Source organism: Streptomyces sp. NPDC020362, assembly GCF_040642095.1.
GTDB lineage: Bacteria > Actinomycetota > Actinomycetes > Streptomycetales > Streptomycetaceae > Streptomyces.
Genome location: NZ_JBFAET010000013.1, coordinates 1 through 57,168, shown reverse-complemented (window position 1 = coordinate 57,168; position 57,168 = coordinate 1). Strand labels below are relative to the sequence as shown.

Here is a 57,168-nt window from a genome sequence, read left to right as displayed (position 1 = left end):
CTCCGATGCTCCACGGCTGACCGCATGGTGATCGGCCGGTGAAGGGACGCTCTGCTCCCCGATAGGTTGGCGCCCATGACCATCAGCAACACCGGTAACGGTGACGTCGACCCCGAGGTCCGCCAGGAGCTGGAGCGGCTGCGCGACAGCATCGACAACATCGACGCGGCTGTCGTCCACATGCTCGCCGAGCGTTTCAAGTGCACCCAGCAGGTCGGCCGGCTCAAGGCGCTGCACCAGCTGCCGCCCGCCGACCAGGCCCGCGAGGCCCGGCAGATCGAGCGGCTGCGCAGCCTCGCCGGGAACGCCAAGCTCGACCCGGCCTTCGCCGAGAAGTTCCTGAACTTCATCATCGCCGAGGTGATCCGGCACCACGAGTCCATCGCCGAGGACACCGCGAACGGGCAGCCCGCCCGGGCAGACTGATCCGCAGCGACGGGCAGGAAGCAGGCAGCGGGTCAGGCAACGGAGGGGCGGGTAGCAGGCGGGCAGGCAGCGGAGGGGCGGGTAGCGGGCGGGCAGGCAGCGGAGGGGCGGGTAGCAGACGGGCAGGCAGGGTGCGAGAACGGACATTTGCCGTGTACCGGTCCACCCCTGTGCGCTGTCGACGCCATCAGGCAGCATGGCCTGCATGTCCGTCATCACGCGCGACGAAGCGCAGCTCCGAGCACAGCTCCTCGACGTCCACCGCTACACGATCGAGCTCGACCTCACCACGGGGGACGAGACCTTCGACTCCCGCACCGTGATCAGGTTCAGTGCGCGGTCCGACGGGGACACGTTCGTGGAGCTGAAGCCCGCCGAGCTGCGCGCCGTCACCCTGGACGGACAGCCGCTCGACCCGGAGTCCTTCCACGACGACCGGCTGCCGCTGAAGAACCTCACCGCCGGCGAGCACGAGCTGTGCGTCGACGCGGTCATGCGCTACTCCCGCACCGGTGAGGGCATGCACCGCTTCACCGACCCCACCGACGGCGAGACGTACGTCTACACCCAGCTGTTCCTGGACGACGTCCAGCGGGTCTTCGCCGCCTTCGACCAGCCCGACCTGAAGGCCGTCTTCGACCTCACCGTCACCGCGCCGCAGGGCTGGACCGTCCTCGCCAACGGCATCACCGAGCACCTCGGCGAGGGCCGCTGGAAGGCGGCCCCGACCCCGCTGATCTCCACCTACCTCGTCGCCGTCGCCGCCGGCCCCTGGCACTCGGTGCGCACCGAGCACCGCGGCCTGCCCTTCGGCATCCACTGCCGCCGCTCCCTCGCGCCCCACCTCGACGCCGACACCGAGGAGATCCTCGAGGTCACGCGCGCGTGCTTCGACCGGTACCACGAGAAGTTCGAGGAGCCCTACCCCTTCGACTCCTACGACCAGGCGTTCGTACCCGAGTTCAACGCCGGCGCCATGGAGAACCCGGGCCTGGTCACCTTCCGCGACGAGTTCGTCTACCGGTCGGCCGTCACCGACACCGAGCGGCAGACCCGCGCCATGGTCATCGCCCACGAGATGGCCCACATGTGGTTCGGCGACCTGGTCACCCTCAAGTGGTGGGACGACATCTGGCTGAACGAGTCCTTCGCCGAGTACATGGGCTACCAGACCACGCTGGAGGCGACCCGCTTCACCGAACCGTGGGTCGAGTTCGGCGTCACCCGCAAGGCCTGGGGCTACGACGCCGACCAGCGCCCCTCCACCCACCCGGTGGCCCCCGAGGCCGTCGACGACACCGCCGCCGCCCTGCTCAACTTCGACGGCATCTCCTACGCCAAGGGTGCCTCCGCGCTGCGCCAGCTGGTCGCATGGCTGGGCGAGAAGGACTTCCTCGCCGGCATCAACATCCACTTCCAGCGGCACAAGTTCGCCAACGCGACCCTCGCCGACTTCATCGACTCCCTCGCCGCCGCCACCGAGCGCGACGTCCACGCCTGGGCCGACGCCTGGCTGAGCACCACCGGCGTGGACACGCTCACCCCGGCGATGAAGTCCGCCAACGGCGCCTGCACGCTGACCGTCGACCGCGCGGGCAGCCGCCCGCACCGCGTCAGCGTCGGCCTGTACGACCGCGACCTCACCGACGAGGGACGCCTCGTCCTGCGCGAACGCATCGGCCTCGACGTCCCGCAGACCGACCCGCAGCCCATCGGCAAACGCCCCGCGCTGCTCCTGCTCAACGACGGCGACCTGACCTACGCCAAGGTCCGCTTCGACGGCGAGTCCTTCGAGTCGATCCGCGCCGCTCTGTCCGGGCTGCCCGACCCGCTCACCCGCGCGGTCGTGTGGAACGCCCTCAGGGACGCCGTACGGGACGGGGAACTCCCGCCCTCCGCCTACCTGGAGACGGCTCGCACCCACCTCCCGCTGGAGACCGACCTGGCCCTCGTCCAGGGCGTCCTCGCCTTCGCCTCCGCCCACGTCGCCGACCGCTACCTGCGCCCCGAGGACCGGCCGGCCGCCCTCGCCACCCTCACCGCGCTCTGCCGCGACCTGCTGCGCCGCACGGAAGACGGCGACAACCCCGGCCTGCGCCTGATCGCCGTACGGCACTTCGTCGACGTCGCCGCCCACCCCGACGCCATCGCCGCCTGGCTCGCCGACGGCACGGTGCCCGGCGGCCCCGAGCTGGACCCCGACCTGCGCTGGCGCATCCTCGGCCGGCTCGCCGTGCTCGGCGCCACCGACGAGGCAGCCATCGCCGCCGAGCTGGACCGCGACCCGTCCGCCACCGGCCAGGAGGGCGCCGCCACCTGCCGCGCCGCCCTGCCGGACCTGCAGGCCAAGCGCGCGGCCTGGGAGGCGATGTTCACCGGCGACGACCTGTCCAACTACCTGTTCACGGCGACCGCGCGGGGCTTCTGGCAGCCCGAACAGGCCGATCTGGTCCGGGAGTACGTGCCGCGCTACTACGAGGACGTGGTCGCTCTCGCCGCCCGCCGCGGCCCGGCCATCGCGGCCGCCGCCGGCCGCTGGGCCTTCCCGCAGCACGCCGTCGACGCCGAGCACCTCGCCCTCGGTGAGGCCTGCCTGCGGGAGGCCGACCCGGTGGTCGCCCTGCGCCGCAGGCTGGTCGACGAACTGGACGACCTGGCACGGGCGTTGCGGGTGCGCGGGGAGTAGGACCGGCGGCGCAGTCCGGGCTGGTCCCTGCCGACGATGCGGCGGGCCGGTCGTCCTACCTGGGCCCGGTGGGCCAAGGAAGGACGACCGGCCCGCCCCCCGGCGCGGGGACGCGAGCGGGACTGCCGCCGTGGTGCGAGGCCGTGGCCGTGGCGGTGAGGACGCAAGCGGGCCCGCAGCCGCGGCAGTTCGGGCGGGAGCAGGTCCGCGGTTCTACCGGCCGGGGCGCAACTCGGCATGCAGCATGGCCCCTTCCCGCGGTCCCGCCCGCCGGTTGCCCGCTTCCGTGGGCGCCGGTGCGGCGGGGTCCAGAGTGAAACCGAGCCGCTCCAGGAAGCGTGCACCGGAGGGCCAGCCGGCCGGCACCGTCGCCGTGACCAGGGACGTCTCCCCGGCCCGGGTCAGCAGGCCCTCGGCCAGCGCTCGGCCGAGGCCCCGGCCCCGCGCCCAGGGCGCCAGCAGGAACAGGCCCACCGCCACCGCACCGGGCCCGGGATGGTCCCGTACGGCGTCCACCAGACCCGCGACCACACCGTCCCGCTCCAGTACCAGGAGCACCTTGTCCTCGGGGCGCGCGCCCGGCGGCAGCGAGTAGAACAGGCTCTGCACGTCACCCGGCCCCGACGGCAGCCCCGTCGCCGCCACGAACCAGTCCTCGCACTCCTCGAACAGCGTCAGCAGCGGAGCCTCGTCCGAGGGAGAGGGCTCACGCACCACCACCCGTTCACCGGGCACGTCGATCGTCCATGCGTCAACCATCCGGTCGACGTTAGCCGCGGGCGACCACGGTTCCAACGCCTTTTCCCCGTACGGCAGTACCCACTTTCGGGTTCCGGTCGTTGGGCTTTCCGGACGCGCGGCCCTCTTCCCGTACAAGCTGGAAGTCCCCGTACAGAAGCCCCGTACACGACCCCTCGTACGCAAGCTCCCGTCCCCGTAGTCGAACCCTCGCGCAGAAGCGGCCGTACCAGCCGGCAACCGCACGGATGTCGACCCTGCCCCCGCGCCCCGGAGGAGAGCCCATGAGTACGCCGCCCCTCGCCTCAGGACCCGACGGTCCCGAGGCCCTGCGTCCGCTCCTGGACACCGTCCTCGACGCCCTCGCGGCCGGCCGGTGGGCCCGCGGCGGCCCGCTGCCCGCCGGAGGGCCCCGGCGCGTCGCCGCACGCGTCGCCGACGTCCTCGGGGAGGCGCTGCCGGACGACGGCGACCCCGACGCCCTGCGTGCCCTCGTGCAGGCCCTCGCCGAGGGCGCCGCCGACCCCGCGGACCCGCTGTGCGCGGCCCACCTGCACTGCCCCCCGCTCGCCGTCGCCGTCGCCGCCGACCTCGCTGTGAGCGCCCTCAACCCGTCCCTGGACTCCTGGGACCAGGCCCCGGCCGCCTCCGCGCTGGAGGCCGAGGTCACCCGCGCCCTCGCGCACGAGATCGGTCTGGCCGACGCCCTGGTCACCACCGGCGGCACCGAATCCAACCAGCTCGCCCTGCTGCTCGCACGCGAGGCCCACGGCGGCAGCGTCCAGCTGATCTGCGGGGCCGGCGCCCACCACTCGCTGCCGCGTGCCGCCTGGCTGCTCGGGCTGCCCGACCCGGTCGTCGTCCCCACCCCGAACGGCCTGCTCGACCCCGCCGCCCTGCATGAGGCGCTCACCGCGCTCTCCGGCCCGCTGCTGGTCGCCGCCACGGCCGGCACCACCGACGCCGGCCTCATCGACCCGATCCCGGAGATCGCCGGCCTGTGCACCGCACACGGCGCCCGCCTGCACATCGACGCCGCCTACGGTGGCGGCCTCGCCTTCAGCGACCGCCACCGCGAGAAGCTCGCCGGACTCGAAACCGCCCACACCGTCACCCTCGACCTGCACAAACTCGGCTGGCAGCCGGTCGCCGCCGGCCTGCTCGCCGTCGCCCGGCCCCGCGAACTCGCCGTCCTCCACCAGCGTGCCGACTACCTCAACGCCGACGACGACACCGAAGCCGGACTGCCCGACCTGCTCGACCGCTCCCTGCGCACCACCCGCCGCCCGGACGTCCTCAAGATCGCCGTCACCCTGAGGACACTGGGCCGCAGCGGCCTCGGCGCCCTGGTCGACGAGGTCTGCGCCCGCGCCCGCGCCTTCGCCGCCCTCGTCCAGGACCACCCCGGCTTCGAGCTGTACGACCGGCCCGTCATCAGCACGGTCCTCTTCCGGCCCGTCGAGGCCGACGACGCCGCCGTGGCCGCCGCACGCCGCAGGCTGCTGCACGAGGGCCGGGCCGTCCTCGGCCGGGCCCGCCTCGACGGCCGGCTCTGGCTCAAGGCCACCCTCCTCAACCCGCACACCCGGCCGGACGAACTGGCCCGGCTCCTCGCACTCGTAGAAGCAACGACCCCCGAGAAATCGACCCCCGAGAAATCGACGCGCGAGGAACCGACCCCCGAAGGAACGACCCCCTAAGGAACGACCCCCAGATGACCACCCCCCCAACCCATGAGCCGGACTCCCCCCGTGACCTCGTCGGCATCGGCATCGGACCGTGCAACCTCTCCCTCGCCGCCCTCGCCCACCCGCTCGCCGAACTCGACGCCGTGTTCTACGAGCAGCGCCCCGGCTTCGACTGGCACCCCGGCCTGCTCATCGAGGGCGCCACCGTCCAAGTGCCCTTCCTCGCCGATCTGGTGACCCTCGCCGACCCCACGAGCCCCTGGAGCTTCCTCAACTACCTGCGGACCCGGGAGCGGCTCGTCCCCTTCTACTTCGCCGAGCGCTTCCACATCCACCGCGCCGAGTACGACGCCTACGGCCGCTGGGTCTCCCGGCAACTGCCCGGGCTGTGTTTCGGCCATCAGGCCGACGCCGTCCGGTGGAACCCCGAACGCGACGTGTTCGAGGTCGACTTCACCCGGCTCGACGCCGAGGGGGAGGCCGAGTCCACGGGCCGCACCTACACCCGCAACGTCGTCCTCGGTGTCGGCACCGCCCCCTACGTGCCAGACCCCCTCAAGCCCCTCGTGGAGGCGTCCGGTGTCCCGGTCGTGCACGCCGCCGACTACCTCGACCACCGCGCCGCCGTCCTCGCCGCCGACCACGTCACCGTCGTAGGCTCCGGACAGTCCGGCGCCGAGGTCTTCCTCGACCTGCTGCGCCACCGCCCCGCGGGCCGCGAGCAGCTGCACTGGATCGGCCGCACCGAGGCGTTCGCCCCGATGGAGTACTCCAAACTCGGCCTGGAGCACTTCACCCCCGACTACACCCGCTACTTCCACGCCCTCGCCGAACCCGTCCGCGACCGGCTCGTCGCCGCCCAGGGGCAGCTGCACAAGGGCATCGACGCGGGCACCCTCGCCGCCATCCACGACGAGCTGTACCGGCGCACCCTGCACGGCGGCTGGCCCGACGTCGTCCTCACCCCGGGCGTCCGCGTCCGCACCGCCGGGCGCATCGCCACCACCAAGGTCGAACTCCACCTGGAACACCTCCAGCAGGACAGCCGCTCCCGGCTCACCACCGACGCCGTCGTCCTCGCCACCGGCTACCGCCAGCGCCCCCTCGACCGCATCCTGGCCGGGCTCGACTCCTACCTGCGCCGCGACAGCAGCGAACGCCCACGCATCGACGAGGAGTTCAGGCTGGTCCTGGACCCCTCGGTCACCGGTTCGGTGTACGTCCAGAACGCCGAGCTGCACACCCACGGCGTCGGCGCCCCCGACCTCGGCCTCGCGGCGTGGCGCAGCGCCACCATCCTCAACTCCCTCACCGGCAAGGAGCCCTACCCGCTGCCGAGCAGAACGGCTTTCACCACGTTCGGGCTTCAGGAGCCGGGCCACCGGGTTCCGCAGACCAGACAGGCGCAACAGCTGACACCGCTCGTCGAGGGAAGGTGACGGGAGGGCGGAGCCGACAGGAACCCACCGACGGCGGTGCCGGGCCTGCCATGGCAACGCCGTGGATCACCCGCCCACCGCACCGCCGTCACCGGCCCCGCGAGCGGTTCGCGCCGCCCGTCGTGGGCGCTGCGTCGTGTGCGCTCCGGCCGCCCGGGCGGGACGCACATGACACAGTGGGGCGTATGACCTCTGAGCCCACCGCTCCGTACGGCACCCCCGACGCCCCCCTCCTCGTGGTCCGCGGCGAGGCCGACCTCGAGGCCGATCCCGAGGTCGCCCGCATCGGTGTCACCGTGAGTGCCCGCGGTCGCGACCGGCGCTCCACGCTCGACGACCTCACCCGCCGCAACGCCGCCGTTCTCGACCTCGTGAAGTCCTACGGGGACGCGGTGGAGGAGCTGTCCACCGGCGCCTTCTCCATCACCCCGGAACTGACCGAGCGCGGCCGGGGCGAGCGGGTGCGCAGCTACCAGGGACGGGTCCACCTCGGCGCCGAGTTCGCCGACTTCACCGTCCTCGGTGAACTGACCACCCGGCTGGCCGACTTGGAGCTGACCCGGGTGGACGGCCCCTGGTGGTCCCTGCGCCCCGGCTCACCGGTGCATGCCGAGGCCCGGCGGCGGGCCGTCGCCGACGCGGTCCAACGGGCCCGGGAGTACGCCGAGGCCCTGGGCACCTCGGTCGCCGCCCTGATCGAACTGGCCGACACCGGCGCCGAGCGCCCGCGGGCCGGCGGGGCGGTCTACGGCCGGGGTGTCCGGCGGATGAGCATGGCCGACACGTCCGAGGCGGTCGAACCCCTCGACCTGGAACCCTCGCGCCAGCGGGTGACCGCTCAGGTCAGCGCGCAATTCACGATGCTGCCGCCGCGGCTTTGAAGTGCGCGGCCGGGAACCGATGACCGGAAAGAATCGCTCGTAGGAGCGGGTCACTGCGCAATTCAACACTTGTCAATATCCCTTTACTCAAAGGTTGTTGAGTGGTCATGTAGCCCGGATTCTCTACCGGCGGGTAAGGCCTAGGGTCGAATCATGCGCCGAGCAAAGATCGTTTGTACCCTGGGTCCCGCCACCGACTCGTACGACCAGATCAAGGCACTGGTCGAGGCCGGAATGGACGTCGCCCGCTTCAACCTCAGCCACGGCACTCATGCCGATCACGAGGAGCGTTACCAGCGGGTACGAAAGGCGGCCGACGAAACCGGCCGCAGTGTGGGAATCCTCGCCGACCTTCAAGGTCCGAAGATCCGGCTCGGCCGTTTCAGCGAAGGACCCGTACTCCTTGAACGCGGCGACTCCTTCACCATCACCGTGGAGGAGGGCGTCGAGGGCGACCGGAACCGGTGCGGCACCACCTACGCCGGCCTCGCCGCCGACGTCACCCCGGGTGAGCGCGTCCTCGTGGACGACGGCAAGGTCTGCCTGGAGGTCACGGCCGTCGACGGACCCCGGGTGCGCACCCGGGTCGTCGAAGGCGGTGTCATCTCCGACCACAAGGGCCTCAACCTCCCCGGCGTCTCCGTCTCGGTACCCGCCCTCTCCGGGAAGGACGAGGACGACCTGCGCTGGGCGCTGCGCACCGGCTTCGACGTCATCGCCCTCTCCTTCGTCCGCAGCGGCAAGGACGTCGAGGACGTCCACCGCATCATGGACGAGGAGGGCCGCCGCCTCCCGGTGATCGCCAAGGTCGAGAAGCCGCAGGCCGTCGACGCGATCGACGACATCGTCGCCTCCTTCGACGGCATCATGGTCGCGCGCGGGGACCTCGGCGTGGAGATGCCGCTGGAGCAGGTGCCGATCGTGCAGAAGCGTGCGATCAAGCTCGCCCGGCGCAACGCCAAGCCGGTCATCGTGGCCACCCAGATGCTGGACTCGATGATCGACAACTCCCGCCCGACCCGCGCCGAGGCCTCGGACGTGGCCAATGCGGTCATCGACGGCACGGACGCGGTGATGCTCTCCGGCGAGACCAGCGTCGGCAAGTACCCGATCGAGACCGTGCGGACCATGGCGAAGATCGTCGAGGCGGCCGAGGAGGACCTGCTCGCCAAGGGGCTTCCGCCGCTGACCGAGCGGAACAAGCCGCGCACCCAGGGCGGAGCGGTCGCCCGGGCCGCCGCCGAGATGGGCGACTTCCTCGGCGCGAAGTTCCTGGTGGCCTTCACGCAGTCGGGAGACACCGCCCGGCGCCTGTCCCGTTACCGCTCGCCCATCCCGCTGCTGGCCTTCACCCCGGAGCAGGCCACCCGTTCCCAGCTCAGTCTGACCTGGGGCGCGGAGACCTTCCTCGGCCCGCACGTCGACTCCACGGACGCGATGGTCGACCAGGTGGACGAGCTGCTGCTGAAGTACGGCCGCTGTCGGAAAGGTGACGTCGTGGTCATCACGGCGGGTTCCCCGCCCGGTGTCTCCGGCTCGACCAACATGGTCCGGGTGCACCACATCGGCGAGGACGACAGCCCCGGCTGACGGTCCCGGGGAACGGCAAAGGGCCCCTCACGGCAAGGGGCCCATCGGAAAAGCTGACCTTGGAATCCAAGGAAAAGTGCCCCGAGTCGGACTCGAACCGACACTGTACGGGTTTTGAATCCGTTGCCTGCTGCCAATTGGGCTACCGGGGCTCGCAGAATCAAAGGTTTCCCCCGACCCTCCGCGCGTCCACCATACCGTAGCTAGGTAGGCTCTTGTAAGCAGTGCCCGTGCCCCGAACGAGGAGCCCCTGTGACCGCCGAGTCGCCCCAGCCCGTAGACGCGCCCGACGACGACAAGTCGCACGTGCCTCCGCTGACGACCCGTGTCGTCATCGCCGAGGACGAGGCCCTGATCCGCCTCGACCTGAAGGAGATGCTCGAGGAGGAGGGCTACACCGTCGTCGGCGAGGCGGGAGACGGGGAGCAGGCCGTGGAGCTGGCCCGCGAGCACAAGCCGGACCTGGTGATCCTCGATGTGAAGATGCCCAAGCTGGACGGCATCTCCGCGGCCGAGAAGATCGCCGAGGAGTCCATCGCCCCGGTCCTGATGCTCACCGCCTTCTCGCAGCGCGACCTCGTCGAGCGCGCCCGGGACGCCGGTGCCATGGCGTACCTGGTGAAGCCGTTCAGCAAGAGCGACGTCGTACCGGCCATCGAGATGGCCGTCTCCCGGTTCACCGAGCTGAAGCAGCTGGAGAAGGAGGTCGCCGACCTCACCCTGCGGCTGGAGACCCGCAAGCTGGTCGACCGCGCCAAGTCCATTCTTCAGACCGAGTACGGGCTGACCGAGCCCGCCGCCTTCCGCTGGATCCAGAAGACCTCCATGGACCGCCGCCTGTCGATGCAGCAGGTCGCCGAGGCCGTCATCGCGGACAACGAGGAGAAGAAGGCCACCAAGAAGGCCTGACCCCCGCAGCCGAACGAAGAGGCCCGCGCCCCGGAGAAGAGGGCGCGGGCCTTCGCGCCCCAGGTGTGGGGCGCGGGACTTTGTTCGGTGTGCGGGTCCGTCGCGCGGACGCGACCGGTCACGACGGACCCGCAGCGTTCGAACGGCGCTTCCAGCGGGGCGTCTAGTCCTCGCCGAGGTACGCCTTGCGCACCGACTCGTCGTGCAGCAGGTCCTGGCCGGTGCCGGACAGGACGATGGAGCCGACCTCCATCACATGGCCCTGGTCGGCGAGCGAGAGCGCCGCCTGGGCGTTCTGCTCGACCAGCAGGATCGTCGTGCCCTGGGACTTCAGCTCGGCGATCGTGGCCATGATCTTCTGCATCATGATCGGTGACAGACCCATGGACGGCTCGTCCAGCATCAGCAGCTTGGGCCGGGACATCAGCGCCCTGCCCATCGCCAGCATCTGCTGCTCACCGCCCGAGAGGGTGCCGGCGGCCTGCTTCCTGCGCTCCCCGAGGATGGGGAAGAGGTCGTAGGCGCGCTGGATGTCCTTCTCGATGCCTTCCTTGTCCTTGCGGAGGAAGGCGCCGAGCTGGAGGTTCTCGGCGATGGTCAGCCGAGGGAAGATGTGCCGGCCCTCGGGGGAGTGGGCGAGCCCGAGCGCGACGATCTTGTGCGCCGGGACGCTGGCGAGCGGCTTGCCGTCGAAGACGATCTTTCCCGAGGTGGGCTTGAGCAGACCCGACAGGGTGCGCAGGGTCGTCGTCTTGCCGGCGCCGTTGGTGCCGATGAGGGTGACGACCTGGCCGGCCTCGACGCTGAACGAGATGCCCTTGACGGCCTCGATCTTGCCGTAGGAGACCCTGAGGTCCTCGACCTCCAGCAGTGCGGTCACTGGGCCTCTCCCTTGGTGGTGCCGGTGGTGCTGTCCGCCTCGGTGCTCTCCTCGCCGGACGGTTCGGGGTCGGCGTCGGCGTCGGCGTCTGCCTCGGCCGATGCCGTGCCGGACTCGGCCTCGGCGGATGCCGTGCCGGACTCGGCGTCGGCCTCGGCCTCTGCGTCGGCTGCGGCCTCGGCTGCGGCCTCGGCGGCCTCGACCTCGGCGGCCTCCGCCTCACCGGGATCGCCCTCGAAGGGCTCGCCCAGATAGGCGGCGACGACGCGCTCGTCGGCCTGTACGACGTCGGAGGTGCCCTCGATGAGCTTCTCGCCCTGGACGAGCACGGCGACGCGGTCGCACAGGTTGAAGATGAAGCGCATGTCGTGCTCGATGACGAGGACGGCGATGCCCCTGTCCCGGATGGCGAAGACCAGTTCCTCGGTGGCCCGGGTCTCCTGCGGGTTCATGCCGGCCGTCGGCTCGTCGAGCAGCAGCAGGCCCGGCTCGCTCGCCAGTGCCCGCGCGATCTCCAGCTTGCGCTGCTCGCCGTAGGGCAGGTTGCGCGCGAGGTGGTCGCGCTTGGCCGCGAGGCCGACGAACTCCAGGAGTTCCATGGCCTTCGCCTCGGACTCCTTCTCGGCCTTGCGGAAACCGGGACCGCGCAGCAGCGCGGACCACAGGCCCTCCTTGGTCCGCGTGTGGCGGCCCACGAGGACGTTCTCCAGGACGGTCATGTTGGCGAAGAGCCGGATGTTCTGGAACGTCCGGGCGATGCCCGCCTGCGTCACCAGGTGCGGCTTGGGCGGCAGCACCTTGCCCTGGTAGGCGACCGTGCCCTCGGTGGGGATGTACAGGCCGGTGAGGCAGTTGAAGAAGGTGGTCTTGCCGGCGCCGTTCGGGCCGATGAGACCGACGATCTCGCCGCTGTTGACCGTGAAGTCGACCGAGCGGACGGCGGTCAGACCGCCGAAGCGCATCGTGACGTCACGGGCTTCGAGTACAGGTGTCGTCATGGTTCTTACGCCCCTGCCTTGGTGACGGCCGGATCGTCGGCCAGCGTCGCTTGCGCCGGTACGTCGAGCTGGCCGGTCTCGTGGAACTCCAGCTGGCGGCGGCGGTTGGCGATGATGCCCTCCGGCCGGAAGCGCATCAGCAGGATCAGCGCGATGCCGAAGGCGAACAGCTCGTAGTTCTGGAGGAACTGGAGCTTCTCCGGGACCAGGTAGAGCACACTCGCGCCGAGCAGCGGGCCGCTGACGGTGCCCATGCCGCCGAGGACGACGGCGGCCAGCAGGAACGCCGAGTTGGGCGGGGCGGCACCCGCGAACTGGTACGGCTGCGGGTTCACGCTGTAGTTCACGTGCGCCATCACGGTGCCGGCGAGGCCCGCGAGGGAGGCGCCGAGGGCGAAGGCGACCAGCTTGACGCGGAAGCCGTTGATGCCCATGGCGGTGGCGGCGGTCTCGTCCTCGCGGATGGCGATCCAGGAGCGGCCGATACGGGAGTCGGAGGCGCGGGTGAAGACGAGCACGACGATCGCCGTGACGATGAGCATCAGGAACAGGTAGTTGGCGAACCGGCCCAGGGTGAACCCGCCGATGTCGTGCGCCTCGCCCAGGTTGAACCCGAAGATGTTCAGGTCCGGGATCTGGGTGATGCCATTGGGGCCGCGGGTGATGTTCGGTCCGGAGTCACCGTCGAGGTTGTTCACGGTGATACGGAAGATCTCACCGAAGCCGAGCGTCACGATGGCCAGATAGTCGCCGCGCAGCCGCAGGGTCGGCGCGCCGATCAGCACACCGAAGACCAGCGAGGCCGCCATGCCGGTGAGGGCCGCGGCCCAGAACGGGAAGTGCACACCGGAGAACCGGGAGTACTCCGAGCCGGAGACCAGGGCGGCCGCGTAGGCGCCGACGCCGAGGAAGGCGACGTAACCGAGGTCGAGCAGACCGGTGAGGCCGACGACGATGTTCAGGCCGAGGGCGACGGTGGCGAAGATCAGGATGTTCACGCCGACGTTGGCGTTGTGGTCGTCGTTCTGGGTGAAGGGGAAGATCACGGCTGCGACGAAGGCGAGCGAGGAGGCGAACGCCTTGTGCTGGGCCGAGAGCGTCGCGAACCGGTCGACGAGACCGGTGTGCATCAGGGCCCAGGCGGCGAAGACGAACAGGAGCAGGAAGCCGATGAAGGTCTCGCTCGCGTCGTTGTCGATGCCGATGCCGTAGGTGAAGGCCACCAGGCCGAGCGCGGTGCCGGCGGTGATGATGCCGCGCTCGACGAGCGGCGACACCTTGCCGGGGCGGGGCTGCTCGGGCTTGGTGAGGTAGCCGCGGAAGCCGGTGCCAGGAGCCGGGTGGGGCAGCGCGAGGGCGCCCACGACGGGCAGCGCGGAGGCCAGCATCGCCACGAACGCGCCGGGGTCGAGGTTGACCAGGCCGCCGAGGTCGACGGCGATGGCGATGCCGGTGAACCAGCAGACGGCGAAGGCCGACAGGGCGGCCAGCAGAACGGGGGAGGTGGCGTTCGCCGGGTTCAGCCAGCGCAGCCCCTTCACGTTCCACAGGGTGAGCCCGAACAGCAGGGTGAGGGCGCCGCCCACGAGGGCCAGGATCTGCAGGCCCGCCGGGTAGCCGTAGACGGTCAGGTCGCCGGGGAAGTCGGGCGTCCAGGTCCAGCTGAGGAACGTGCTGGCGATGGTGCCCACGGCGCCGACGGCTATGAGCAGCCGGGCGGCGGCGGGCGGCAGCGGGACGGGCCCGCGCCCGGCCGCGGCCGGGGCCTTGGTGGTGGTGTCGGTCATGCTGCTCACGCCCTGTCCGCGACGCGTTCGCCGAGCAGGCCTTGTGGCCTGAAGAGAAGTACGAGGATGAGGAGGACGAAGGCCCACACGGCGGCCCAGCCGCCTCCGCCGAGCTGCTGCATGCCGGGGATGTTGGAGATGTAGGCGGTGGCCATGGCCTCGGCGACGCCGAGGACGAGACCGCCGAGCATGGCGCCGTAGATGTTGCCGATGCCGCCGAGGACGGCCGCGGTGAACGCCTTCAGACCGGCGATGAAGCCCATGTCGTAGGAGACGGAACCGTACTTGAGGCCGTAGGAGACACCGGCGACGGCCGCGAAGAAGCCGCCGATGGCGAAGGCGATGACGATGATGCGGTTCGTGTCGATGCCCATCAGCTGGGCGGTGTCCGGGTCCTGGGCGGTGGCCTGCATGGCGCGGCCGGTGCGGGAGAGCCGGACGAAGAAGGCGAGGACCGCCATGCACAGCGGGGCCGCGATGATCAGGAAGACGTCACCGCTCTGCACGGTCACGGAGCCGATGTGCAGCGGGCCGAACGGCAACTGCGGGAAGACCCGGGCCGACTTGGCGTCGCCGTCGACGTGGTACCAGTTGAAGACCGCCTGCTGCAGCGCGAGCGACAGGCCGATCGCGGTGATCAGGGGGGCGAGGCGTGGTGCGCCGCGCAGTGGGCGGTAGGCGAAGCGCTCGGCGCCGACGGCGATGAGGACGGCCACCAGCGCGCCGCCGATGAGCATCGCCGGCAGGGCTATCCACATGGATATGCCGTCCGGCAGGACGAGGTAGACCGTGAGGGCGCCGAAACCTCCGGTCATGAAGATCTCGCCGTGGGCGAAGTTGATGAGCTGGACGATGCCGTACACCATCGTGTATCCGATGGCGATCAGCCCGTACATCGAGCCGAGGAACAGCCCGTTGGCCAGCTGCTGCGGCAGGGTGTTCACCGCATGGCCTCCATGTGGTGGGGAGAGTCAAGGGGGGCGTAGAAGGCGGGCCGCGCGGTGACGGTGGTCTGCGCCGCGCGGCCCTGGTGGTGCGGAGTGTTCGGCTCGGGTTACTTCGGGTTGGCGACGCCGCTCTTGACGGACTTCCACTCACCCTTGGTGACCTGGTAGACGGTCAGCTGCTTGTTGGTGGTGTCGCCGTACTCGTCGAACGCGATCTTGCCGGAGATGCCGTCGAAGGAGCTCTTCTGGACACCGTCGACGACCTGGGTGCGGGCGTCGTCCGGAATCTTGCCGTCCTTCACGACCGAGGCGACCGCCTTGATGATCGCCGTGGTGGCGTCGTAGGCGTAGGAGCCGTAGGTGCCGTAGTCACCGGGGTACTTCTTGGCCTTGTAGGTGGCCACGAAGTCCTTGGCGGCGGGCAGGGTGTCGACCGGGACGCCGATCGACGTCACCAGGTCGCCCTCGGCGGCCTTGCCCGCGGTCTTGATGTAGGTCGGGGTGAACATGCCGTCACCGCCGAACAGCGGGATCTTGGCGCCGGCGTCCTTGAGCTGCTTGGTCAGCACCTCGGACTCGTCGTACTGGCCGCCGTAGTAGAGCAGGTCGGCGCCCGAGTTCTTGATCTTGGTGGCCAGCGTGGAGAAGTCACGGTCGCCCACGTTGATGTGGTCGGTGCCGATGACCTTGCCGCCCTGCTTTGTGAACTGCTCCTTGAAGATCTTGGAGAGGCCCGCGCCGTAGGTCTGCTTGTCGTCGACGACGAACGCCTTCTTCTTGTGGATGCCGTTGTAGGCGTAGTCCGCCGCGTAGGCACCCTGCAGGGCGTCGGTGGTCGCGGTGCGGAAGTAGGTCTTGAACGGGCGGGACTTGCTGGTCTGCCAGTTCTTGCCCTGGGTCAGCTCGGGGGCGGTGTTGGACGGGGAGATCTGCACCAGGTTCGCCGTGGCGAAGACCTGCTGCATCTGCGTGGCCACACCGGAGTTGAGCGGGCCGACGACACCGAGCACGCTCTTGTCGGAGACGAGCTGGGTGGCGTTCTGCTGGCCGGTGGCCGGGATCGCCTTGTCGTCCAGTGCCTTGATCTTGAAGGTGACGCCCGGGACGGTCTTGTTCTTGTTGGCGTCGTCGACGGCGATCTGCGCGCCGTACTGGATGCCAAGGCCCGTTGCGGAGTTCTGGCCGGTCAGAGGGGCGTCGACGCCGATCGTGACCGTCACGTTGCCGCCGTCGCCGCCCTTGTTGTCTTTGTCGCGGGAGCCACAAGCGGTGAGGGTCAGAGCTCCGGTGGTCAGCACGGAGGTAAGAATCACCAGAGAACGCTGTCGCACAATCGATCCTTTCCGCAGGCACGCCCGCCCCCTGTGAGGGACGGCGGGTGCCGCGCCGGTACCGAACTCCCGATGGAGCGGTGACTGGCCGTGACTCTAAGCGTGTGTGCGGAACGTGGAGGAGGGCTTGACCAAGGCTGTGACGCTCTTGTTATGACACGAGGTAATGCAGAGCGGTACACGCCGGGGGGAAAGAAGGAATTCAGTCCGATTCGCCCCGTCCGCATTCTGAGAACCTGCAGGACTCACCGTGATCCGTTCAGGCGTCTCGATGGTTTTGGTGATTACGCGGCACTGTTGCTGCAGGCTACTTCCGGGGTGTCCGAGGGGTCCTGCGCACCGTGGGTGCCAGGAGCGAAACCGCGAATGGGTATTGCACGCGTATTACGTAGAGTTACGTCAAGGAAAGGGAGTTCAGGCCTCGGGCCTCTTCGCATTTCCCTGCGAGGGGTGCGATCCGGGGGTGTCGCACGGGGGGCGGAGACGGCGGGGCAGGGCCGTGCGACGTCGGCGTGTGCGGTGCTCCCGGGGCTGCGGGCACTGCCCGTATGCCGGACGGGCCGGGTGCCCGGCAACGGCCGATCCCGGCCGACGGATTCCGTGGCCGATCTGGCGGACCGTCAATTCGTGTTCTGCGTCGAATTTCTGACGCGGCTTCGAGAAATGTGCCACCCGCGTGGCCGGTCTCCGCGCGGAGCGGGCCCCGGCCCGGACGACTCCGTCGGTCGCCGGCGACTCCGTCGGCCGGGTGCGGCTCCGCCGACCGGACACGACGGCTCGACGGTGCTCGACGGCCCGGCGGAGCCCGTCGGGCCCCGCCGGGACGCTGTCAGACGCCGGTGCCTCGGACGTGCACCTCGTCGCCCTTGCGCACGTCCCGCAGCAGGCAGGTCAGCCGGGCGCTGCACACCCGGCGGCCCTCCTCGTCGCTGATCACGATCTCGTACGTCGCCGTCGACCGGCCGCGGTGCACGGGCGTGGCCACGCCCGTGACCAGGCCCGAGCGGACCCCGCGGTGATGCGTGCAGTTCAGGTCCACGCCGACCGCGATCTTCGAGCTGCCGCCGTGCAGCATGGAGCCGACCGAGCCCAGGGTCTCCGCCAGCACCGCGGAGGCGCCCCCGTGCAGCAGGCCGTAGGGCTGGGTGTTGCCCTCCACCGGCATCGTCCCGACGACGCGGTCCGCCGAGGCCTCCAGGATCTGCACGCCCATCCGCGCCCCGAGATGGCCTGCCGAGAACAGCGCGGGAAGGTCGACGCCGAGCGCGGCGTACTCGTCGATGACCTCCTGCGGGAATTCCACCTGCTGCTGCTCGCCCATGGGTCCGGCTCCGTTCGTCGTACACCTTTTTCTTGGCTGAGCAAACGCTCAGTCGGTCGCCGATTGTTCCAGACGGCGCTCCGCAGGGCCCGTCCGGTTTTCGAGGCGGACCACGACGGACTTGCTGGCCGGGGTGTTGCTGGTGTCGGCGGTGGCGTCCAGCGGCACGAGCACGTTGGTCTCCGGGTAGTAGGCGGCGGCACAGCCCCGGGTCGTCGGATAGTGCACGACCCGGAAGCCCGGCGCCCGCCGTTCCACGCCGTCCTTCCACTCGCTCACCAGGTCGACGTACGACCCGTCGGCGGCCCCCAGGGCCCGTGCGTCCTCCGGGTGCACCAGCACCACCCGGCGTCCGTTCGTGATGCCCCGGTAGCGGTCGTCCAGGCCGTAGATGGTGGTGTTGTACTGGTCGTGCGAGCGCAGCGTCTGCAGCAGCAGTCGGCCCTCGGGCAGCTGGGGGTACTCCACCGGCGCCGCCGTGAAGTTCGCCTTGCCGGTCGCCGTCGGGAAGCGGCGCTCGTCGCGCGGTGCGTGCGGCAGCGTGAAGCCGCCGGGGCGGGCCACGCGCGCGTTGAAGTCCTCGAAACCGGGGATCACGCGCGCGATGCGGTCGCGGATCGTCGCGTAGTCCTTCTCGAACTCCTCCCACGGCACCTTGCTGTCCGCGCCGAGCACCCGGCTCGCCATCCGGCACACGATCGCCGGCTCCGACAGCAGCTGACCGCTCGCGGGCGCAAGCCGCCCCCGCGAGGCGTGCACCATGCCCATGGAGTCCTCGACGGTGACGAACTGCTCTGTGCTCTTCCCGTCCGGGCCGACCTGCAGATCGCGTTCGGTACGGCCGAGCGTCGGCAGGATCAGGGCACGCGCGCCCGTGACCACGTGCGAGCGGTTCAGCTTGGTCGACACGTGCACGGTCAGCCGGGCGCGCCGCATGGCCGCCTCGGTGACGTCCGTGTCGGGGGAGGCGGCGACGAAGTTGCCGCCCATGGCGAAGAACACCTTCGCCTCGCCGTCGCGCAGCGCGCGGATGGCCCGTACGACGTCGAAACCGTGCTCGCGCGGCGGCGCGAACCCGAACTCCCTCTCCAGTGCGTCCAGGAAGGCCGGGGCGGGCCGCTCGAAGATGCCCATCGTGCGGTCGCCCTGCACGTTGGAGTGGCCGCGCACCGGGCACACGCCCGCGCCGGGACGGCCGATGTTGCCGCGCAGCAGAAGGAAGTTGACCACCTCGCGGATGGTCGGGACGGCGTGCTTGTGCTGGGTGAGGCCCATCGCCCAGCAGACGATGGTCCGCCGGGAGGCGAGCACCATCCCCAGGGTCTCCTCGATCTGCGCGCGCGTGAGGCCGGTCGCGGCGAGCGTCTCGTCCCAGTCGGCGGCCTTCGCGGCGGCGGCGAACTCCTCGTACCCGTGGGTGTGTTCGTGTACGAACTCCTCGTCGACCGCGCCCTCCGCCTCCAGGATCAGCCGGTTGAGGAGACGGAACAGGGCCTGGTCGCCGCCGATGCGGATCTGCAGGAACAGATCGGTGAGAGCCGCGCCCTTGAGCATGCCCTGCGGGGTCTGCGGGTTCTTGAACCGCTCCAGGCCGGCCTCGGGCAGCGGGTTGACGCTGATGATCCTCGCGCCGTTCGCCTTGGCCTTCTCCAGCGCGGAGAGCATGCGCGGATGGTTCGTCCCCGGGTTCTGTCCCGCGACGATGATCAGGTCGGCCTTGTACAGGTCCTCCAGCAGGACGCTGCCCTTGCCGATGCCGATCGTCTCGGACAGCGCCGAGCCGGACGACTCGTGGCACATGTTCGAGCAGTCGGGAAGGTTGTTGGTGCCCAGCTCGCGCGCGAAGAGCTGGTACAGGAACGCGGCCTCGTTGCTGGTCCGCCCCGAGGTGTAGAAGACGGCCTCGTCGGGGGAGCCGAGGGCGGAGATCTCCTCGGCGATGATCCCGAAGGCCCGCTCCCAGCTCACCGGCTCGTAGCGCTCGGCACCCTCGGGAAGGTACATGGGGTGCGTGAGCCGCCCCTGCTGGCCCAGCCAGTAGCCGCTCCTGGTGGCCAGGTCGGCGACGGAGTGCGCGGCGAAGAACTCGGGCGTGACCCGGCGCAGGGTGGCCTCCTCGGCCACCGCCTTGGCGCCGTTCTCGCAGAACTCCGCCTTGTGCCGGTGGTCCGGCTCCGGCCAGGCGCAGCCCGGGCAGTCGAAGCCGTCCTTCTGGTTCACGCGCAGCAGCGTCAGCGCGGTGCGCTTGACGCCCATCTGCTGCTGGGCGATGCGCAGGGTGTGTCCGATGGCGGGCAGCCCCGCCGCAGCATGCTTCGGCTCCGCGACCTGCGGCGCGTCCTGAACCGGATCCCCCATGGGTGGCTTCGTCGCCATCGAGCGCTCCCTTTCGCCTGCGTGTGAGCAATAAGGCCCCGATCCTCCCACGACCCGCCGACAGCCAGCAGTGGTGGGCTGGCCCGGGACGGGGCCGATGTCCGGGAGGGCGTGTGGCGGCGGACGGGGCCGATGTCCGGGAGGGCGTGCCACGGGGGCTGCGACGGATGTACCTCTTCCATACCGGGCGACCGGTTCCATCTCTGCCGTACCGGCGATCGGCCGTGGCCGCGACGGCGCCGCCCGGCGGTGCCGAGCCGCCGTCGGCCAGGCAGCTTGTCCCACATCCGCCCGCTCTGCCGGGCAATCGGCACGGAGCCTCCCCGGTCCCCGGCGGAGCCGCCCGCACCGGAGTGTCAGTGGGCCGTGGCAGGATCGGGGGCGTGGCAGAGACAGCATCGAAGAAGACCGACAAGACCCCCGGCGGCCCCCGTCCCCGGCTGATGCTCATGGACGGGCACTCCCTGGCCTACCGAGCGTTCTTCGCGCTGCCCGCGGAGAACTTCACGACCGCGACGGGCCAGCCGACGAACGCGATCTACGGTTTCGCGTCGATGCTGGCCAACACCCTGCGTGACGAGGCGCCCACCCACTTCGCGGTGGCGTTCGACGTCTCTCGCAAGACCTGGCGCTCCGAGCGGTTCACCGAGTACAAGGCGAACCGCTCCAAGACCCCGGACGAGTTCAAGGGCCAGGTCGAGCTGATCGGCGAGCTGCTCGACGCGATGCACGCACCGCGCTTCGCCGTCGAGGGCTTCGAGGCGGACGACATCATCGCCACCCTCGCCACCCAGGCCGAGGCCGAGGGCTTCGAGGTCCTCATCGTCACCGGCGACCGCGACTCCTTCCAGCTGGTCACCGAGAACACCACGGTGCTGTACCCGACGAAGGGCGTTTCCGAGCTGACCCGCTTCACCCCGGAGAAGGTTCTCGAGAAGTACGGGTTGACGCCCGTCCAGTACCCCGACTTCGCGGCCCTGCGCGGCGACCCGTCCGACAACCTCCCCGGCATCCCCGGTGTCGGCGAGAAGACCGCCGCGAAGTGGATCAACCAGTTCGGCTCGTTCGCCGAGCTGGTCGAGCGGGCCGACGAGGTCAAGGGCAAGGCCGGGCAGAACCTCCGCGACCACCTGGAGTCGGTCAAGCTCAACCGCGTCCTCACCGAGCTGGAGCGCCAGGTCGAGCTGCCGAGGACGGTCACCGACCTGGAGCGCGCGCCGTACGACCGCAAGACCGTCGCGATGGTCCTGGACACCCTGGAAATCCGCAACCCGTCCCTGCGCGAGCGGCTCTTCGCCGTGGACCCGGGTGCCGAGGAGGTCGAGGTCACCCCGGTCGCCGCGGACGGCGTTGAACTGGACGGCAAGATCCTCGGGACCGGCGAGCTGACCCCCTGGCTGGCCGGGCACGGCACCGGGACCCTCGGTGTCGCCACCGTCGACACCTGGGCGCTGGGCACCGGCTCGGTCGCCGAGGTCGCCCTCGCCGCGGCCGGGGGAGCGGCCGCCTGGTTCGACCCCGCCGAGCTGGACGAGACCGACGAGAACGCGTTCGCGGCCTGGCTCGCCGACGCCGCCCGGCCCAAGGTGTTCCACAGCGCCAAGGGGGCCATGCGCGTCTTCGCCGAGCACGGCTGGAGCGTCGAGGGCGTCGCCATGGACACCGCGCTCGCCGCCTACCTGGTCAAGCCGGGCCGCCGCTCCTTCGACCTGGACGCGCTGTCCCTGGAGTACCTGCACCGCGAGCTGGCCCCCGCCGCCGCGGCCGACGGCCAGCTGGCCTTCGGCGCGGACGACGGCGCGGAGGCCGAGGCGCTGATGATCCAGGCCCGCGCCGTCCTCGACCTGGGCGAGGCCTTCGAGGGCCGCCTCCAGGAAGTCGGCGCCGCCGACCTGCTGAGGGACATGGAGCTGCCCACCTCCGCCCTGCTGGCCCGCATGGAGCGCCATGGCATCGCGGCCGACCGCGCGCACCTGGAGACGATGGAGCAGATGTTCGCGGGCGCCGTGCAGCAGGCCGTGAAGGAGGCGCACGCGGCCGCCGGCCACGAGTTCAACCTGGGCTCGCCCAAGCAGCTCCAGGAGGTCCTCTTCGGCGAGTTGGCACTGCCCAAGACGAAGAAGACCAAGACCGGTTACACCACCGACGCCGACGCCCTGGCCTGGCTCGCCACCCAGACCGACAACGAACTCCCGGTGATCATGCTCCGTCACCGTGAGCAGGCGAAGCTGCGGGTCACGGTCGAGGGCCTGATCAAGACCGTCGCCGGTGACGGCCGCATCCACACCACCTTCAACCAGACGGTGGCCGCGACCGGCCGCCTGTCCTCCACGGACCCGAACCTGCAGAACATCCCGGTCCGCACCGACGAGGGCCGCGCCATCCGCCGCGGCTTCGTGGTCGGCGAGGGCTTCGAGTCCCTGATGACCGCCGACTACAGCCAGATCGAGCTGCGCGTGATGGCCCACCTCTCCGAGGACGAGGGCCTGATCGAGGCGTTCACCTCCGGCGAGGACCTGCACACCACCGTCGCCTCGCAGGTCTTCGCGGTGGAGCGGGACGCGGTGGACGCGGAGATGCGCCGCAAGATCAAGGCGATGTCGTACGGCCTGGCGTACGGCCTGTCCGCCTTCGGCCTCTCCCAGCAGCTGAACATCGAGGCGGCCGAGGCGCGCGCTCTGATGGACACCTACTTCGAGCGCTTCGGCGGCGTACGGGACTATCTGCGCCGGGCCGTCGACGAGGCGCGGGCGACGGGCTACACGGCGACGCTCTTCGGCCGCCGCCGCTACCTCCCGGACCTCAACAGCGACAACCGCCAGCGCCGCGAGGCGGCCGAGCGGATGGCCCTGAACGCGCCGATCCAGGGCACGGCGGCGGACATCGTCAAGATCGCCATGCTCAAGGTCGACCGGGCGCTGCGCGAGGCGGACCTCAAGTCCCGCATGCTGCTCCAGGTCCACGACGAAATCGTCCTGGAGATCGCCCCCGGCGAGCGCGAGGCCACCGAGGAGATCGTCCGCCGCGAGATGGCGTCCGCGGTCGACCTGAGGGCACCCCTCGACGTTTCGGTGGGCGTCGGCCCGGACTGGGAGTCGGCGGCGCACTAGCCTCCACGGCCCCGGCCGAGGGCGTTCCCGCCACCCCTGCGGCACCGCCCCCGGCCACCGCGCTGTCTGCCGCGAGTGCCGGTTTGTGCCGGCCGATGCGGTCGGCACCCACTCTTCGCTGCCCCGACGTCTGCTTCTCGCACACCCGCAGCGCCGCCATCTCCACCGCGACGGCGATCAACCCCCACCGCGCGCTCCGGGGGGTGCTGAACCCTCCCAAACGCCCAGGGCCCCCGTGGCGCCCCGCACCTCCACCCTGCGCAGGGCCCTCCACCCTGCGCAGGGCCCTCCACGGCTCCCACAGCCCGCACCCCGCCCCCACCGACCCGGCCGAACCCCGGGAGGGCCTTTCACTCACGTGGCCCCCGCCAAAACGCCCCCGGGGCCCCGCAGCCGCAACACTGCGGGCATGGGTATACGCATGCTTCACCGCCGGACGCCCGAGGCACGCAACGGCGCCCCGGCCCGGCCGCACACCGCCTCGGCCCAGGTCACGCCCGCCTCGCAGGTCCTGCCCCTGGCGGCCGACGCAAGCACCGCCCGCATCCCCGCCGACCCGGCCACCAGGGCCCGCAGGGCCGCAGCGGACGTGCGACGCCGGCTCGCCACACGGGGCACCCGGGCGGACGGTGCCGCCCTCGACCGGCGCGTCAGGGCGGATCTGGCCCGCGGCTACCTCGCGCTCCTGCTCGCCCTGATCCCGAAATCCCGCCCCCGGCGCACCCTCACCGTCTTCGTGGCCCCTGTCCTGAAGGCTCCTGTCACCGGGCCACCGGCCGGCCCTGCTCCGCACCGACCGCACCACCGGGACCACCCGGAACCCGGGCCGGGCGCCACACCCTGACCCCGGCCGCGTACACCAGCACCCCGAGGACCAGCCCGCTGCCCACCCCGAAGCACAGCGTGGGCACCAGGTCCCAGGGCCGGCCGTTCGCACCCCAGTACTCCCACCACCGCAACGCCCGCTGCACCGCCCCCACCAGGGCGCAGCCGCCGATCACGGCACCGGCCCGCCGGCGGTCCCGTACGGACAGCAGGGGCACCCCCACCGGCTCACCGCCCGGCACCCGCCGCAGCGCACGTGCCAGAAACACGGCGATCACCGCGGCGGCCGCCGCGGACGTGCCGTACTGCAGCCATGAGTACATCGGCATGCCCGCCAGACTCCGTCCCAGGGCGGGAGTCAGCCGTGACCCCCACCGGTCGTGATGCGTGAACGCGTCCCACACGACATGCGTCAGTGCGCCGAGCGCAGCGGAGACGTACCACCACAGCACGGACGCAGCCCGCACGCGCGTGCGGGGCGCGCCGCAGCGCAGCAGTGCCGCCGGACGCCCCTGACCGGTCCGGGGCAGCAGCGCCACGAGCGGCTCCCGGACGAGCAGCCACAACCCCACCAGCGCCCAGGAGATGAGCACGTCCACGCTCACCACACCGGCCAAGGAGTGCGTGAACGTCCCGAATCCCATCCCGCCCGACAGGACACTCGCCGCGTAGTAGGTCATGTCGGGCGCGAAGGAGCCCGCGACGAGTACCGCGGGCACCAGACGGCCCCGGCCCGTGCCGTCCTGCCGGACGGCCGGCAGGACGGCCGCCGCATGGCTGAGCGTGAACGGCAACAGAGCCCCCTGGAAACGATCGGCGGCCGTGGCGCGGGAACCGGTGATGACGTCCGTCCAGTATGCGTGCATGCCGCCCGCGGACGCCCGGGGCAACGACAGTTGGCCAATCGGTGAAAACCGGGCGCGAACGGGTCCCCACTCACAGCAAGTTGTCGTAGGGTCACCTGGGTTGCCGGCCCGGACGCGCGGCCGGACACACCTCACACACACGCAATGGCGGCACAGGGGCAACCAGAACACCGGGTCGACCGTCACACCAGAGCGAGGCAGTCAGACGGAGACGGACGCACCGCGTCCACGGGAGGGTTCACTCTATGGCGGCGCATTTCGGCAGGCGGCTGTGCAAGGGAGCGGCGACCACCGCCGTGGCCGCGGCGGCGGTCGCGGCTCTGTCCGCGTCCCAGGCACCGGGGGCGACCGGCGAGGACCACGGCAGACAGACCCCGACCGGCGCCAGCACCTCCGCACCCGATGTGGCCTCCGACGGCAACGCCACCGGCAACTCGCCGTACTACACGGACCTGCCGCCTCTCAACAGCCCCAACCCCAGCCCGTCGCCCACCGTCGGCACGCCCGTTTCCCGGGGTGAGGGCGAGGCCGGTATCCCCGCCACCGTCCTCGACGCCTACAAGAAGGCCGAGGCCGAACTGCGCTCCTCCAAGCCGGGCTGCAACCTGCCCTGGCAACTCCTCGCCGCCATCGGCAAGGTCGAGTCCGGCCAGGCCCGCGGCGGCCTCGTCGACGCGAACGGCACGACGCTGAGCCGGATCCTCGGCCCGCAGCTCGACGGCAACGGCTTCGCGCTCATCAAGGACACCGACCACGGCAAGTACGACGGCAACAGCTCCTACGACCAGGCCGTCGGCCCGATGCAGTTCATCCCGTCCACCTGGGCGTGGGCCGGCCGCGACGGCAACGGGGACGGCAAGGCGGACCCCAACAACGTCTACGACGCCGCGCTCGCCGCCGGCCACTACCTGTGCCGCAACAACTGGGACCTCTCGAGCGAAGCCGGCCTGCACAGCGCGATCCTCAGCTACAACGACTCGCAGGACTACCTGAACCTGGTCCTGAGCTGGCTGGAGTACTACCGCAAGGGCACCCACACCGTGCCCGACGGCACGGGCGGCGTGCCCGGCCACCGCAGCGACGACGGCACCACGCAGCCCTCCGAACCCGCGAACCCCTCCCACCCGCCGAAGACCAGGCCGAAGCCGAAGCCGCACAAGCCCGGCGGCAACAAGACCCCCGAGCCCAAGCCCCCGAAGCCCCCGAAGCCGCCGGTTCCGCAGACTCCCTCCGAGACCGTGGACCACCTGGAGGACGCGGGTACCGCGAAGCTCGACGCGATGGCCGGAGACGCGTTCGACCAGCGGATCGGCACCCGCGCCGAGACCAAGGCGGGCAAGGCCGTCGGCAAGGTCCGGATCCGGTTCACCATCACCGGCGACACCGACGCCACCTTCGCCGGCGGCGAGACCGTGGCCACCATCGCCACCGACGCCAAGGGCATCGCGGTCGCGCCCGCGCTCCAGGCGGGCGAGAAGACCGGCGACTTCAAGATCACCGCTGTTCTGGTCGGTCACAAGGCCAAGGGGGTCGACTACACGGCCACGGTCACCGAACGGGCCGCCGACACCCTCGTCCGCACCAGCGACACCCCGCTGACCTGCACCCCGGGCGGCGAGTTCGCCGACCAGGTCGAGGTGAAGGCGACGTACAAGGGCGCCGTCGCGGACAAGGTCGCCGCCACCGCCACCCTGATCAAGGCGGCCGACGACCCCACCGAGAACGACAAGGGCCCCTACTTCAAGGACGCCGACGGCAAGACCGTCCGCACCCTCACCGGCCTGCAGACCGACGACAAGGGCCTGCTCACGCTGCCGAAGCTGTACGCGGACGACACCACCGGCACTTTCCTGCTCCGCATCACCACCACCGGCGGCGCGACCCTCACCGTTGAGCTGAAGGTCGCCGCGGCCGACACCTCGCCGAGCCCCTCGCCGAGCCCGTCCGCGACCTCCTGACGGCACGCACGGAACAGACGCAGGGCCACAGGGCGCCCCCTCCGCCGCGGAAGGGGCGCCCTCGTCCGTGTGTGCAACCTGTTCTCATCTCGGCCGCCCGTTGCTACGGTGCCTGCCTCACCTGACGAACCATCAGGAACCGTCCGCCGGGAGGCCCCGCATGCGCGCCCTGATCGCCGCCGCGACCGGTCTCGCCCTCGCGTTCGCCCTGGTCCTGGCGATGACCGCCATGGGTGCGCCGACGGGCCGGACATCCCCCAAGCCGCTGCTGACGACGGTGCCCTCGCACCCGTAGCGGCGCCCGTCCGGGAGGGAGGCCCACATGCGCCGCAAGGCAAGCCTGGTCCTGCTCGCCTGCGCCGTGTTCTTCGCGGCGCTGTCCCCGCTGATGCGCTGGTACGCCTTCCCGCGCCTGGCCAGGATCCCCGCGAACCAGTACCAGGACATGGTCCTGGAGGCCAAGGGCGCCACCCTCCTCGACTACGGAACCATGCGCGCGAAGAAGGTCTCCAAGGTCACCATCGTGCAGACCCTCAAGGGCAACGTGGAGGCCGCCAGGAAGACAGAGAAGACCGCCGGCCGTCCCGTCGTCGTCTGGGACGGCCTCTCCTACCTTCAGGGCCCCGACGACAAGATGGTCTCCAAGATCCCCGAGCGCTACATCTTCGACGCCCACAGCCAGGACCCCGTCCACGCCACCGGCGAGGCGGTCGACGGCGACCCGGTCGAACGGCACGGCATCGAGTTCAAGTGGCCTTTCCTCACCCAGAAGCGCGACTACGAGTACTTCGACGCGCAGACCCGCACCACCAGCCCCATCCACTACAAGGGCACCCAGACCTTCCGCGGCCTGAAGGTCTACTACTTCGAACAGACCATTCCCTGGACCAGGGTTGCCTTCCCCAAGACCATGCCGGTCCAGGGCGTCACCCCCGAGTCGGTGGCCAGGACCGGCACCACCCGCTGGTACAGCACGGTCCGCAGGTTCTGGGTCGAACCGGTCACCGGAGCACCCGTGTACGGCGAGGAACTGCACAAGGAGGAACTGCGCGGCGGCACCCTGCTCGGGGGCCGCGCCAAGGTGACGGCGTTCGCGGGCGACGTGAAGATGCGCGAGGACTACATCGAGCACACGGTCGCCCTGGTCAAGCACAACCGCACCCTGGTCCTGATGCTCACGTCCTGCCTGCCCCGGGGCTTCCTGGCCCTCGGCCTCCTGCTCCTGGCGCTCTCCCTCTATCTGGAGGCACGCGGCCGCCGCCCGCAGGACCCGACACCCACCCGGGCGGCGGAACCCGAACCGGTCAGCGCCTGAGCCGTGCGTTGGTGTGCCGGGTGGGTTCGGCCGTGGCCGGGTCCTGGGGCCACGGATGCTTCGGATAGCGCCCGCGCAGCTCCGCTCGCACGCCCTGGTAGCCGTCCTTCCAGAAGGAGGCGAGGTCGGCCGTGACGGCGGCGGGCCGCCCGGCGGGGGAGAGGAGATGGACGAGCAGCGGGACCCCTGCCACGGCCGGCGTCTCCTGCAGCCCGAACATCTCCTGCAACTTGACCGCGAGGACGGGCCGCTCCGGGTCCCCGTAGTCGATCCGGATTCCGGACCCACTGGGCACGACGATCCGGTCGGGCGCCAGCTCGTCCAGCCGGGCGGCCTCCCCGCTCGCCCAGGGCAGCAGCCGCGCGAGCGCCTGCCCGGCCTCGATCCGCCCGAGATCGGCCCGGCGCCGGGCCCGGCTCAGCTCCGGCTCCAGCCATTCGTCCACGCGCGCGTGCAGCGCCTCGTCCGACACGTCCGGCCAGGGCTCCCCGAGGTGCACGCGCAGGAATGCCAGCCGCTGCCGCAACGCCTCGGCCTCCGGCGACCACCGCAACAGCCCGAACCCCTCCTGCCGGAGCCCTTCGAGGAGGGCGTCGCGCACGAGTCCGGGATCGACGTCCTTGAGGGGACGCACGGCCAACTCGACGGCACCCAGCCGTTCGACACGCCGGGCGACGACATCACCGTCCGCCCAGTGGACCTCGTCCCGCTCCTCCAGGAGCGGCGCGGCGGCGGCCCGCGCCACGTCCTCGGGCACGCCCGCGCCGAGCCGCACGCGCGCGTGCCCCTTCCCGCCGGGCCGGTCGGCGACCGCGACGACGATCCACGGTGCCCCGCGCAGGGCCGACCCCTCGGACACCTCGGCCCGCGTCCCGGACGCCATGAGGTACGACCCGCCGTCGAACCTGGCGACCCGCTCGGGGAAGGCCAGCGCAGCGACGAGCCCGACGCCCCTGTCGTCACCGGAGCCGGGCCCGCCCTGGACGTCCACGGACGGCGGACGGTCATGGGCGGCCGGGTGGGAGAACTCCCCCGACACGGACCGCAGCCGCCGCACCTCGCTGCGCCACCGCTCCCCGTAGGCGTCACCCCCGCGCCGAGCACGCCGCAGAGCACCGGCGAGATCGTCCCCGTAGTCCCGCGGCACCTCTTCGGACAGGAGAGCGACAACCCCGGCGCCCTCACCCGCCGTGTCCAGCAGGGCCCGCCCCAGCCGGGGATGCACCCCGAGCCGCCCCAGCCGTACACCGAGCTCCGTGGCCCGCCCGGCGGAGTCCACCGCCCCCACGGCCGTCAGCACGTCCCGCGCCGCCGCCATCGCCCCGCCCGGCGGCGGATCCAGCAGCGCCAGCCCGGAGGCGTCCGGATCGCCCCAGCAGGCCGCCTGAAGGGCGAACGCGGTCAGGTCGGCCACCTTGATCTCCGGTGCCGGAAAAGCCGTCAGACGGCCGTCCTCGGCTTCCGTCCAGCACCGGTACACCGCCCCGGGCGCCTCACGCCCGGCCCGCCCCGCCCGCTGCCGCCCGGCCGCCCGGGACGCCCGTACCGTGGTCAGCCCGCTCAGCCCGCGCGCGTGATCCACCCGCGGTTCCCGCGCGAGCCCCGAGTCGACCACGACCCGTACCCCGGGCACCGTCAGCGACGACTCCGCCACGGATGTCGCCAGCACCACCCGGCGCCGCTCCCCGGGTGCCAGCACCGCATCCTGCACGGCGGCGGGCGCCCGCCCGTGGACCTGGAGCACGTCCACCGACCCAAGAACCCCGAGCTGCCCGGCCACGCGCGCGATCTCGCCCGTACCGGGCAGGAAGCACAGCACGTCGCCCTCCCGCTCGGCCAGTGCCCGCCGCACCACCGAGGCCACGTGCGCGAGCAGCGCCGGATCGACCCACATGCCGTGCGGCGGGCGTACGGGACGCGCGGGCGGCGCCCACAGCACCTCCACGGGATGCGAGACCCCCTCGGCCTCGACCACCGGAGCGCCGCCGAGCAGCCGTGCCCAGCCCTGTGCGTCCGTGGTCGCCGACGCGGCCACCAGCCGCAGCTCCGGCCGCAGCGTCTGCCGTACGTCCCACAGGAACGCGGCCGCCGTGTCGGCGTCCAGATGCCGCTCGTGGCACTCGTCGAGCACCACGACGTCGACGCCGGTCAGCTCCTGGTCCCGCTGCAGCCGCTGCAGCAGCACACCGGTGGTCACGACCTCCACGCGCGTGTGCCGCCCCACGACCCGCTCGCCGCGCACCGTGTGGCCCACGCTGCCGCCTGGTTTCTCGCCCAGCAGCCACGCCATCCGACGGGCCGCCGCCCGCGCCGCGATACGCCGCGGCTCGGCCACCACGACCCGCCGCGCGGGACCGCCGCCGACCAGCCCCGCGAGCACCAACGGCGCCAGCGTCGTCTTGCCGGTGCCGGGCGGCGCCACCAGGACGGCGGCACCGTCCGTGTCCAGGGCGTCGGTGAGCGCGGGCAGGGCGGCGCGCACGGGCAGCGCGTCCAGGGCGTCGTAACGGATCACGCCCCCAGTGTCGTACGACGGGAGAACGGTCCTCACGCGTGCGTGCGCCTGCGCAGAGGCGTCGGCCGTATCGTCAGTCGCGTTCGCACACGAAGATCGCCGTCCCCGGAATCAGGTTCCCGCGCAGCGGGGACCAGCCGCCCCACTCCGAGGTGTTCCAGGCCGGCCACTCCGGCTCCACGAGGTCCACCAGGCGAAAGCCCGAGGCCACGATGTCCCGGATCCGGTCGCCGAGCGTCCTGTGGTGCTCGACGTACACCGCGCGGCCCTCCTCGTCCTGCTCCACGTAGGGCGTGCGGTCGAAGTAGGAGGAGGCCACCGACAGGCCCTCCGGGCCCGGCTCGTCCGGGAACGCCCAGCGGAGCGGGTGCGTCACCGAGAACACGAACCGGCCGCCCGGCCGCAGCACCCGGCCCACCTCGCGCAGTACCAGCCGCGGGTCGGCCACGAACGGCAGGGCCCCGTACGCGGAGCACGCCAGGTCGAAGGAGTCGTCGGCGAAGGGCAGCGCGGCGGCGTCGGCGCACACGAGGGGAAACGATCCGCCGATGCGCAGGGCGTGCTGGAGCTGGCGGTGCGAGAGGTCCAGCGCCACCGGGCGGGCCCCCTGGGCGGCCAGCCAGCGCGAGCACTGCGCCGCGCCCGCGCCGATCTCCAGGACGTCCTTGCCCTTCAGCTCCCCCGGTGGGCCGAGCAGCTCGGCCTCGACCTCGTCCAGACCCTCCGGGCCCCACACGAAGCGGTCGTCGCCGAGGAACGTGCCGTGCTCGACCTGGTACTCGTCCGCGTTGCGGTCCCACCAGCCCCGGTTGGCGCGGAGGCTCTCCGTGACCGAGGTGTCGCGTCGGGTGGCTTCGGGCTCGAACCCCTCAGGGTCGAGCGTTCCGGGCTCTTGGATGATCGGCTCCCTCGTCGTACTCTTCCGTCCAACCCGCCGGGTGCGTGTCACGGAAGGGGTCCCGCAGCCCTGCGTGGCCTCCAGGGACGATTCTCGTGCCGGGTATGCGGCGATCCGCCCCGGGTGTGCGCCTTCGTGCATTGACCCTGTCCGGCTGCCCCCGTATGCTACAAGTTGCGCTGCGGGCCTGCGCGCCTCAGACGGAGCAGGCTGCGCTCGCATCTGTATGTATGTCCCCTCGGTTCTCGAGGCGCCACAGGGCACCTGGTGCTCGTTGTGTGGCGCTTCCTTGGCTGTCCGGCTTCTGCAGAGCGAAACGGGCTCCCGGCGTAAGCAGTGCCTACGACTTCAATGTCCGTACCGGAGCCCTTTCCCACATGACGAGCAGCACCGAGACCACCGCCACCACCCCGCAGGTTGCGGTCAACGACATCGGTAACGAGGAAGCCTTCCTCGCCGCGATCGACGAGACGATCAAGTACTTCAACGACGGCGACATCGTCGACGGCGTCATCGTGAAGGTCGACCGGGACGAGGTCCTGCTCGACATCGGTTACAAGACCGAAGGTGTCATCCCGAGCCGCGAGCTCTCGATCAAGCACGACGTCGACCCCAACGAGGTCGTCGCCGTCGGTGACGAGATCGAGGCCCTCGTCCTCCAGAAGGAGGACAAGGAAGGCCGCCTGATCCTCTCGAAGAAGCGCGCCCAGTACGAGCGTGCCTGGGGCACCATCGAGAAGATCAAGGAAGAGGACGGCATCGTCACCGGTACCGTCATCGAGGTCGTCAAGGGTGGTCTCATCCTCGACATCGGCCTCCGTGGCTTCCTCCCGGCCTCCCTGGTCGAGATGCGCCGCGTCCGCGACCTCCAGCCGTACGTCGGCAAGGAGCTCGAGGCCAAGATCATCGAGCTGGACAAGAACCGCAACAACGTGGTCCTGTCCCGCCGTGCCTGGCTGGAGCAGACCCAGTCCGAGGTCCGCCAGACGTTCCTCACGACCCTCCAGAAGGGTCAGGTCCGCTCCGGTGTGGTCTCCTCGATCGTCAACTTCGGTGCCTTCGTGGACCTGGGTGGCGTCGACGGTCTGGTCCACGTCTCCGAGCTGTCCTGGAAGCACATCGACCACCCGTCCGAGGTTGTCGAGGTCGGCCAGGAAGTCACCGTCGAGGTTCTCGACGTCGACATGGACCGCGAGCGCGTCTCCCTGTCGCTGAAGGCGACCCAGGAAGACCCGTGGCAGCAGTTCGCCCGCACCCACCAGATCGGCCAGGTCGTGCCCGGTAAGGTCACGAAGCTGGTTCCGTTCGGTGCGTTCGTCCGCGTGGACGAGGGCATCGAGGGTCTGGTCCACATCTCCGAGCTGGCCGAGCGCCACGTGGAGATCCCGGAGCAGGTCGTCCAGGTCAACGACGAGATCTTCGTCAAGGTCATCGACATCGACCTCGAGCGTCGTCGCATCAGCCTCTCGCTGAAGCAGGCCAACGAGTCCTTCGGTGCCGACCCGGCCTCGGTCGAGTTCGACCCGACCCTGTACGGCATGGCCGCGTCCTACGACGACCAGGGCAACTACATCTACCCCGAGGGCTTCGACCCCGAGACCAACGACTGGCTCGAGGGCTACGAGAAGCAGCGCGAGGAGTGGGAGCGCCAGTACGCCGAGGCGCAGACCCGCTTCGAGCAGCACCAGCAGCAGGTCATCAAGTCCCGCGAGGCCGACGCTGCCGCTGCCGCCGAGGGCGGCGAGGCTGCCGCTCCGGCCGCGTCGGGTGGCGGTTCGTACTCCTCCGAGGGTGCGGACACCTCCGGTGCCCTGGCTTCGGACGAGGCGCTGGCCGCGCTCCGCGAGAAGCTGGCCGGCGGCCAGAGCTGATCGCTAGCCGCTGGGCTTAGCCGGTAGTTCTGAGGGCCCGTACCTTTCGAGGTACGGGCCCTCGGACTTTTTCGGGGTGTCGGCCGTTCTCCGTCTGCGGGCCGTGGTGGCTTGTCGCGCAGTTCCCCGCGCCCTCAGGGTGTGACGGCGATGTTGGTGAGGCCGTTGCCGCCCGTCACCGTGTTGGTGCTGTAGACCGTCGTCCGGCAGCTCGAGCTGTAGTTGGTCACGTTGATGGCGAGCCTGGTCGAGCCCGTCGCGCCGGCCAAATTCGACCTGTTGTTCCTGAAGACCGTGCCGCAGCCCCAGCCGGACTGCTGGGTGTGGGTCTGGTAGCCGTCGTTGCTGGTGTTCCTGCCGGTGTTGTCCTGGACGAGGACGTCGTCGCCTTTCACGTCGACCCAGGAGTCGTCGTAGTTGGCGCCGGTCAGACCGCTGCCGTCGAAGGTGTTGCCGACGATCTGCGCGCCCGTCGTGCCCTCCTTGATGTCGACGTTCTCGCCGCCGACGCCGGGGCCGATCGTGTTGTTCAGGATCTGGATGCGGTCGCTCTTGTCGGACAGCGTGTTCGCGGTCCCCACGTACACGCCCTCGCCCATGCCCCGGCCGTCGTGCCCGGTGTCGTAGATCCTCGAGTTCCTGATCACGCCGTCCGTGCTGGAGCTGCGGAAGTGGACGCCCTCCATGTCGAGGTCGTGGACCGTCACGCCGTCCACCACGACACCCTTGGCAGCGTCGATCATGATGCCCTTCTGGCCGCCGGTCACGGTCAGCCCGCTGACCGTCCAGTAGGACGCGCCGTTCAGGTGCAGGCCGTAGCCGCCGCTCGCGGAGAGCACGGCCTGCGGTGAGCCGGTGAGGGTGATGCGGGACGCGGCTGCGGCCGGCGCGGTCGCCTTGAAGTTGCCGGTGTACGTGCCGTCCGCCAGGTGGATCGTGTCGCCCGGCTTCGCGCTGCCGAGCGCGGACTTGAGCTGGGCCGCGGTCGAGACCTCGATGGTCGAGGCGGCCGGGGCCGGGGCTGCGCACAGGAGCAGGCCGCCGGTGGCGGTCGTCGCGGCGAGCAGGGAGGTGAGCGGCGTACGCGTGCGCATGGGGCCTCCTGACGTACGGGCACGGGATCGCCGGAGTGCTGGAGCGCCGAATTTCGAGATCTCATACATGAACAATGTGCGTGTATATGAACTCCGGTCTTCGTGAAGGTACGGACCAGTTGACGGGGCGTCAAGGTGTGCGGCACGAGACGCCTGATCAGCGCCATGACGCGGGAATGCCCGCGACTCACCGCGCGTTGGGCAAGGTGAACACGAGGAGGAGCGGTCACAGTGCTTGATCCGCAGGGTTTGTACGCATGGGAGCCGAAGGGCCTGGCCGTCGTCGACATGGCGCTCGCCCAGGAGTCGGCCGGACTTGTCATGCTCTACCACTTCGACGGATACATCGACGCGGGTGAGACCGGCGACCAGATCGTCGAACGGCTCCTCGGCACACTGCCCCACCAGGTCGTGGCACGCTTCGACCACGACCGGCTCGTGGACTACCGGGCCCGTCGCCCGCTGCTGACCTTCACGCGGGACCGCTGGACCGGGTACGAGGAGCCCGGCATCGAGGTCCGGCTGGTCCAGGACACCACGGGGGCGCCCTTCCTGCTGCTGTCCGGCCCCGAGCCGGACGTGGAGTGGGAGCGCTTCGCCGCGGCCGTGCGGCAGATCGTGGAGCGGCTCGGGGTCCGTCTGTCCGTGAACTTCCACGGCATCCCCATGGGCGTCCCGCACACCCGCCCCGTGGGCCTCACCCCGCACGGCAGCCGCACCGACCTCGTCCCGGGGCACCGCAGCCCCTTCGACGAGGCTCAGGTACCCGGCAGCGCCGAGTCGCTGCTGGAGTACCGCCTCATGGAAGCCGGGCACGACGTCCTGGGCGTCGCCGCGCACGTTCCGCACTACATCGCCCGTTCCGCCTACCCGGACGCGGCGCTCACCGTCCTGGAGGCCATCACGGCCGCCACGGGTCTCGTGCTGCCCGGCATCGCGCACTCCCTGCGCACCGACGCACACCGCACACAGACGGAGATCGACCGGCAGATCCAGGAGGGCGACGAGGAGCTGACCGCGCTCGTCCAGGGCCTTGAGCACCAGTACGACGCCGCCGCGGGCGCCGAGACCCGGGGCAACATGCTCGCGGAACCGGTCGACATCCCCTCGGCCGACGAGATCGGGCGGGAATTCGAGCGGTTCCTGGCGGAGCGGGAGGGCGAGAACTAGGGTCACCGCCCCCGGCCGTTCGGCCCGGGTCGGAGCCGGGGACGGCCCCGTCCGTGCCAGGGCCTAAGCTTCCGCTCATGCTGAAGGTGGGCCTGACCGGCGGTATCGGCGCCGGCAAGAGCGAGGTGTCGCGGCTGCTCGTGGAGCACGGGGCCGTGCTGATCGACTCCGACCGCATCGCACGTGAGGTCGTCGAGCCAGGAACGCCCGGTCTCGCGGCCGTGGTGGAGGCGTTCGGTGAGGACGTCCTGGCCGCGGACGGCAGCCTGGACCGCCCCAGGCTCGGCTCGATCGTGTTCGCCGACCCCGACAAGCTGGCCGTCCTCAACTCGATCGTGCATCCCCTGGTGGGCGCCCGCTCCCGGGATCTGGAGAGCGCCGCGGCCGACGACGCCGTCGTGATCCACGACGTCCCGCTGCTCACCGAGAACCGTCTGGCACCCCTGTACGACCTCGTGATCGTCGTCGACGCGAGCCCCCGGACCCAGCTCGACCGGCTGGTGCGGCTGCGCGGGATGGCCGAGGAGGACGCACGTGCGCGCATGGCAGCGCAGGCGACCCGCGAACAGCGCCGGGAGATCGCCGACATCGTGATCGACAACGACGTACCGCTGGACGCGCTGCGCAAGCGCGTGGCGGAGGTGTGGGACGAACTGGTGAGCCGGGCGCGTGCGTCCCGGACGGCAGCGGAGGGCGGCCGGCCGCAAGACGGCGGCGCGGAATAGCGGGCCGCGTCCGGGCGTTGAACCGCGGCAGTGAGGGAAGGACTTTGCCGTGCCCGAGACCAGCGGTTCGACCGGACGTACTCCGGAGACGCATGTCATCGATTTCCGCGCCGCCGAGCAACTGCTCAACGCGCGGGATCCGCGGGGCGCGGTGAAACTGCTCGACGGAGTCATCGCCGCACACCCCGAGAACACCGCGGCCCGTCTGCTGCGTGCGCGTGCCTTCTTCGCCGCCGCTCAACTGCGGCCCGCGGAGCTGGAGTTCACCATCGTGCTGGAGCGCGAGCCGGACAACGCGTTCGCGCACTTCGCCCTCGCCCGCACCTATGAACGCCAGGGCCGCCCCGACCAGGCAAAACGACACTTCCGGCTGGCCGCCGCACTCGATCCGAACCCGCGGTACCTGAAGGCGGCCGACTTCGACTCCTGAGCGCCGGCGAGCCTGCAGGTCCCGGCCGGGCAGCGGGCGGTGGGTCCCGAGGCGGCCTCGGCGGTGGTCTTCCCCGGTCGCTCAGGGACGGCGCCGGGCTGCTCAGGGGGTGTCGGTGCCGGGTCGCTCAGGGGTGGCGGTGCCGCGGCGGCCCAGGGTAGGGCGGACCGCTGTCCGGCGGCCGGTACGGCGGTATGTCCCGGCCCGGCTGGTAGTGCGGACCCTGCCGGATGTGTCTGAGGATCATGGTCATGTCTACGGTGACCACCAGCCACAGCACCCCGCAGGCGGCCGCCCAGCCCGGGCGTCCGGCGAGCGCGAACGCGGCCGTGCCGAAGATCGCCCAGACCAGCCCCCACACGCTCAGCCAGAACCGAGCCCGCAGTGCACTGCGCGCGGTCGCCGGTTCACTGCCCGTACGCATCGGATCACCATTCCTCCTTGCAACGTACTCTTCGTCGAAGGCATGCACCAACGACGTTCGCCAAAGGGGGCTGCGCAGTGCTGCCGGACGCCGACGACCTGCCCGAAACACTCCTCGACCTGGCCGTGCCGCACGAGGACATCAACGAACTGGTCGCGCTGCGGCGCACGGTGACCGGTGACCCGGGCACGCTGAGGCTCCTCGAGGAGTGCGTCGGGGAAGTGCTGAGGGACCCGCAGGACACGGGCCGCACGCCCGACCTCGGCGACCTGCTGGCATCCGCCCCGGCCGCCCTGGACGGCGTCTTCGCCGTGTACGTCTTTCTCGCCGCGCTCCCGCACACGCTCGCCCACCACCGGGAACGGGGCATCCCGCCCGAGATCTCCCGGCGCACCCTGGCCGACCTGGGCCGTCACCTGGCGGTGCACCGCAGGCGGTACGGCCGGGCCGGGGTGCAGTCGCCGCGCTGGCTCGCCCACCACTTCCGTGGCGAGCTGTACCAGCTGGGCCGGCTCCAGTTCGAGCGGGCGCTGCTCGGACGGCGCAGCGCGCCGGTGATCGCGGCGGCCGGCCTGGAGGCGGCACCCGGCACGCCCTGCCTGAACCTGCACATACCCGACTTCCACGGCCCGTTGACGCCGTCCGCCTGCGACCGCTCCCTGGCGCGGGCCCGGGAGTTCTTCGCCCTGTATTTCCCCGAGGAGCGCGCCGAGGCCGTGCTGTGCCACTCCTGGCTGCTCGACCCCCAGTTGAAGCGGTACCTGCCCGCCCGGTCCAACATCGTCCGCTTCCAGGAGCGCTTCCGCCTCGTCCGCGCCGACACGGAACGGGCCGACACCGAGCCCGTCCAGTTCGTCTTCGGCGACCCCGACCTGCCGATCGCCCAACTGCCGCGGCGCACGTCCGTGGAGCGGGCCGTCGGTGACCATCTGCGGGCCGGAGGGCACTGGTATGTCGGGCACGGATGGTTTCCGCTACGAAACGAATCACACGAACGAGTGAACCGGGGCTAGATGGGAACGGGCGTGCGGAGGCCGCCCGTTGTTCGGGCATGACGGTCGACATGCGTGAGGGATACGAGGGAACAGGACCCGGCGCGATCACCCCGGACGGCTGTGCGGTCGAGCTGTACACACGGCTTCCGGTGGGCGACGAGCCGGAGGTCGTCGCCGGGGCCGTGCCCGCCGGGGCGCACATCCTTGAGCTGGGCAGCGGAGTGGGCCGGGTGACCCATCCCCTGCTGGAGCGCGGTTTCACGGTCACGGCGGTGGACGAGTCAGCCGAAATGCTCGCCCATGTCCGCGGGGCGCGCACGATATGCAGCCCGATCGAGGGCCTCGACCTGGGCGAGAGGTTCGACATGGTGATGCTCGCGTCGTTCCTTGTGCACAACGGTGACGCCGAGGTGCGCCGGGGCATGCTGCGCGCCTGCACCCGGCATATGGCGGAGGGCGGCTGTGTGCTCATCCAGCGGGAGGGCGAGGACTACCACACGAACGTACCGAGGGAGCGGGTGGACCCGAGCGGGTTCACCGTGCGGATCGCGTCGTCGGAGCCGGTCGGCGGCGGGGTGAACTCGGTGCGCGCCGAGTATGAGTTCCCGGACGCGGTCTGGACACAGACCTTCCTGGCCCGGCCCCTGACCAAGGAACAGTTCGAGGAGGCGCTGGCGGAGGCGGGACTGGAGGTGGACGCGTATCTGACCAAGGACGAGATGTGGGTGAGGGCGGTACCGGTGCGGTGAAGGGCGATGAGTTCTCGGGCCGGGACCGGTCTACCCCGGTGACAGCAGCCGGGACCGCTTCCCCCAGGAGACCCTCATGTCTGAGACCATCGCCCCCGTCACGTCCGCCTCTTCCGCCTCCTCCGGCACGTCCCGGACCAGCCGCGGTCGCCTCGCCCGGATCGCCCTGCGGACGGTGCAGGTGCTGCTCGCCCTCTTCTACGGGATCGCGAGTGCGCTGCCCAAGCTGATCGCGCACCCGTCCGCCGTTGAGTCCTTCGGCAAGATGGGCTGGGGGAGCGCGGGCATGTACACCATCGGCGCCCTCGAACTGGCAGGCGCGGTCGCGCTGTTGGTGCCGATGCTGCAGTCGGTGGCGGCGATGGCGCTGAGCGCGCTCATGGTGGGCGCGTTCATCGTCCAGCTCACCGTCTTCGACGGTCAGTACGCGGCGACCCCGCTGATCCTGATCGTGCCGCTCGTCCTGATCGCCTGGGTCCGGCGCGGGCACACCGCGGACCTGCTGCGGTTCCTGCAGCGGGCGGGGCGACAGGCGTGACCCGTACGGGACACCGTCGGTGACGTCGGCCGGGGCACGGGGGCCTGGCCGACGTCACCGGTGTGCGAGGCCATGGGGACATGGAGGGGGCGTGGCAATGCGGAGAGGCATGTGGATGCGGGGCCGGCGGACGACATGCACGCCGACGGGGGTGCGGCTCACCGGCTCCGGGGCCGCTCACCCGGTCCATCGGGTGCGTGCCGTCCGCCGGGCCCCTGCAGACCGCCGGGTGACGGCCGGCCCGGTCCACCCGTTCCACCCAGTGCGCGCAGTCGCTCCAGCTCGCGGCGGTCCCGCTTGGTGGGGCGGCCGGCACCGCGGTCGCGGAGGCCGGCGGGGGCAACGGCCTCGCGGGGCGGGGGCGGCGGCGAGTTGTCGATGTAGCACTGGACGGCGACCGGAGCGCCGACGCGCTTGCGGATCAGGCGCTTGACGATCACGACCCGTTCCCGGCCCTCGTGGCGAAGGCGCACCTCGTCGCCGATGCGTAGCGAGTAGGCGGGCTTCACGCGCTCGCCGTTGACGTGGACGTGTCCGCCGCGACAGGCGGCGGCGCCCAGGGAGCGGGTCTTGATCAGACGGACGGCCCAGATCCAGCTGTCGATACGCACGGTTTCGCCCTGGGCGGGCCCGGCGGCCTCGGCTGCGGCCACGGCGGCGGCGATCTTGGGATCGAGCGGTCCGGCGTCGGTCGCTCCGGAACCCTTGGCATTCCGGGCGGGGGCCGCGGCAACCGGCTCGCCGGTGTCGCCGTGCACGTTCTCGTCCGCATCCTCGGAAGCCATGCCTCGACCTTAACCCGCCGCGCCGGGCGAGCCGGAGGCATTAACGAGGGGGGAGGGCTGCCCCCCCCGTGAGCCGCCCCGTAGTGCCCGGCCCGGGCTGGTGCGGGGCCCTGCCGCCGGGGAGCCGCCTCACCCTCACCGCGCCCGGCCCGGATTCGGCGGTGCTCTGGAAGCCACCGCACCCCCGGCCCACACCGCTCCCAGCGGTATCCCGGCCTACGGTGGCGGTATGGACGACAGCAGCGCCCTCGCCCGGCTCGACCGGCGCGTCGCGGACTGCCGGGCCTGTCCCCGGCTGGTCGAGTGGCGCGAGGAGGTGGCCCGGATCAAGCGGGCCGCGTTCGCCGACTGGACGTACTGGGGGCGGCCGGTCCCCGGCTTCGGACCGGCCGACGCCCGTCTGGTGATCGTCGGGCTGGCGCCCGCCGCGCACGGAGGCAATCGCACCGGCCGTATGTTCACCGGCGACCGCTCCGGAGATGTGCTCTACCGGGCGCTGTACGAAGTGGGGCTGGCCTCGCAGCCCACCTCCGTCCGCGCCGACGACGGCCTGGAGCTGTACGGCGTCCGTGTCACCGCGCCCGTGCACTGCGCGCCGCCCGCCAACAAGCCGACTCCCGGTGAACGCGACACCTGCCGCCCCTGGCTGGTCCAGGAGCTGCGCCTGCTGCGCCCGACGCTCAGGGCCGCCGTCGTGCTCGGCGCCTTCGGCTGGCAGGCCGCGCTGCCCGCGTTCGCGGCGGCGGGCTGGCCCGTGCCCCGGCCCCGCCCCGCCTTCGCCCACGGCACCCGGGTCGCCTTGGGGGACCTGGACGTCTTCGGCTGCTTCCACGTCAGCCAGCGCAACACCTTCACCGGCCGGCTCACCCCCGAGATGCTGCGCGAGGTGCTGCGCACGGCGGCCGCCGCGGCCGGACTGCCGTAGCGGCCGCTCAGTCGGCGTCACCGGGGGCCGTGTTGCAGAAGTGCCGATCGGCTGGCGGCAGTTGACGCGGAGGTGGCCGCGTGTGTGGAAGCCGGCGCGTGCGTGGGGGCGGGAGCGTGCGTGGGGGCGCGCGTTTCCGGTCGCAGGAGGCGATCGCCCCGCACAAGCCGAAACCCCCGGCGTGGCCCGCAACGGCGCCGCCGTGGTCGGCACCGGCCTCGGCATCCTGACCCTCGGTGCCCTGATCCTCGGTGCCCTGGCTTTCGGCGTCCTGGCCCTCGGTGCCCTGGCTTTCGGCGTCCTGGCCTTCGACGTCCTGGCCCTCGGCGTCCTGCCCCTCGGTGTCCTCGCCTTCCGTGTCCTTGCCTTCGGTGTTCCGTCCCTCGGCGTTCTTGGCCTCGTCGACGCCTCCGCACGCAGGCTGCCGCGGGTGAGATGTGCCCCTCAGGGCTGCCACACGTACCGCACGTCCGGCTCCCGCTCCTCGTTGCCGCTGCCGTCGGTGCGTTCGACAGCGACGAAGCCGTGCCGCTCGTAGAAACGGTGGGCAGGCGTGTTGACCTGGAAGGTCCACAGGGTGAGCCCGCTCGGACCGCGCTCCTTGGCCCGCGCGACGAACCGGTCGCCGATGCCCCGGCCGCGCCAGTCGGGATCGAGATACAGCTGGGACAGTTCGTCCCCGGCGAGGACCATCATGCCCACGATGGCGCCGTCCGCCTCCGCCACCCAGGTCTCCCGCGCCGGCACCACGACGTCCCGGATGTGGTCGCGCACCTCGTCGTCGGAGTGCGCCCGGACGACCGTGGGCAGGGCGGCGGTGTAGGAGCGCAGCCAGACGTCGGCGACGGCCCCGGCGTCCGCCGCAACCGCCCGGCGCAGGACGATGCCGGCCGTCACCGGCCGTCCTCCCGTTCCGGCACCACGGCCGTCGCCGTGATCTCCACCAGCTGATCCGAGTACCCGAGGCAGGCCACGCCGAGGAGCGTCGACGAGTGCGGACCGGCACTGAGCCCCGACGCCTCGACCACCTTCCAGACGGCGGACAGTACGGCGGGCTCGCTGCTCACGACGTACACGTCGGTCGACACGACGTGCGAGAGGCCGCTGCCCACCGCGCGCAGCTGCTCCCGCAGATTCCCGATCACCTGCTCCGCCTGCCGCACGGGATCGCCGACTCCGACCACCTGCCCCTTCTCGTCGAGCGGAACGGCTCCCGCGAGAAAGGCGAGTTTGGTGCCGGCCTCGACGACGGAGGCGTGCGAGTAGGTGGGTGGCGGGAAGAGGGCGGGGGCGGTGATGCGCCGGATCATGGGGGCTTCTCCTACGACGGCCAGTGGACAACTCTCGATGTTCGATTCCCCTGCGCCGCGCCCGCACCTGATTTTTCAGGGCGACGGGACACCGGCTGCGGAGGCAGGGGCACATGGGCTCTCCACCTACGCAGCCGATGGGGTCCGCCGAGTAGTTCGCGCACCGTGCCCCGGGTCCGTCCGGCGCCGCCCAGCCCGGCCGCCGGGGTGCGCGTATGCGTCGGTCGCGCCCTCGCATCGCCGCCGACCGCCGACGCCGAGCCGGAGCCCGATCGTCCTACGAGCGGATAATCCCTGGGATTCGGTCCGTAGCCGCTGCTAACGTCCCCGGCGTGGCGAAACTCAACCAGATCATCGCAGTCGAGAAGGGCGTCAAGTCCAAGGCGCAGCAGGACCTGACGGCAGCTCACCAGGGCCTGCAGAAGCCAGCTCTGCTGGCCGGCATCGCGCGGACGTACCAGCCGAAGGACGAGGAGGGTGAGCAGTTGCCGCCCGAGTCCACACGGGTCCAGGTGCAGGCCGAGGACGTGCTGCGCGAGACCGCGAAGGTACTGACCCGGCTCTTCGACGTGACCGCCACCAAGGACTGGTCCAACTGCACGGCCCGCGCGGATGTGAAGGTCGAGGGCCAGGTACTCGTCGCCGACGTGCCGGTGTCGTACCTGCTGTTCCTGGAGAAGCAGCTCGCCGACCTCAACGCCCTGGTCCGCAGACTGCCGGTCCTCGACGCCTCCGAGTCCTGGGTCCAGGACCCCTCCACCGACGCGTGGAAGACCGAGCCCGTGCGGACGCTGCGCACCAAGAAGGTGCCGCGCAACCACGTCAAGGCCGAGGCCACGGAGAAGCATCCGGCACAGGTCGAGGTCTACTACGAGGACGTGCCGGTCGGTTACTGGACCACCGTGAAGTTCTCCGGCGCCCTCCCGGCCCGCCGCGTCAACGAACTCCTCGACCGTGTGGAGAAGGTGCAGCAGGCCGTGAAGTTCGCCCGTGAGGAGGCGAACGGCGTCGACGTCGTCGACCAGCGGGTCGGTGACGCCCTGTTCGGCTACCTCTTCGGGTGAGGACGACTCCGGTAAACTGAAGACTCCCCGGTCCCTTGCGACCGGGGTGCGCGAGGAGCGCAAGCTGACGCTGAAGCTTGTCGTGATGAGCGGTCCCCCGCCTCAAGGGCGGACCGTGTTCAATCTCAGACTCTCGCTCCAGACTCAGCATTCGCCGCCGATCGCCGGAACCACCGGGCCCGGACCCCGGTACGCCGAGATGCTGGTTCAAGTCCAGTCCGCGCAGCTCGATGCGTGGTGGTCCAAAGGCAGGACGCGGCGCCATAACACTGATCCGGGCTCTCCAACGGGCCGGCGTGCGCACATGGGCGGCATCACAGGACCCGGGGGCAGGCTACGCCCTCGGGTCCGCTCCTTTTCCGCTCCCTTCCCGCTCCCTTCCCGCTTTCTTTCCGCTCTCCCCCAGCGCCCTGCCCGGTGCCGCGCGGTGCCTCCCGGAGACGGCTCAGGCTCGTCGGGGCGGCTGCGCGGGCTCCCGGAGGAATTGCGTACATAAAGAAACCACCCACCCCGGCACCTTTCACCTCCCCGAAACGTGATTGCCGCGTTTGCCCGGGGAAAGCGATCTACCGTGGGCGGCACACCCCACAGCCCGGCCACCGTCGTCCGAAGGCTCACCCCGCCTTCGTATGAGGCATACGAGGGCCCATCCCGCCTTCGTATGAAGCATCCGAAGGCCACCCCCGCCCTCGTATGAACAGGAACCCCGTGTCGCGCCCCGCCGCACCGTCACTTCCCCTCTGGCTCACCCACGCCTTCCGCGCCCAGCGCGGGCCCGTCCCCTGGAGCGCGGTGACCCGGGGCGCGCTCGCCGCCGGGCCGCTGCTGCTCGCCGGTGTGCTCGGCGGGCGCATCGCCGACGGCGTCCTCGCCGCCATCGCCGCGATGCTCGCCGGCATCAACGACCGGCCCGGCAGCAGGCGGGCCTCCGTCAGGCGGCTGGGCGTGCCGGCGCTGGCCGGGGCGCTCGGGCTGCTCGTGGGGTCGTACACCGGGCAGCAGCTCTCCGCCGTACCTCTGACCCTGCTCCTGACCTTGCTCGGGCTGGCCGCCGGAGGCATCAGCGCCGTCGGGCCCGTCGCCTCCGCCGCCGGGACGCAGTTGCTCGTCACCGCCGCCATCGGCGCCGGGATGCCCGCGGCCGAGAGCGGCTGGCAGCGGGCCCTCGCCTTCCTCGCAGGGGCCGGCTGGCTGCTCGCGCTGCGGCTGGTGCTTCCCACACCCGGTTCGCTCGCCGGGGACTTCCGCTTCGACGGGGAGCGGGCGGCGGTAGCGGACGTGTACGACGCCGTCGCCGCACTGCTCGACGCGGTGGGCGGTGCGACCGCCACCGCGCGGCGGGCCGCACTCACCGCCGCCCTCGACCACGCCCAGGACGCCCTCGCCGGACCCCGGCTGCGCCGGTACGCCGGCTCCGCCACCGAGCGCCGGCTGCACGCCCAGTACGCCGCCGCGCTGCCTCTCGCCGAGGCCGCCACCGCCCTCGCCTGGGCGGGCGAGCCGCTCTCCGCGCGGGCGTCGGAGGGACCCCGGCGGCTCGCCGCCGCGGTCCGCGGCAACACCGGCACCGGTCCGCTGCCCGCCCCCAGCCGGTCCGTTCCCGCACTGCGCGCCCTCGACGACGCCCTGCTGCGCGCCGCCGAGGCCTTCGACCGGGCCGAGGGCGACCACTACCGGCTGCTCGTCCTGCGACGCAGTCCCAGGGACGTCGTCCGGGCCGCCCTCGGTGCCGGCGGGCGCGAGTACGGGCTGCGCGTCGCCCTCTGCTTCGGAGCCAGCGCGGCCATCGCGCAGGCGCTGCATCACGCCCGCTGGTACGGGCAGCACCAGCACTGGTACTGGCTGCCCGCCACCGCCGTCTTCCTCGTCAAGCCCGACCTCGGGCCGCTCGCCTCCCGCGTGCTGTGCCGGGCCGCCGGGACCGTGCTCGGTGCTCTGGCGTTCGCCGGGCTCGCCGCGCTGCTGCCGCGCCCGGAGGGACTGATCGTGCTGGTCGCGGTGTGCGGGGCGCTCGTACCGGTCGCCACCCGGAACTTCGCCGCGCTGACCGCGGTCGTCACCGTCCTCGTGCTCGCCCTGGTCATGGTCGGCGGTGAGCCGCAGGCCTCCGTCAGCCGGATCGGCGAGACGCTGCTGGCCTGCGCGATCGTGCTGATCGTCGGGCATCTGCCGATGCCGGGGGAGCGCGGCGGCGGGGTGCGGGCCCGGCTCGCCGTCGCCGGGAGCGCCGCGCACGCCTACCTCGTGCACGTGCTGGGCGAGTCCGGCGACCGTGCCGAACGCTGGGCGCTGCGCCGTGAGGCCTACCGCACCCTGGCCGAGGCCCGCGCCGCCATCGCGCTCGCCGCCGCCGAACTGCCCGCCCTCGCCCGGCACACCGAGGGCACGGACGCCGTCGCCGCCGTCCTCGAACGGCTGGTCGACACCACCACGGCCTGCGCCGTGCACCTCGACGACACCGGCCGTCTCACCCCGCAGCACTCCCGCCAACTGCAGAAGCTGCTGCGGGAGTTGGGCAGGAGTCAGGAATGGGTCGGGCCGCCTGTCGCCGCATAGCACCCGGATGCGCGGTTCGGACCACCTCGCGGCACGGCATCGTCGTACGTTGGGGCCCATGAGCGTCTCTCCCGCCGACCTCGTCATCTCCGGCTGCACCGTCCTCGTGCACGACGAGGAGGAGCGGATCGCCTTCCGCGAGAAGGCCGCGATCGTCGTACGCGACGGGGCGATCGAATCGGTGACCACCGCGGACGCCGCCGCGGGCCTGGCGGCAGCGGATCGGATCGACGCGCGCGGGCAGGTCGCGATGCCCGGACTCGTCAACTGCCACACGCACGCACCGATGGTCGCCCTGCGCGGCCTCGCCGAGGACCTGCCGATCGAGGAGTGGTTTAACGACGTCGTCTGGCCCGTCGAGTCCAACCTCACCGAGAAGGACGTCGAGCTGGGGGCCCGGCTCGCCTGCGCCGAGATGATCCGCGGCGGCGTCACCTGCTTCGCCGACCACTACTTCCACATGGACGTGGTCGCCGGCGTCGTCGCCGAGTGCGGCCTGCGCGCCCATCTCGGCCAGGCCTACTTCTCCTCGCAGGGCCGGCAGGGTCGGGAACGGTCGCTGGAGTTCGCGCTGAACCACCGGGGCGCGGCCGACGGGCGCATCACCACCACCCTCGCCCCGCACGCCCCCTACACCGTCACCGACGCCGACCTCACCGACACCGCCGACCTCGCCCGCGCGCACAGTCTGCCCGTCCACCTGCACGCCGCCGAGAACCGCGACCAGACCGACACCAGCCTCGCCCGGCACGGCGTCACCCCCGTAGAAGTGCTCGACCGCACCGGACTCCTCGACACCGACCTGCTCATCGCCCACGGCACCGGCATCATCGAGCGCGATCTGCCGCTCCTCGCCCGCACGGGCGGCCGTACGGCGGTGGCGACCGCACCGCGCGGCTACCTCAAGTTCGCCTGGCCCGGCACCACCCCGGTACGGGCCCTGCGCGCGATCGGCGTCCCCGTCGGGCTCGCCACCGACGGCGCCGCCTCCAACAACTCCCTCGACGTGTGGGAGTCGATGGCCCTCACCTCGCTGATCCAGAAGTCCGCCGAGGGCGACCCGCGCTGGCTGACCTCCCGTCAGGCCCTGCACCACGCCACCCTGCAGAGCGCCCGCGCGGTCGGGCTCGGCGCGAGCATCGGCAGCCTCGCACCGGGCCGGCGCGCCGACATCGTCCTGGTCGACCTCACCGGCCCGCACACCCGCCCGGTCCACGACCTCGCCGCCACCCTCGTGCACAGCGCCCGCTCCGCGGACGTCCGCACCACCGTCGTGGACGGGCGTGTGCTGATGCGGGACCGCGAGCTGCTCACCCTCGACGTGCCTTCCGTCGCAAGGGAGTTGGAGCAGCGGCTGCCCTCCCTGACCGACCGCGCTCACGGCCGGCGCGTCCAGGAGTACGACACCTGAGAACGGCACCCGGGTCCGCGTAGGCTGCCTTCATGGATCTCGCGGACGGCCTTCTCGACCAGCCCTACGACGTCTACCGGCGCCTGCGCGACACCGCGCCCGTGCACCGCATCACCGGACCCGACGGCACCGCGGCCTGGCTGGTCACCCGGTACGACGACGTCAGGGCCGCGCTCGCCGATCCGCGGCTCTCGCTCGACAAACGGCACGCCACGGCGGGCACGTACAAGGGGCTCTCCCTGCCCCCCGCCCTCGACGCCAACCTGCTCAACATGGACCCGCCCGACCACTCCCGTATCCGGCGCCTGGTCGGGCGCGCCTTCACCCCGCGCCGCATCCAGCAGCTCCGCGTGCCGATCCGGCGCACCGCCGACCAGCTCCTCGACGCCCTCGGCACGCACGGCACCACCGACCTCGTCGCCTCCTACGCCGCTCCGCTGCCGATCACGGTCATCTGCGACCTGCTCGGCATTCCGGAGGGGGACCGGCTGGACTTCCGGCAGTGGACCGACAGCCTCACGGCCCCCGACCCGGCCCGCCCCCACGCCGCCAAGGAGGCGATGGCGGCCATGCTCGACTTCCTCACCCTGCTGGTCGCGGCCAAGCGCCGGGCTTCCGCCGACGACCTCCTCTCCGACCTGATCGCCGTACGCGACGAGGGCGACCGGCTCGGCGAGGAGGAGCTGATGTCCCTGGCCTTCCTCATCCTCTTCGCCGGGTACGAGAACACGGTCCAGCTCATCGGCAACGCCGTGCTCGCCCTCCTCCGGCACCCGGACCAACTCGCCGCCCTGCGCAAGGACCCGGAACGACTCCCCGGCGCCGTCGAGGAGTTCGCACGCTACGAGGGCCCCATGCTGCTCGCCATGCGCCGCTTCCCGGTCGAGGACGTGACGATCGCCGGGGTGACCGTCCCGGCGGGCGAGACGGTCTGGGTGTCCCTGTCCGCCGCCGACCGCGATCCCGCCCGCTTCCCCGACCCCGACCGCCTCGACCTCTCCCGCGATGCCTCGGGCCATCTCGCCCTCGGTCACGGCATCCACTACTGCCTGGGCGCCCCGCTCGCGCGCGCGGAGACGGAGATCGCCCTCGCCGCGCTGCTGGAGCGCTTCCCCGAACTGGCCCTCGGCACGGGCGAACTGCGGTGGCGCTCCTCGCTGCGGGCCCGTGGGCTGATGGCGCTGCCGGTCACCTACTGACGGCCCGTGCACGCCGGCGGCCCGCTCACGCACTGCCGGACGCCTCCGGAAAAAAGATCCGGGCGCGCGGCGATGAGTTCCGCTCCCGCCGACGGTCACCACCCCGAACCGGCCGTCGGACAGGAGGGCACATGTCGCTTCCGGAGATCGTCTCGCGCGACCAGTGGCGCGCGGCGCGCGAGGAGTTGCTGCGCAAGGAGGAGGCGGTCGGCAGAGCGCGGCAGGCACTGAGCGCCGAGCGGCGGCGGCTGCCGATGGTCGAGGTCGACCCGGGGTACGTCTTCGAGGGCGGCGACGGCAAGGCCACCCTGCTGGACCTCTTCGACGACCGGGCCCAACTCGTCGTCCACCACTTCATGTTCGCGCCGCAGTGGGAGGCGGGCTGCCCGTGCTGTGCGGCCTTCCTCGACCAGGTCGGTCACCTCGCCCATCTGCGGGCCCGGAACACGTCGTTCGCAGCCGTCTCCCGGGCGCCCTACACCCGGATCCTGCCGTTCAAGGCCCGGATGGGCTGGGCGGTGCCGTGGTACTCGTCCTGCCACAGCGACTTCAACCGCGACTTCGAGGCGAGCGTGGAGCGTGGCGGGGAGCTGGTCGAGCGACCGGGCCTGAGCTGCTTCCTGCGGCAGCGCGACCGGGTCTTCCACACCTATTCGGTGTACGACGAGGGACTGGACGGACTCGGCGCCATCGCCGGTCTGCTCGACCTGACCGCGCTGGGCCGCAGCCCGCAGGGCAGCGACCGGCTCCGATACCACGACGAGTACGACGACTGACACGGACGGCCCCTTCGCCGTCGCCGAACGTGTCGCCGAACGTGTCGTTCGTGTCGCAAGGTGCACGGACCCTCACGGTCCGCGGTGAACACGTGTCGGCAATGTCTCAGTCCCGTCACCGAGCGAGCCGTTTCCCCTCTCCAGGGCGTTAACTCCCACAAGTACGACGCTTTCTGGAGGTGCGAGATGGTGAACGGGCGAACCGTGCTCGAGCGCTTTCCCGCCGGCGGACCGCGCGGATCGTGGCCCGCGGAGGAGTTCGCGCACGCGCGACGACTCGAAGGCCTGCCCGCCGAGGTCGTCATGGACCTCGCGACGGACACGTTCCTGGTGATCGTGCGGGGCGGCGACGGCGCAGAGTGAGCCGGCTCAGGCCGGTTTCGGGGCCGGCACCTTCGCCGTGAACTGCTCCGCCTGGAGCGTGTACAGCTCGGCGTAGACACCGCCCCGGGCCAGGAGTTCGTCGGGCGTGCCGGACTCCACCAGCCGCCCGTGCTCCAGCACGTGCACCAGGTCGGCGTGGCGGACCGAGGCCAGCCGGTGGGTGATCAGGACGACGGTCTGACCGCCGCCCGCCAGTGCCCGGATCTTGTCGAACACCTCCAGCTCGGCCCGCGCGTCCAGCGCCGCCGTCGGCTCGTCCACGATCAGGATGTGCCCGTGCCGGTAGGCGGCCCGGGCGATGCCGAGGCGCTGCCACTGGCCGCCCGACAGCTCGTGCCCCCCGCTGAAGTTGCGGGCCAGGAGGGTGTCCAGGCCGCGCGGCAGATCCGTGACCACCTCCTCCGCCCCCGCCTCGGCGACCGCCGCGGCCAGGCGCTCCTCGCACAGGGGCGCCGACGAGCGGCCGACGGCCACGTTCACCCGGGCGGTGAACGGCCAGCGCTTGAAGTCCTGGGCCACCATCGCGATGCGCTCGGCGAGCAGCCGCCGGTCGGCCCCCGCCGCGTCGACGCCGTCCCACAGGATCCGGCCGCGGTCCGGGGTGTACAGGCCCGCGAGCAGCTTGACCAGAGTGGTCTTGCCCGAGCCGTTCTCACCGACGAGCGCGATGATCCGGCCGAGGGGGAGGGCGAGGGTCACGTCTTCGAGGGCGGGGCGGGCCGCATCACCCGGATAGCTGAACGTGACGTTCTCGAACCGGATCTCCGCAGGGTTCTCGGGCAGCGGCCGCCCGCCGGACGGGATGGCCCGCTCGGCCGCCTCGGTGTACAGCCTCTGCAGATCGCCCACGAACAGGGCCTCCTCGTGCAGCTCGTTGATCTCCAGCACCAGCATGTCCAGGCTTGCCGAGCCGGTCCGGATCGCGATCACCGCGGTGCCCGCCACCGACAGGGCCATCGCGCCGGCCAGCAGCAGCGCGCCGAGCGTGGCGTACGTCGCGACGGTCGCGAGCCCGGTCCAGGCGGCCGCGATCAGTCCGGTGCGGGCGGCCAGCCGGGACAGCCGGGCCTGCTCCGCCTCCGCGGTCTCCGACATGGACCGGAAGTGCCGCAGCAGGAACGGTCCGACGCCGTGCACCCGGATCTCCGGAGCGGCGGCAGGCTCGGTCAGCAAGTTGCCGATCAGCTGGCCCGCGCGGGCGTGCTGCACCCAGGTGTGGAACGACTCGTAACGGCGGCGCGCGTTGGTCAAAGCGCCCCAGGCACTGGGCAGGGTCATGGTGACCAGCAGCGGCAGCAGCGCCGGATGCAGCACGGTGAGCACACCGGCAGCTGCGATCAGGGAGATCACCGCGTTGATCACCCGGGCGCCGTACGTGATCATGCGGCGGGCGGACTGGGCGCCGTACCGGGCGGTGTCCAGCAGTTTGTGGAAGGTGTGGTCCTCGATGGCGGACAGCTCCACGTTCGCCGCCCGCTCCAGGTACAGCTCGGTCGCCACCCGCTCCACCTTGGGCTCCAGCCGTCCGGTGGCGTAGGTCGAGGCCGCGCGCAGCAGGGCCGCGACCAGCACGACGGCGGCCATGACGGCCAGGGCGGGCGCGGCCTCGCGCAGCCGCTGCCCGATGTCGGTTCCGGCGAGCAGCGTTCCGAGCGCGCTGTTCACGGCCAGCAGGCTCACCGCCTGTGCGACGCCCCGGCCCGCCTCGGCGGTCAGCACGATGCGCGCGGCCCGCGGGTCCGCCGTCCGGGCCAGCCGGAAGCTGGACGCCAGCATGCCGGGCAACCGGGCCAGCATCGCCCGGAAGCTCAGCTCCAGGAAGGCGTCCGCATGCTCGTTCCAGCCCATGTCGTACCGCAGCGGCCCGCCGAACAACAGCCGCTCCGACGCCGAGACCTCAGGCTCACTCGCCCCACGGCTCTTCCCCACCGCACACCCTCCCCGGGCCATGACCGAACGGCCACTATCGCGGTCGGTGCAGCGCGGGGGCAGGGCGCGTGAGGAGGTACCGAGGGGCGCGAAGGAGGTGCGGGGCCGATGGGCGGCGGGCGATGGAAGCGCCGGCAGCCCCCGCTGTCCGCAACCTCCGGGCTGTCGGGCCGCCGAAGGGGCGTGCGGTTCGGGACACCTGGGCCTGCCGGGCCGGTCGAAGACCTCGGCTGTCCGCGAGTCGGGCGAGGACTTCCGTCGTCCGGGAGGCGAGGGCTTACTTGGCCGGTCGAAGGGCCGTGCTGTCCGGGACACCTGGGCTCACCGGGGCGGTCGAAGACTCCCGCTGTCCGGGACAGGAGGATTTGCCGGGTCGGTCGGCGGCTCCGGCGGCGCACCCCGCCCCACACCCGGGCGGGGCAGGCGCAGCATCACGCCGGGACGGCGTGCGACCAGTCCGGTGCCGTGCCCGTCACCCGGCACAGGGCAAGGTAAAGGGGGATCGGCGGGGTGTAGGGGACCGTTCCCTCGGGGCGGTGGATCAGGCGCGCGGTCGCGGGGACCAGGGCGCCGGGGGCGTAGTGGGCGGGGGAGGGCCAGGGGAGGGCGTAGTCGGAGTCCGAGGGAACGATCCACCACCAGTGCGAGCCGTCGGCGTAGACACAGCCCACCCGCGGCAGCCGCGGCACGATCAGCGGTCCGAGGCGGTCGGGTACGGCCACCCCGTCGCAGCCGAGCGGCGCCGTCATGCCCTCGGGGACCGGCAGGCGGCAGGTCCGGTCCGGCGCCTGCCGACGGCGACCGAGATGGATCAGGGTGTCCAGACCGATCGGTCGGCCGACATCGCCGGTGCCGCTCACGGCCGCTCCCCTGCGCGGTGCTGTTCGGCAGGTCCCGTCCCGTGCCGGGCCTGACCGTGGAGCTGCTGCGCGGGTCCTGCCCCGTGCCGGGCCTGCTCGCGCCGCTGCTCCACCAGCCCCGTCCCGTGCCGGGGCCGCCCGTGGCGCTCCTGCGCCGGTACCGCCCCGTGCTGGGCCTGCGCCTCTTCCTCCTCGCCCGGTCCGGGCGAGGGGTCCGGCTTGGCGCGGGCGCCCCATCCCAGGTCGTTGCACGGACCGACGGTGTCCTGGGCGGCGTCGGTCTGCCGGGTCAGTTCTGCCCAGACCAGCAGTCCCGGGCCGTGCTCATGGGCTCCCCAGGCCCGGCACAGCGCGTCGACGAGGAGCAACCCCCTCCCGTGCTCCTCGTCGGGTCGCTGCGGGGACGGGTGGGGTTCGCCGGGCGCACAGCCCTCGTCGTGCACGGCTATGCGCACCATGTCGTCGTGGTCGTGCAGCTCGCACACGACGCGACTGCTCGCGGTGTGCACGATCGCGTTGGTGACCAGCTCGGAGATGACCAGAGCCGCGGTGTCGCAGGTGTCCGCGCACACCGACCAGCCGGTCAGCCGGGCACGCGTCAGACGTCGCGCCTGAGCGGGGGAACCCGGATGTGCGGCCAGCTCGAAGCGGAACCGGCGCTCGGCAGCGCCCCCACCGGGGATCGCTTGCTCCCCCACTCTCGAACGGCTTCGAGCGGGGGGACCCCCATCGGCACCGAGACCGGGACGGTCTGCGGCGGCGTCTGTTCCTAAGGGCGCGGACGGAATCACGCTTGCCACTATCTCCCCGCCGCGAACACTTGGCAAGTGTCACTCTGAAAAATGCAGAGTGCAGTGTGACTCGGTCAAAGGGCGTGGCACACTGCTCGCAACAGCACCTTGAGCGGCGCCAATTGGGACAGTCGGCGATCCGGCCGGATCTTCGAATATGTCTTCGAACGGCGCCGCAGGGCTGTCGGGATTCTTTTGCCGGAGCGGTTACTTCTGTCGGAGGTGGGAGCGTGAGCGAACCGCGGTCCGCGCCGACCGTGGGCCAGGTGGTCCTCGGCCGGCGCCTGCTGGACCTGCGGGAACGCGCCGGTCTCAAGCGCGAGGAGGCCGCCCGTGTGCTCCGCGTCGCCCCCGCCACCGTCCGCCGCATGGAGATGGCCGAGGTCGCCCTCAAGATCCCGTACCTGCAACTGCTGCTGAGGGCCTACGGCGTTCCCGACGACGAGGCCGACGTCTTCGTCCAGCTGGCCGAGGAGGCCAACAAGCCCGGCTGGTGGCAGCGTTTCCACGACATTCTGCCGGGCTGGTTCTCGATGTACGTCAGCCTGGAGGGCGCGGCCGGCCTCATCCGTTCCTACGAACCGCACTTCGTCCCCGGCCTGTTGCAGACCGAGGACTACGCGCGCGGCGTGCTGAAGTCGGGCGCCATCGGCCAGACGAGCCCCGACGACATCGAGCGCCATGTCGCCCTGCGCATGCAACGCCAGGAACTGCTCACCCGTACCGATGCCCCCCGTTTCTGGGCGGTGATGGACGAGACGGCCCTGCGCCGTCCGGTCGGTGGCCCGGAGGTGATGCGTGCGCAGATCGACAGGTTGCTCGAGGCCACGAAGCTGCCTCATGTGACGCTCCAGGTCGCCCCGTTCGCCAATGGACCGCACCCGGGCACGTACGGCCCCTTCGTACTCTTCCGGTTCGCCATGGCGGAACTGCCGGACATGGTCTACAGCGAGTACCTGACCGGCGCCGTCTACCTGGACGCGCGCTCCGAGGTGGCGACCCATCTGGAGGTCATGGACCGCATGGCGGCACAGGCCGCCACGGCGCAACGCACGAAGGAGATCCTCCGGGATCTCCGCAAGGAGCTGTGAATGGATCGCATCGAACCGCGCGGCCGTGTCTACAACGGCATGCCCGCGCGGGAGTTGGGCAGCGAGGGCTGGCACAGGCCCTGGAGCGGCGGCAACGGCGGCAACTGCCTGGAGGCGATGAAGCTCGCCGACGGCCGGATCGCCGTACGCCAGTCGACGGACCCGGACGGACCGGCGCTGATCTACACCATGGACGAGATGACCGCCTTCATCGAGGGTGCCAAGGCGGGGGAGGCCGACTTCCTGCTCTCCTGACGTGCCGATGGTTGTTGCTTCTTGGTCAACTTGCGTGTCGAGATGTCGACTTGGTTATGGATTTGATCAGTCAGTGCGTCGGCCACCCGCGGCGGGGGAGGGCCGACGGACACCCGCGCCGACCCCTGTCTCTGGACCGTCACCCAGGCGGGAGCACCCCGCACAGCGCCTCCAGTGCCGCGCCGTAGGCGTGTTCCGGCGGCGTGGCATGGCCGACCACCAGGCCGTCGGGCGCCGGCATCAGCGTCCCGGGGTGGCGGAAGGCGGCCAGCCCGTCCAGGGCGACCCCCTGCCAGGCGGCCGCCTTCACCGTGGACCGCTCGGTGCCGGACGGAAGTCTCAGCACCGCGTGCAGCCCGGCCGCGATACCGGTCACCTCGATGTGCGGCGCGTGCGCGGCGAGCGCCGCGACCAGCCGGTCGCGCCGACGCCTGTAGTGCTGCCGCATGCGCCGCACATGACGGTCGTACGACCCGGAGACCACGAAGTCCGCGAGGGCGAGCTGATCCGGCACGCTCGCCCACCCCTCGCGCTCGCCCTTGGCCTCGAGCACGGGCCCGACAAGGCGCTCGGGCAGCACCATCCAGCCCAGCCGCAGCGCCGGGGACAGGCTCTTGCTGACCGAGCCGATGTGGATCACCCGCTCCGGATCGAGGCCCTGCAGTGCGCCGACGGGTTTGCGGTCGTACCGGAACTCGCCGTCGTAGTCGTCCTCCACCACCACCGATCCACGCGCGCGTGCCCAGTCGATCACCGCCGCCCGTCGCTCCGGGTGCAGCGGACCTCCGGTCGGGAACTGGTGCGCGGGCGTCAGCAGTACGGCCCGCTCCCGCCCCAGCCCGTCCACCTGGGCCCCGTGCTCGTCCAGCGGGAGCGGCACGGTCCGCACGCCCGCCGCGGCAAGGAGCCCCCGGTGGAAGTCCAGCCCGTACGCCTCCACGGCCAGCGGACCGCGCAGCACACCCCCGCCGCTCTGCCCGAACAGGAGGCGCAGCCCATGCGCGAAGCCGGAGCAGATGACGATCCGGTCCGGCTCGGTGCGCACCCCGCGCGCGCGTGCCAGATACTCCGCGAGCGCCTCCCGCAGCTCCCGGCGCCCGGCGGGATCCCCCGGCCCGAACGCCTCGTTCGGCGCCGCCTGCAACGCCCGGCGGTACGCGGCCGACCAGGCCGCCCGCGGGAAGGCCGACGCGTCCGGAGTGCCCTGCCGCAGGTCGTGCCGCGGCCCACGCGCGCGTGGATGCGTCCTTCGGGGCACTCGCTCGGATCGCTGCAGCGGCTGAGCCCTCCCCTGCTGCCCTGATGGAGTGGCCGGTACCCCCATCGCGACCCGGGTGCCCGAGCCCTGCCGGGCGGTGAGCCAGCCCTCCGCGACCAGTTCCGCGTACGCGTCGGCGACGGTGTTGCGGGCCACGCCCAGATCGGCGGCGAGCGAGCGGTAGGGCGGCAGCCGGGTGCCGGGCGCCAGCCGCCCGCTGCTGACGGCCTCGCGCAGCGCCCGGGTCAGCGCCGCCCGCCGCCCGCCCGGACCGGCCAGCTCCAGATGCAGGTCGACACCGATCCGCTCCGCCGAATTGACCCATGATTCCGCCATGGAAATGCACCCTACAGTCGGTCTTTCACTCCCGTAGGTTGAAGCACATGACGACGAACACGATCAACGCCGCGAACACCACGACCTCCACCTCCGCCTCCGCCTCCGCCGCCGGCGGCGCCGGGGCGATCACCGCGGCAGAGACCGGCCGCACCCGCCTGGACTTCGCCAAGGCGGCACCGAAGGTCTTCCGCGCCCTCATCGGTTTCGACGCCGCCGCGCGCGAGGGCCTCGACCCTGCCCTCGTCGAGCTGATCCAGATCCGCGCCTCGCACCTCAACCACTGCGCCTACTGCCTCCACATGCACACCAATGACGCCCGCAAGGCCGGCGAGAGCGAGGACCGGCTGCACATGGTCGCGGTCTGGCGCGAGGCCCGGCACTTCTTCACCCCGAAGGAACAGGCGGCCCTCGCACTGACCGAGGCGGTCACCCTGGTCGCCGACGCGGGCGTCCCCGACGAGGCCTACGAGGAGGCGGCCGCCCACTTCGAAGAGACCGAACTGGCCCGCGTACTCGCCCTGATCCTCGCGATCAACACCTGGAACCGCGTGGCGCTGGCGACGGCGAAGGTGGCGGGCACGGACGAGCGCCGTCGCTGAGCCTTCGGGGCGGCGACCGACGGTACTGGTGCCCGACGGCTGGGGCTGACGGTCGACGGCTGACGGCACCGGGGACTGGCGGGCACCGGGGTGTGGCGGTCGACGGCACCGGGGACTGGCGGGCACCGGGGTGTGGCGGTCGACGGCACCGGGGAC

General features: G+C 71.6%; 50 protein-coding genes, 1 tRNA gene and 1 pseudogene (1 of these 52 only partly in view). 30 read left to right on the top strand and 22 right to left on the bottom strand.

Translation table 11 applies throughout. The features are described from left to right. The 3 genes from AB0H32_RS08530 to pepN all read left to right on the top strand — a co-directional run. On the top strand, positions 1–20 hold the 3' end of the coding sequence (locus AB0H32_RS08530) for an AraC family transcriptional regulator (RefSeq protein ID WP_361116259.1). It extends 859 nt beyond the left edge of the window; the window shows 20 of its 879 coding nt (coding positions 860–879); its start codon lies beyond the left edge, outside the window; its stop codon occupies positions 18–20. 55 nt (positions 21–75) lie between these two features. After that, on the top strand, positions 76–426 hold the full coding sequence (locus tag AB0H32_RS08525; RefSeq protein ID WP_361116256.1) for a chorismate mutase: 351 nt from the start codon (positions 76–78) through the stop codon (positions 424–426). Between the two features lie 205 nt (positions 427–631). Continuing rightward, positions 632–3,112 (top strand): aminopeptidase N, encoded by a 2,481-nt coding sequence (gene pepN, locus AB0H32_RS08520; protein WP_361116253.1) that lies wholly within the window; start codon positions 632–634, stop codon positions 3,110–3,112. A 213-nt stretch (positions 3,113–3,325) separates the two neighbouring features. Here the strand turns inward: pepN and AB0H32_RS08515 are convergent, their stop codons facing one another. Beyond that, positions 3,326–3,871 (bottom strand): GNAT family N-acetyltransferase, encoded by a 546-nt coding sequence (locus AB0H32_RS08515; protein WP_361116250.1) that lies wholly within the window; start codon positions 3,869–3,871, stop codon positions 3,326–3,328. A gap of 263 nt (positions 3,872–4,134) precedes the next feature. On the opposite strand from AB0H32_RS08515, the gene AB0H32_RS08510 reads away from it, so the two are divergent. The 4 genes from AB0H32_RS08510 (at position 4,135) to pyk (ending at position 9,448) form a co-directional block, all read left to right on the top strand. Next, a complete protein-coding gene (locus AB0H32_RS08510; protein WP_361116247.1) occupies positions 4,135–5,550 on the top strand; it encodes an aminotransferase class V-fold PLP-dependent enzyme in 1,416 nt (471 codons plus the stop codon). A gap of 14 nt (positions 5,551–5,564) precedes the next feature. Next, entirely contained in the window at positions 5,565–6,977 is a 1,413-nt protein-coding gene (locus tag AB0H32_RS08505) for a SidA/IucD/PvdA family monooxygenase (RefSeq protein WP_361116244.1), read from the top strand. A gap of 185 nt (positions 6,978–7,162) precedes the next feature. Beyond that, positions 7,163–7,858, top strand: a complete 696-nt coding sequence (locus AB0H32_RS08500) for an SIMPL domain-containing protein (protein ID WP_361116241.1) — start codon at positions 7,163–7,165, stop codon at positions 7,856–7,858. A 153-nt stretch (positions 7,859–8,011) separates the two neighbouring features. Next, entirely contained in the window at positions 8,012–9,448 is a 1,437-nt protein-coding gene (gene pyk / locus AB0H32_RS08495; RefSeq protein ID WP_361116238.1) for a pyruvate kinase, read from the top strand. Between the two features lie 77 nt (positions 9,449–9,525). Here pyk and AB0H32_RS08490 read toward each other — a convergent pair. After that, a tRNA-Leu gene (locus AB0H32_RS08490) sits at positions 9,526–9,600 on the bottom strand. A gap of 100 nt (positions 9,601–9,700) precedes the next feature. Here AB0H32_RS08490 and AB0H32_RS08485 point away from each other — a divergent pair. Next, positions 9,701–10,357, top strand: a complete 657-nt coding sequence (locus AB0H32_RS08485) for a response regulator (RefSeq protein ID WP_361116235.1) — start codon at positions 9,701–9,703, stop codon at positions 10,355–10,357. A gap of 163 nt (positions 10,358–10,520) precedes the next feature. On the opposite strand, the gene AB0H32_RS08480 is transcribed toward AB0H32_RS08485, so the two are convergent. The 7 genes from AB0H32_RS08480 to AB0H32_RS08450 all read right to left on the bottom strand — a co-directional run bounded on the left by AB0H32_RS08480 (position 10,521) and on the right by AB0H32_RS08450 (position 19,997). Continuing rightward, positions 10,521–11,237: an ABC transporter ATP-binding protein gene (locus AB0H32_RS08480; RefSeq protein WP_361116232.1), complete on the bottom strand. Its 717-nt coding sequence runs from the start codon at positions 11,235–11,237 to the stop codon at positions 10,521–10,523. After that, entirely contained in the window at positions 11,234–12,235 is a 1,002-nt protein-coding gene (locus tag AB0H32_RS08475) for an ABC transporter ATP-binding protein (protein ID WP_361116229.1), read from the bottom strand. Before AB0H32_RS08475 ends, AB0H32_RS08480 begins: the two co-directional genes overlap by 4 nt. A 5-nt stretch (positions 12,236–12,240) precedes the next feature. Continuing rightward, positions 12,241–14,022, bottom strand: coding sequence for a branched-chain amino acid ABC transporter permease (locus AB0H32_RS08470; RefSeq protein WP_361116344.1), 1,782 nt, complete (start codon positions 14,020–14,022; stop codon positions 12,241–12,243). Positions 14,023–14,027: 5 nt separating this feature from the next. After that, positions 14,028–14,966: a branched-chain amino acid ABC transporter permease gene (locus tag AB0H32_RS08465; protein ID WP_067313394.1), complete on the bottom strand. Its 939-nt coding sequence runs from the start codon at positions 14,964–14,966 to the stop codon at positions 14,028–14,030. Positions 14,967–15,076: 110 nt separating this feature from the next. Next, on the bottom strand, positions 15,077–16,285 hold the full coding sequence (locus AB0H32_RS08460; RefSeq protein ID WP_361116341.1) for a branched-chain amino acid ABC transporter substrate-binding protein: 1,209 nt from the start codon (positions 16,283–16,285) through the stop codon (positions 15,077–15,079). Positions 16,286–17,129: 844 nt separating this feature from the next. Beyond that, positions 17,130–17,621 (bottom strand): hotdog fold thioesterase, encoded by a 492-nt coding sequence (locus tag AB0H32_RS08455; RefSeq protein ID WP_361116225.1) that lies wholly within the window; start codon positions 17,619–17,621, stop codon positions 17,130–17,132. A 48-nt stretch (positions 17,622–17,669) separates the two neighbouring features. Beyond that, positions 17,670–19,997, bottom strand: coding sequence for an FdhF/YdeP family oxidoreductase (locus AB0H32_RS08450; protein ID WP_361116222.1), 2,328 nt, complete (start codon positions 19,995–19,997; stop codon positions 17,670–17,672). Positions 19,998–20,380: 383 nt separating this feature from the next. On the opposite strand from AB0H32_RS08450, the gene polA reads away from it, so the two are divergent. Then, a complete protein-coding gene (polA, locus tag AB0H32_RS08445; RefSeq protein WP_361116219.1) occupies positions 20,381–23,107 on the top strand; it encodes a DNA polymerase I in 2,727 nt (908 codons plus the stop codon). Between the two features lie 409 nt (positions 23,108–23,516). Continuing rightward, positions 23,517–23,951 carry a hypothetical protein gene (locus tag AB0H32_RS08440; RefSeq protein WP_361116216.1) on the top strand — a complete coding sequence of 145 codons (435 nt, stop codon included), beginning with the start codon at positions 23,517–23,519 and terminating at the stop codon, positions 23,949–23,951. On the opposite strand, the gene AB0H32_RS08435 is transcribed toward AB0H32_RS08440, so the two are convergent. Beyond that, complete coding sequence (locus tag AB0H32_RS08435; protein ID WP_361116338.1) at positions 23,869–24,726, bottom strand: DUF4184 family protein; 858 nt, start codon at positions 24,724–24,726, stop codon at positions 23,869–23,871. The genes AB0H32_RS08440 and AB0H32_RS08435 overlap by 83 nt on opposite strands. Before the next feature lie 317 nt (positions 24,727–25,043). Between AB0H32_RS08435 and AB0H32_RS08430 the strand changes: the two genes are divergently transcribed. The 3 genes from AB0H32_RS08430 to AB0H32_RS08420 all read left to right on the top strand — a co-directional run bounded on the left by AB0H32_RS08430 (position 25,044) and on the right by AB0H32_RS08420 (position 28,071). Further along, entirely contained in the window at positions 25,044–26,756 is a 1,713-nt protein-coding gene (locus tag AB0H32_RS08430) for a lytic transglycosylase domain-containing protein (protein ID WP_361116213.1), read from the top strand. A 160-nt stretch (positions 26,757–26,916) separates the two neighbouring features. Beyond that, positions 26,917–27,051 (top strand): SPW_0924 family protein, encoded by a 135-nt coding sequence (locus AB0H32_RS08425; protein ID WP_361116210.1) that lies wholly within the window; start codon positions 26,917–26,919, stop codon positions 27,049–27,051. Between the two features lie 27 nt (positions 27,052–27,078). Next, positions 27,079–28,071: a DUF3068 domain-containing protein gene (locus AB0H32_RS08420; RefSeq protein WP_361116207.1), complete on the top strand. Its 993-nt coding sequence runs from the start codon at positions 27,079–27,081 to the stop codon at positions 28,069–28,071. Here AB0H32_RS08420 and hrpB read toward each other — a convergent pair. Together hrpB and AB0H32_RS08410 are read right to left on the bottom strand one after the other, a co-directional pair. After that, complete coding sequence (hrpB, locus tag AB0H32_RS08415) at positions 28,061–30,586, bottom strand: ATP-dependent helicase HrpB (RefSeq protein ID WP_361116204.1); 2,526 nt, start codon at positions 30,584–30,586, stop codon at positions 28,061–28,063. The genes AB0H32_RS08420 and hrpB overlap by 11 nt on opposite strands. A 73-nt stretch (positions 30,587–30,659) precedes the next feature. Next, entirely contained in the window at positions 30,660–31,625 is a 966-nt protein-coding gene (locus tag AB0H32_RS08410) for a class I SAM-dependent methyltransferase (protein ID WP_361116201.1), read from the bottom strand. A 236-nt stretch (positions 31,626–31,861) separates the two neighbouring features. Between AB0H32_RS08410 and rpsA the strand changes: the two genes are divergently transcribed. Continuing rightward, entirely contained in the window at positions 31,862–33,355 is a 1,494-nt protein-coding gene (gene rpsA / locus AB0H32_RS08405) for a 30S ribosomal protein S1 (protein ID WP_067015219.1), read from the top strand. 134 nt (positions 33,356–33,489) lie between these two features. On the opposite strand, the gene AB0H32_RS08400 is transcribed toward rpsA, so the two are convergent. Beyond that, positions 33,490–34,449, bottom strand: a complete 960-nt coding sequence (locus AB0H32_RS08400) for a right-handed parallel beta-helix repeat-containing protein (RefSeq protein WP_361116197.1) — start codon at positions 34,447–34,449, stop codon at positions 33,490–33,492. Positions 34,450–34,680: 231 nt separating this feature from the next. Here AB0H32_RS08400 and AB0H32_RS08395 point away from each other — a divergent pair, with 231 nt between their 5' ends. From AB0H32_RS08395 to AB0H32_RS08385, 3 genes are all read left to right on the top strand, one after another. Then, positions 34,681–35,619, top strand: coding sequence for a PAC2 family protein (locus AB0H32_RS08395; RefSeq protein ID WP_361116194.1), 939 nt, complete (start codon positions 34,681–34,683; stop codon positions 35,617–35,619). A gap of 77 nt (positions 35,620–35,696) precedes the next feature. Then, positions 35,697–36,344 carry a dephospho-CoA kinase gene (gene coaE, locus AB0H32_RS08390; protein ID WP_361116191.1) on the top strand — a complete coding sequence of 216 codons (648 nt, stop codon included), beginning with the start codon at positions 35,697–35,699 and terminating at the stop codon, positions 36,342–36,344. Between the two features lie 49 nt (positions 36,345–36,393). Then, on the top strand, positions 36,394–36,774 hold the full coding sequence (locus tag AB0H32_RS08385; RefSeq protein WP_361116188.1) for a tetratricopeptide repeat protein: 381 nt from the start codon (positions 36,394–36,396) through the stop codon (positions 36,772–36,774). A 127-nt stretch (positions 36,775–36,901) separates the two neighbouring features. Here the strand turns inward: AB0H32_RS08385 and AB0H32_RS08380 are convergent, their stop codons facing one another. Then, positions 36,902–37,198: a DUF6343 family protein gene (locus AB0H32_RS08380; RefSeq protein ID WP_361116185.1), complete on the bottom strand. Its 297-nt coding sequence runs from the start codon at positions 37,196–37,198 to the stop codon at positions 36,902–36,904. Between the two features lie 77 nt (positions 37,199–37,275). Here AB0H32_RS08380 and AB0H32_RS08375 point away from each other — a divergent pair, with 77 nt between their 5' ends. The 3 genes from AB0H32_RS08375 to AB0H32_RS08365 all read left to right on the top strand — a co-directional run bounded on the left by AB0H32_RS08375 (position 37,276) and on the right by AB0H32_RS08365 (position 39,480). After that, positions 37,276–38,211, top strand: a complete 936-nt coding sequence (locus AB0H32_RS08375; protein WP_361116182.1) for an acyltransferase domain-containing protein — start codon at positions 37,276–37,278, stop codon at positions 38,209–38,211. Positions 38,212–38,249: 38 nt separating this feature from the next. Further along, complete coding sequence (locus AB0H32_RS08370; RefSeq protein WP_361116179.1) at positions 38,250–38,942, top strand: class I SAM-dependent methyltransferase; 693 nt, start codon at positions 38,250–38,252, stop codon at positions 38,940–38,942. Positions 38,943–39,018: 76 nt separating this feature from the next. After that, on the top strand, positions 39,019–39,480 hold the full coding sequence (locus AB0H32_RS08365; protein WP_361116177.1) for a DoxX family protein: 462 nt from the start codon (positions 39,019–39,021) through the stop codon (positions 39,478–39,480). A 158-nt stretch (positions 39,481–39,638) separates the two neighbouring features. Here the strand turns inward: AB0H32_RS08365 and AB0H32_RS08360 are convergent, their stop codons facing one another. After that, positions 39,639–40,265 (bottom strand): RNA-binding S4 domain-containing protein, encoded by a 627-nt coding sequence (locus tag AB0H32_RS08360; protein ID WP_361116174.1) that lies wholly within the window; start codon positions 40,263–40,265, stop codon positions 39,639–39,641. Between the two features lie 229 nt (positions 40,266–40,494). On the opposite strand from AB0H32_RS08360, the gene AB0H32_RS08355 reads away from it, so the two are divergent. Next, entirely contained in the window at positions 40,495–41,190 is a 696-nt protein-coding gene (locus AB0H32_RS08355) for a uracil-DNA glycosylase (protein ID WP_361116171.1), read from the top strand. Positions 41,191–41,197: 7 nt separating this feature from the next. Here AB0H32_RS08355 and AB0H32_RS08350 read toward each other — a convergent pair whose 3' ends face one another. From AB0H32_RS08350 to AB0H32_RS08340, 3 genes are read right to left on the bottom strand one after another with little or no spacing between them, the layout of a single operon-like run. Further along, on the bottom strand, positions 41,198–41,647 hold the full coding sequence (locus AB0H32_RS08350) for a hypothetical protein (RefSeq protein ID WP_361116168.1): 450 nt from the start codon (positions 41,645–41,647) through the stop codon (positions 41,198–41,200). Further along, positions 41,635–42,087, bottom strand: coding sequence for a GNAT family N-acetyltransferase (locus tag AB0H32_RS08345; RefSeq protein ID WP_361116165.1), 453 nt, complete (start codon positions 42,085–42,087; stop codon positions 41,635–41,637). The genes AB0H32_RS08350 and AB0H32_RS08345 overlap by 13 nt, the downstream gene beginning before the upstream one ends. Further along, positions 42,084–42,500: a RidA family protein gene (locus AB0H32_RS08340; protein WP_361116162.1), complete on the bottom strand. Its 417-nt coding sequence runs from the start codon at positions 42,498–42,500 to the stop codon at positions 42,084–42,086. Before AB0H32_RS08340 ends, AB0H32_RS08345 begins: the two co-directional genes overlap by 4 nt. A 332-nt stretch (positions 42,501–42,832) precedes the next feature. On the opposite strand from AB0H32_RS08340, the gene AB0H32_RS08335 reads away from it, so the two are divergent. The 6 genes from AB0H32_RS08335 (at position 42,833) to AB0H32_RS08310 (ending at position 49,869) form a co-directional block, all read left to right on the top strand. Continuing rightward, entirely contained in the window at positions 42,833–43,564 is a 732-nt protein-coding gene (locus AB0H32_RS08335; RefSeq protein ID WP_361116159.1) for a hypothetical protein, read from the top strand. 693 nt (positions 43,565–44,257) lie between these two features. Then, positions 44,258–46,120: an FUSC family protein gene (locus tag AB0H32_RS08330; RefSeq protein ID WP_361116156.1), complete on the top strand. Its 1,863-nt coding sequence runs from the start codon at positions 44,258–44,260 to the stop codon at positions 46,118–46,120. A 58-nt stretch (positions 46,121–46,178) separates the two neighbouring features. Next, positions 46,179–47,531, top strand: a complete 1,353-nt coding sequence (locus tag AB0H32_RS08325; RefSeq protein ID WP_361116153.1) for an amidohydrolase — start codon at positions 46,179–46,181, stop codon at positions 47,529–47,531. 32 nt (positions 47,532–47,563) lie between these two features. After that, positions 47,564–48,730 (top strand): cytochrome P450, encoded by a 1,167-nt coding sequence (locus AB0H32_RS08320; RefSeq protein ID WP_361116150.1) that lies wholly within the window; start codon positions 47,564–47,566, stop codon positions 48,728–48,730. 131 nt (positions 48,731–48,861) lie between these two features. Continuing rightward, entirely contained in the window at positions 48,862–49,506 is a 645-nt protein-coding gene (locus tag AB0H32_RS08315; protein ID WP_361116148.1) for a DUF899 domain-containing protein, read from the top strand. 186 nt (positions 49,507–49,692) lie between these two features. Further along, the gene (locus tag AB0H32_RS08310; RefSeq protein ID WP_167357441.1) at positions 49,693–49,869 is read left to right on the top strand and encodes a hypothetical protein; all 177 of its coding nucleotides are present in this window, start codon (positions 49,693–49,695) and stop codon (positions 49,867–49,869) included. Positions 49,870–49,875: 6 nt separating this feature from the next. Here AB0H32_RS08310 and AB0H32_RS08305 read toward each other — a convergent pair whose 3' ends face one another. The 3 genes and pseudogenes from AB0H32_RS08305 to AB0H32_RS08295 all read right to left on the bottom strand — a co-directional run. Then, positions 49,876–51,840: an ABC transporter ATP-binding protein gene (locus AB0H32_RS08305; RefSeq protein ID WP_361116143.1), complete on the bottom strand. Its 1,965-nt coding sequence runs from the start codon at positions 51,838–51,840 to the stop codon at positions 49,876–49,878. 410 nt (positions 51,841–52,250) lie between these two features. Beyond that, positions 52,251–52,679 carry a hypothetical protein gene (locus AB0H32_RS08300; protein ID WP_361116141.1) on the bottom strand — a complete coding sequence of 143 codons (429 nt, stop codon included), beginning with the start codon at positions 52,677–52,679 and terminating at the stop codon, positions 52,251–52,253. A gap of 176 nt (positions 52,680–52,855) precedes the next feature. Then, a pseudogene (locus tag AB0H32_RS08295) lies at positions 52,856–53,479 on the bottom strand (ATP-binding protein); the annotation flags it as partial. Between the two features lie 221 nt (positions 53,480–53,700). On the opposite strand from AB0H32_RS08295, the gene AB0H32_RS08290 reads away from it, so the two are divergent. Both AB0H32_RS08290 and AB0H32_RS08285 read left to right on the top strand, forming a co-directional pair. Beyond that, positions 53,701–54,561 carry a helix-turn-helix transcriptional regulator gene (locus tag AB0H32_RS08290; protein WP_361116139.1) on the top strand — a complete coding sequence of 287 codons (861 nt, stop codon included), beginning with the start codon at positions 53,701–53,703 and terminating at the stop codon, positions 54,559–54,561. Then, entirely contained in the window at positions 54,562–54,816 is a 255-nt protein-coding gene (locus AB0H32_RS08285) for a DUF397 domain-containing protein (RefSeq protein WP_361116136.1), read from the top strand. Between the two features lie 139 nt (positions 54,817–54,955). On the opposite strand, the gene AB0H32_RS08280 is transcribed toward AB0H32_RS08285, so the two are convergent. Beyond that, the gene (locus AB0H32_RS08280; RefSeq protein ID WP_361116133.1) at positions 54,956–56,410 is read right to left on the bottom strand and encodes a PLP-dependent aminotransferase family protein; all 1,455 of its coding nucleotides are present in this window, start codon (positions 56,408–56,410) and stop codon (positions 54,956–54,958) included. A 47-nt stretch (positions 56,411–56,457) separates the two neighbouring features. Here AB0H32_RS08280 and AB0H32_RS08275 point away from each other — a divergent pair, with 47 nt between their 5' ends. Next, complete coding sequence (locus AB0H32_RS08275) at positions 56,458–57,012, top strand: carboxymuconolactone decarboxylase family protein (protein ID WP_361116130.1); 555 nt, start codon at positions 56,458–56,460, stop codon at positions 57,010–57,012. Positions 57,013–57,168 lie beyond the last annotated feature (156 nt).

Excerpts from the sequence above, each read along its gene's own strand:
- pepN (WP_361116253.1), top strand. The coding sequence starts at position 632 with ATGTCCGTCATCACGCGCGACGAAGCGCAGCTCCGAGCACAGCTCCTC.
- AB0H32_RS08500 (WP_361116241.1), top strand. The coding sequence starts at position 7,163 with ATGACCTCTGAGCCCACCGCTCCGTACGGCACCCCCGACGCCCCCCTC.
- AB0H32_RS08380 (WP_361116185.1), bottom strand. The coding sequence starts at position 37,198 with ATGCGTACGGGCAGTGAACCGGCGACCGCGCGCAGTGCACTGCGGGCT.
- AB0H32_RS08320 (WP_361116150.1), top strand. The coding sequence starts at position 47,564 with ATGGATCTCGCGGACGGCCTTCTCGACCAGCCCTACGACGTCTACCGG.
- AB0H32_RS08420 (WP_361116207.1), top strand. The coding sequence starts at position 27,079 with ATGCGCCGCAAGGCAAGCCTGGTCCTGCTCGCCTGCGCCGTGTTCTTC.
- AB0H32_RS08400 (WP_361116197.1), bottom strand. The coding sequence starts at position 34,449 with ATGCGCACGCGTACGCCGCTCACCTCCCTGCTCGCCGCGACGACCGCC.
- AB0H32_RS08340 (WP_361116162.1), bottom strand. The coding sequence starts at position 42,500 with ATGATCCGGCGCATCACCGCCCCCGCCCTCTTCCCGCCACCCACCTAC.
- AB0H32_RS08285 (WP_361116136.1), top strand. The coding sequence starts at position 54,562 with ATGGATCGCATCGAACCGCGCGGCCGTGTCTACAACGGCATGCCCGCG.
- AB0H32_RS08450 (WP_361116222.1), bottom strand. The coding sequence starts at position 19,997 with ATGGCGACGAAGCCACCCATGGGGGATCCGGTTCAGGACGCGCCGCAG.
- AB0H32_RS08330 (WP_361116156.1), top strand. The coding sequence starts at position 44,258 with ATGAACAGGAACCCCGTGTCGCGCCCCGCCGCACCGTCACTTCCCCTC.
- AB0H32_RS08365 (WP_361116177.1), top strand. The coding sequence starts at position 39,019 with ATGTCTGAGACCATCGCCCCCGTCACGTCCGCCTCTTCCGCCTCCTCC.
- AB0H32_RS08475 (WP_361116229.1), bottom strand. The coding sequence starts at position 12,235 with ATGACGACACCTGTACTCGAAGCCCGTGACGTCACGATGCGCTTCGGC.
- AB0H32_RS08310 (WP_167357441.1), top strand. The coding sequence starts at position 49,693 with ATGGTGAACGGGCGAACCGTGCTCGAGCGCTTTCCCGCCGGCGGACCG.
- AB0H32_RS08425 (WP_361116210.1), top strand. The coding sequence starts at position 26,917 with ATGCGCGCCCTGATCGCCGCCGCGACCGGTCTCGCCCTCGCGTTCGCC.
- coaE (WP_361116191.1), top strand. The coding sequence starts at position 35,697 with ATGCTGAAGGTGGGCCTGACCGGCGGTATCGGCGCCGGCAAGAGCGAG.
- AB0H32_RS08305 (WP_361116143.1), bottom strand. The coding sequence starts at position 51,840 with ATGGCCCGGGGAGGGTGTGCGGTGGGGAAGAGCCGTGGGGCGAGTGAG.
- AB0H32_RS08315 (WP_361116148.1), top strand. The coding sequence starts at position 48,862 with ATGTCGCTTCCGGAGATCGTCTCGCGCGACCAGTGGCGCGCGGCGCGC.
- AB0H32_RS08525 (WP_361116256.1), top strand. The coding sequence starts at position 76 with ATGACCATCAGCAACACCGGTAACGGTGACGTCGACCCCGAGGTCCGC.
- AB0H32_RS08515 (WP_361116250.1), bottom strand. The coding sequence starts at position 3,871 with ATGGTTGACGCATGGACGATCGACGTGCCCGGTGAACGGGTGGTGGTG.
- AB0H32_RS08325 (WP_361116153.1), top strand. The coding sequence starts at position 46,179 with ATGAGCGTCTCTCCCGCCGACCTCGTCATCTCCGGCTGCACCGTCCTC.
- pyk (WP_361116238.1), top strand. The coding sequence starts at position 8,012 with ATGCGCCGAGCAAAGATCGTTTGTACCCTGGGTCCCGCCACCGACTCG.
- AB0H32_RS08505 (WP_361116244.1), top strand. The coding sequence starts at position 5,565 with ATGACCACCCCCCCAACCCATGAGCCGGACTCCCCCCGTGACCTCGTC.
- AB0H32_RS08430 (WP_361116213.1), top strand. The coding sequence starts at position 25,044 with ATGGCGGCGCATTTCGGCAGGCGGCTGTGCAAGGGAGCGGCGACCACC.
- AB0H32_RS08280 (WP_361116133.1), bottom strand. The coding sequence starts at position 56,410 with ATGGCGGAATCATGGGTCAATTCGGCGGAGCGGATCGGTGTCGACCTG.
- AB0H32_RS08470 (WP_361116344.1), bottom strand. The coding sequence starts at position 14,022 with ATGACCGACACCACCACCAAGGCCCCGGCCGCGGCCGGGCGCGGGCCC.
- AB0H32_RS08355 (WP_361116171.1), top strand. The coding sequence starts at position 40,495 with ATGGACGACAGCAGCGCCCTCGCCCGGCTCGACCGGCGCGTCGCGGAC.
- AB0H32_RS08410 (WP_361116201.1), bottom strand. The coding sequence starts at position 31,625 with ATGCACGAAGGCGCACACCCGGGGCGGATCGCCGCATACCCGGCACGA.
- AB0H32_RS08360 (WP_361116174.1), bottom strand. The coding sequence starts at position 40,265 with ATGGCTTCCGAGGATGCGGACGAGAACGTGCACGGCGACACCGGCGAG.
- AB0H32_RS08510 (WP_361116247.1), top strand. The coding sequence starts at position 4,135 with ATGAGTACGCCGCCCCTCGCCTCAGGACCCGACGGTCCCGAGGCCCTG.
- AB0H32_RS08370 (WP_361116179.1), top strand. The coding sequence starts at position 38,250 with ATGACGGTCGACATGCGTGAGGGATACGAGGGAACAGGACCCGGCGCG.
- AB0H32_RS08440 (WP_361116216.1), top strand. The coding sequence starts at position 23,517 with ATGGGTATACGCATGCTTCACCGCCGGACGCCCGAGGCACGCAACGGC.
- AB0H32_RS08455 (WP_361116225.1), bottom strand. The coding sequence starts at position 17,621 with ATGGGCGAGCAGCAGCAGGTGGAATTCCCGCAGGAGGTCATCGACGAG.
- rpsA (WP_067015219.1), top strand. The coding sequence starts at position 31,862 with ATGACGAGCAGCACCGAGACCACCGCCACCACCCCGCAGGTTGCGGTC.
- AB0H32_RS08275 (WP_361116130.1), top strand. The coding sequence starts at position 56,458 with ATGACGACGAACACGATCAACGCCGCGAACACCACGACCTCCACCTCC.